Source organism: Pontibacter populi (assembly GCF_040278685.1).
Classification (GTDB): Bacteria; Bacteroidota; Bacteroidia; order Cytophagales; family Hymenobacteraceae; genus Pontibacter; species Pontibacter populi.
In genome coordinates, this window is record NZ_JBEOKT010000007.1 from 173,015 (window position 1) to 230,685 (window position 57,671).

General features: G+C 44.8%; 53 protein-coding genes and 4 tRNA genes (1 of these 57 cut by a window edge). 31 read left to right on the forward strand and 26 right to left on the reverse strand.

The window, feature by feature from the left end; translation table 11 throughout:
- The 3 genes from ABS362_RS10195 to ABS362_RS10205 form a co-directional block, all read left to right on the forward strand.
- Positions 1 to 41 carry the end of a hypothetical protein gene (locus ABS362_RS10195; protein ID WP_350412365.1) on the forward strand. The gene continues 262 nt to the left of window position 1, outside the view, so the window shows 41 of its 303 coding nt (coding positions 263-303); its start codon lies beyond the left edge, outside the window; the stop codon is at positions 39 to 41.
- Positions 42 to 73: 32 nt separating this feature from the next.
- Complete coding sequence (locus ABS362_RS10200) at positions 74 to 520, forward strand: hypothetical protein (protein ID WP_350412366.1); 447 nt, start codon at positions 74 to 76, stop codon at positions 518 to 520.
- Between the two features lie 199 nt (positions 521 to 719).
- Positions 720 to 1,646, forward strand: a complete 927-nt coding sequence (locus ABS362_RS10205; protein WP_350412367.1) for a lytic transglycosylase domain-containing protein — start codon at positions 720 to 722, stop codon at positions 1,644 to 1,646.
- Positions 1,647 to 1,919: 273 nt separating this feature from the next.
- Here ABS362_RS10205 and ABS362_RS10210 read toward each other — a convergent pair whose 3' ends face one another.
- The gene (locus tag ABS362_RS10210) at positions 1,920 to 2,660 is read right to left on the reverse strand and encodes a DUF4595 domain-containing protein (RefSeq protein WP_350412368.1); all 741 of its coding nucleotides are present in this window, start codon (positions 2,658 to 2,660) and stop codon (positions 1,920 to 1,922) included.
- A gap of 329 nt (positions 2,661 to 2,989) precedes the next feature.
- On the opposite strand from ABS362_RS10210, the gene ABS362_RS10215 reads away from it, so the two are divergent.
- Positions 2,990 to 3,409, forward strand: a complete 420-nt coding sequence (locus tag ABS362_RS10215) for a hypothetical protein (protein WP_350412369.1) — start codon at positions 2,990 to 2,992, stop codon at positions 3,407 to 3,409.
- Between the two features lie 97 nt (positions 3,410 to 3,506).
- Here the strand turns inward: ABS362_RS10215 and ABS362_RS10220 are convergent.
- The 4 genes from ABS362_RS10220 to ABS362_RS10235 all read right to left on the reverse strand — a co-directional run bounded on the left by ABS362_RS10220 (position 3,507) and on the right by ABS362_RS10235 (position 6,146).
- Positions 3,507 to 3,588: transfer RNA gene (locus ABS362_RS10220), tRNA-Leu, on the reverse strand.
- A gap of 11 nt (positions 3,589 to 3,599) precedes the next feature.
- The gene (hscB, locus tag ABS362_RS10225) at positions 3,600 to 4,133 is read right to left on the reverse strand and encodes a Fe-S protein assembly co-chaperone HscB (protein ID WP_350412370.1); all 534 of its coding nucleotides are present in this window, start codon (positions 4,131 to 4,133) and stop codon (positions 3,600 to 3,602) included.
- A gap of 841 nt (positions 4,134 to 4,974) precedes the next feature.
- On the reverse strand, positions 4,975 to 5,265 hold the full coding sequence (locus tag ABS362_RS10230) for a putative quinol monooxygenase (RefSeq protein ID WP_350412371.1): 291 nt from the start codon (positions 5,263 to 5,265) through the stop codon (positions 4,975 to 4,977).
- A gap of 104 nt (positions 5,266 to 5,369) precedes the next feature.
- Complete coding sequence (locus tag ABS362_RS10235; protein ID WP_350412372.1) at positions 5,370 to 6,146, reverse strand: SAM hydrolase/SAM-dependent halogenase family protein; 777 nt, start codon at positions 6,144 to 6,146, stop codon at positions 5,370 to 5,372.
- A gap of 97 nt (positions 6,147 to 6,243) precedes the next feature.
- Here ABS362_RS10235 and ABS362_RS10240 point away from each other — a divergent pair, with 97 nt between their 5' ends.
- From ABS362_RS10240 to ABS362_RS10250, 3 genes are all read left to right on the forward strand, one after another.
- A complete protein-coding gene (locus ABS362_RS10240; RefSeq protein ID WP_350412373.1) occupies positions 6,244 to 7,284 on the forward strand; it encodes a PhoH family protein in 1,041 nt (346 codons plus the stop codon).
- A gap of 3 nt (positions 7,285 to 7,287) precedes the next feature.
- The gene (locus ABS362_RS10245; RefSeq protein ID WP_350412374.1) at positions 7,288 to 7,716 is read left to right on the forward strand and encodes a GNAT family N-acetyltransferase; all 429 of its coding nucleotides are present in this window, start codon (positions 7,288 to 7,290) and stop codon (positions 7,714 to 7,716) included.
- A gap of 62 nt (positions 7,717 to 7,778) precedes the next feature.
- The gene (locus ABS362_RS10250; RefSeq protein ID WP_350412375.1) at positions 7,779 to 9,833 is read left to right on the forward strand and encodes a ComEC/Rec2 family competence protein; all 2,055 of its coding nucleotides are present in this window, start codon (positions 7,779 to 7,781) and stop codon (positions 9,831 to 9,833) included.
- A 52-nt stretch (positions 9,834 to 9,885) separates the two neighbouring features.
- Here ABS362_RS10250 and ABS362_RS10255 read toward each other — a convergent pair whose 3' ends face one another.
- Both ABS362_RS10255 and ABS362_RS10260 read right to left on the reverse strand, forming a co-directional pair.
- Positions 9,886 to 11,304, reverse strand: a complete 1,419-nt coding sequence (locus ABS362_RS10255) for a DEAD/DEAH box helicase (protein ID WP_434086522.1) — start codon at positions 11,302 to 11,304, stop codon at positions 9,886 to 9,888.
- Positions 11,305 to 11,818: 514 nt separating this feature from the next.
- Entirely contained in the window at positions 11,819 to 11,968 is a 150-nt protein-coding gene (locus ABS362_RS10260) for a hypothetical protein (RefSeq protein ID WP_350412376.1), read from the reverse strand.
- A gap of 101 nt (positions 11,969 to 12,069) precedes the next feature.
- Between ABS362_RS10260 and ABS362_RS10265 the strand changes: the two genes are divergently transcribed.
- From ABS362_RS10265 to ABS362_RS10275, 3 genes are all read left to right on the forward strand, one after another.
- Positions 12,070 to 13,170: a CaiB/BaiF CoA transferase family protein gene (locus ABS362_RS10265; protein ID WP_350412377.1), complete on the forward strand. Its 1,101-nt coding sequence runs from the start codon at positions 12,070 to 12,072 to the stop codon at positions 13,168 to 13,170.
- Between the two features lie 97 nt (positions 13,171 to 13,267).
- Positions 13,268 to 13,945: a hypothetical protein gene (locus tag ABS362_RS10270; RefSeq protein ID WP_350412378.1), complete on the forward strand. Its 678-nt coding sequence runs from the start codon at positions 13,268 to 13,270 to the stop codon at positions 13,943 to 13,945.
- A 325-nt stretch (positions 13,946 to 14,270) separates the two neighbouring features.
- On the forward strand, positions 14,271 to 15,119 hold the full coding sequence (locus ABS362_RS10275) for an EF-hand domain-containing protein (protein WP_350412379.1): 849 nt from the start codon (positions 14,271 to 14,273) through the stop codon (positions 15,117 to 15,119).
- Positions 15,120 to 15,164: 45 nt separating this feature from the next.
- Here the strand turns inward: ABS362_RS10275 and ABS362_RS10280 are convergent, their stop codons facing one another.
- The gene (locus ABS362_RS10280) at positions 15,165 to 15,911 is read right to left on the reverse strand and encodes a phenylalanine 4-monooxygenase (RefSeq protein WP_350412380.1); all 747 of its coding nucleotides are present in this window, start codon (positions 15,909 to 15,911) and stop codon (positions 15,165 to 15,167) included.
- 481 nt (positions 15,912 to 16,392) lie between these two features.
- Here ABS362_RS10280 and ABS362_RS10285 point away from each other — a divergent pair, with 481 nt between their 5' ends.
- Positions 16,393 to 17,400 (forward strand): sulfatase-like hydrolase/transferase, encoded by a 1,008-nt coding sequence (locus ABS362_RS10285; RefSeq protein WP_350412381.1) that lies wholly within the window; start codon positions 16,393 to 16,395, stop codon positions 17,398 to 17,400.
- Positions 17,401 to 17,454: 54 nt separating this feature from the next.
- A complete protein-coding gene (locus ABS362_RS10290; protein WP_350412382.1) occupies positions 17,455 to 18,570 on the forward strand; it encodes a hypothetical protein in 1,116 nt (371 codons plus the stop codon).
- A gap of 49 nt (positions 18,571 to 18,619) precedes the next feature.
- Here the strand turns inward: ABS362_RS10290 and ABS362_RS10295 are convergent, their stop codons facing one another.
- The 3 genes from ABS362_RS10295 to ABS362_RS10305 all read right to left on the reverse strand — a co-directional run bounded on the left by ABS362_RS10295 (position 18,620) and on the right by ABS362_RS10305 (position 21,587).
- On the reverse strand, positions 18,620 to 20,503 hold the full coding sequence (locus ABS362_RS10295) for an ABC-F family ATP-binding cassette domain-containing protein (protein ID WP_350412383.1): 1,884 nt from the start codon (positions 20,501 to 20,503) through the stop codon (positions 18,620 to 18,622).
- Between the two features lie 90 nt (positions 20,504 to 20,593).
- A complete protein-coding gene (locus ABS362_RS10300; RefSeq protein WP_350412384.1) occupies positions 20,594 to 20,989 on the reverse strand; it encodes an SPW repeat protein in 396 nt (131 codons plus the stop codon).
- A gap of 94 nt (positions 20,990 to 21,083) precedes the next feature.
- Positions 21,084 to 21,587, reverse strand: coding sequence for an RDD family protein (locus ABS362_RS10305; RefSeq protein ID WP_350412385.1), 504 nt, complete (start codon positions 21,585 to 21,587; stop codon positions 21,084 to 21,086).
- Between the two features lie 338 nt (positions 21,588 to 21,925).
- Here ABS362_RS10305 and murI point away from each other — a divergent pair, with 338 nt between their 5' ends.
- The 12 genes from murI (at position 21,926) to ABS362_RS10365 (ending at position 36,504) form a co-directional block, all read left to right on the forward strand.
- Entirely contained in the window at positions 21,926 to 22,741 is an 816-nt protein-coding gene (gene murI / locus ABS362_RS10310; RefSeq protein ID WP_350412386.1) for a glutamate racemase, read from the forward strand.
- Between the two features lie 609 nt (positions 22,742 to 23,350).
- Positions 23,351 to 23,902: a Cj0371 family chemotaxis-regulating polar lipoprotein gene (locus tag ABS362_RS10315; protein WP_350412387.1), complete on the forward strand. Its 552-nt coding sequence runs from the start codon at positions 23,351 to 23,353 to the stop codon at positions 23,900 to 23,902.
- Positions 23,903 to 23,925: 23 nt separating this feature from the next.
- Positions 23,926 to 25,110, forward strand: coding sequence for a glutathionylspermidine synthase family protein (locus ABS362_RS10320; protein WP_350412388.1), 1,185 nt, complete (start codon positions 23,926 to 23,928; stop codon positions 25,108 to 25,110).
- 20 nt (positions 25,111 to 25,130) lie between these two features.
- A complete protein-coding gene (locus tag ABS362_RS10325; protein ID WP_350412389.1) occupies positions 25,131 to 25,769 on the forward strand; it encodes a hypothetical protein in 639 nt (212 codons plus the stop codon).
- Positions 25,770 to 25,883: 114 nt separating this feature from the next.
- Positions 25,884 to 26,987 (forward strand): complex I subunit 1/NuoH family protein, encoded by a 1,104-nt coding sequence (locus tag ABS362_RS10330; protein WP_350412390.1) that lies wholly within the window; start codon positions 25,884 to 25,886, stop codon positions 26,985 to 26,987.
- Positions 26,988 to 27,126: 139 nt separating this feature from the next.
- Positions 27,127 to 27,732, forward strand: a complete 606-nt coding sequence (locus ABS362_RS10335) for a NuoI/complex I 23 kDa subunit family protein (RefSeq protein WP_350412391.1) — start codon at positions 27,127 to 27,129, stop codon at positions 27,730 to 27,732.
- Between the two features lie 140 nt (positions 27,733 to 27,872).
- On the forward strand, positions 27,873 to 28,385 hold the full coding sequence (locus ABS362_RS10340; RefSeq protein ID WP_350412392.1) for an NADH-quinone oxidoreductase subunit J family protein: 513 nt from the start codon (positions 27,873 to 27,875) through the stop codon (positions 28,383 to 28,385).
- Positions 28,386 to 28,387: 2 nt separating this feature from the next.
- Positions 28,388 to 28,699, forward strand: a complete 312-nt coding sequence (nuoK, locus tag ABS362_RS10345) for an NADH-quinone oxidoreductase subunit NuoK (protein ID WP_350412393.1) — start codon at positions 28,388 to 28,390, stop codon at positions 28,697 to 28,699.
- Positions 28,700 to 28,886: 187 nt separating this feature from the next.
- Positions 28,887 to 31,058 (forward strand): NADH-quinone oxidoreductase subunit L, encoded by a 2,172-nt coding sequence (gene nuoL, locus ABS362_RS10350; protein ID WP_350412394.1) that lies wholly within the window; start codon positions 28,887 to 28,889, stop codon positions 31,056 to 31,058.
- Positions 31,059 to 31,220: 162 nt separating this feature from the next.
- Positions 31,221 to 32,900 carry a complex I subunit 4 family protein gene (locus ABS362_RS10355; RefSeq protein ID WP_350412425.1) on the forward strand — a complete coding sequence of 560 codons (1,680 nt, stop codon included), beginning with the start codon at positions 31,221 to 31,223 and terminating at the stop codon, positions 32,898 to 32,900.
- Between the two features lie 188 nt (positions 32,901 to 33,088).
- Complete coding sequence (locus ABS362_RS10360) at positions 33,089 to 34,603, forward strand: NADH-quinone oxidoreductase subunit N (protein WP_350412395.1); 1,515 nt, start codon at positions 33,089 to 33,091, stop codon at positions 34,601 to 34,603.
- 8 nt (positions 34,604 to 34,611) lie between these two features.
- The gene (locus ABS362_RS10365) at positions 34,612 to 36,504 is read left to right on the forward strand and encodes an amidophosphoribosyltransferase (protein WP_350412396.1); all 1,893 of its coding nucleotides are present in this window, start codon (positions 34,612 to 34,614) and stop codon (positions 36,502 to 36,504) included.
- Between the two features lie 435 nt (positions 36,505 to 36,939).
- Here ABS362_RS10365 and ABS362_RS10370 read toward each other — a convergent pair whose 3' ends face one another.
- The 4 genes from ABS362_RS10370 to ABS362_RS10385 form a co-directional block, all read right to left on the reverse strand.
- Positions 36,940 to 38,256 (reverse strand): toxin-antitoxin system YwqK family antitoxin, encoded by a 1,317-nt coding sequence (locus ABS362_RS10370; protein WP_350412397.1) that lies wholly within the window; start codon positions 38,254 to 38,256, stop codon positions 36,940 to 36,942.
- A gap of 31 nt (positions 38,257 to 38,287) precedes the next feature.
- Positions 38,288 to 38,821 (reverse strand): HEAT repeat domain-containing protein, encoded by a 534-nt coding sequence (locus tag ABS362_RS10375; RefSeq protein ID WP_350412398.1) that lies wholly within the window; start codon positions 38,819 to 38,821, stop codon positions 38,288 to 38,290.
- A 124-nt stretch (positions 38,822 to 38,945) separates the two neighbouring features.
- Positions 38,946 to 40,130 (reverse strand): acetyl-CoA C-acyltransferase, encoded by a 1,185-nt coding sequence (locus tag ABS362_RS10380; protein WP_350412399.1) that lies wholly within the window; start codon positions 40,128 to 40,130, stop codon positions 38,946 to 38,948.
- Between the two features lie 116 nt (positions 40,131 to 40,246).
- Entirely contained in the window at positions 40,247 to 41,335 is a 1,089-nt protein-coding gene (locus tag ABS362_RS10385; protein ID WP_350412400.1) for a sensor histidine kinase, read from the reverse strand.
- 336 nt (positions 41,336 to 41,671) lie between these two features.
- Here ABS362_RS10385 and ABS362_RS10390 point away from each other — a divergent pair, with 336 nt between their 5' ends.
- Entirely contained in the window at positions 41,672 to 44,566 is a 2,895-nt protein-coding gene (locus ABS362_RS10390) for an alpha/beta hydrolase family protein (RefSeq protein WP_350412401.1), read from the forward strand.
- A 67-nt stretch (positions 44,567 to 44,633) separates the two neighbouring features.
- On the opposite strand, the gene ABS362_RS10395 is transcribed toward ABS362_RS10390, so the two are convergent.
- From ABS362_RS10395 to ABS362_RS10425, 7 genes are all read right to left on the reverse strand, one after another.
- Complete coding sequence (locus tag ABS362_RS10395; protein WP_350412402.1) at positions 44,634 to 45,236, reverse strand: hypothetical protein; 603 nt, start codon at positions 45,234 to 45,236, stop codon at positions 44,634 to 44,636.
- 217 nt (positions 45,237 to 45,453) lie between these two features.
- Entirely contained in the window at positions 45,454 to 45,903 is a 450-nt protein-coding gene (locus tag ABS362_RS10400) for a PaaI family thioesterase (protein ID WP_350412403.1), read from the reverse strand.
- A 141-nt stretch (positions 45,904 to 46,044) separates the two neighbouring features.
- Entirely contained in the window at positions 46,045 to 46,680 is a 636-nt protein-coding gene (locus tag ABS362_RS10405) for an HD domain-containing protein (RefSeq protein WP_350412404.1), read from the reverse strand.
- Positions 46,681 to 46,825: 145 nt separating this feature from the next.
- Positions 46,826 to 47,338, reverse strand: a complete 513-nt coding sequence (locus tag ABS362_RS10410; RefSeq protein WP_350412405.1) for an acyl-CoA thioesterase — start codon at positions 47,336 to 47,338, stop codon at positions 46,826 to 46,828.
- 50 nt (positions 47,339 to 47,388) lie between these two features.
- A complete protein-coding gene (locus ABS362_RS10415; RefSeq protein ID WP_350412406.1) occupies positions 47,389 to 47,988 on the reverse strand; it encodes a TetR/AcrR family transcriptional regulator in 600 nt (199 codons plus the stop codon).
- 104 nt (positions 47,989 to 48,092) lie between these two features.
- Positions 48,093 to 49,019: an aerotolerance protein gene (locus ABS362_RS10420; RefSeq protein WP_350412407.1), complete on the reverse strand. Its 927-nt coding sequence runs from the start codon at positions 49,017 to 49,019 to the stop codon at positions 48,093 to 48,095.
- On the reverse strand, positions 49,016 to 49,987 hold the full coding sequence (locus ABS362_RS10425) for a VWA domain-containing protein (RefSeq protein WP_350412408.1): 972 nt from the start codon (positions 49,985 to 49,987) through the stop codon (positions 49,016 to 49,018). The genes ABS362_RS10420 and ABS362_RS10425 overlap by 4 nt, the downstream gene beginning before the upstream one ends.
- A 321-nt stretch (positions 49,988 to 50,308) precedes the next feature.
- Between ABS362_RS10425 and ABS362_RS10430 the strand changes: the two genes are divergently transcribed.
- From ABS362_RS10430 to ABS362_RS10440, 3 genes are all read left to right on the forward strand, one after another.
- Positions 50,309 to 50,395, forward strand: a tRNA-Ser gene (locus ABS362_RS10430).
- A 111-nt stretch (positions 50,396 to 50,506) separates the two neighbouring features.
- Positions 50,507 to 50,580 (forward strand) — tRNA-Pro (locus ABS362_RS10435).
- Positions 50,581 to 50,645: 65 nt separating this feature from the next.
- Positions 50,646 to 50,719: transfer RNA gene (locus ABS362_RS10440), tRNA-Arg, on the forward strand.
- 129 nt (positions 50,720 to 50,848) lie between these two features.
- Here the strand turns inward: ABS362_RS10440 and ABS362_RS10445 are convergent.
- The 4 genes from ABS362_RS10445 to ABS362_RS10460 form a co-directional block, all read right to left on the reverse strand.
- Positions 50,849 to 51,268 carry a c-type cytochrome gene (locus tag ABS362_RS10445; protein ID WP_350412409.1) on the reverse strand — a complete coding sequence of 140 codons (420 nt, stop codon included), beginning with the start codon at positions 51,266 to 51,268 and terminating at the stop codon, positions 50,849 to 50,851.
- A complete protein-coding gene (locus ABS362_RS10450; protein ID WP_350412410.1) occupies positions 51,255 to 51,938 on the reverse strand; it encodes an SCO family protein in 684 nt (227 codons plus the stop codon). The genes ABS362_RS10445 and ABS362_RS10450 overlap by 14 nt, the downstream gene beginning before the upstream one ends.
- A complete protein-coding gene (locus ABS362_RS10455; protein WP_350412411.1) occupies positions 51,922 to 52,356 on the reverse strand; it encodes a hypothetical protein in 435 nt (144 codons plus the stop codon). The genes ABS362_RS10450 and ABS362_RS10455 overlap by 17 nt, the downstream gene beginning before the upstream one ends.
- A 211-nt stretch (positions 52,357 to 52,567) precedes the next feature.
- Positions 52,568 to 52,897, reverse strand: a complete 330-nt coding sequence (locus ABS362_RS10460; protein WP_350412412.1) for a DMT family protein — start codon at positions 52,895 to 52,897, stop codon at positions 52,568 to 52,570.
- Positions 52,898 to 53,370: 473 nt separating this feature from the next.
- Between ABS362_RS10460 and gyrB the strand changes: the two genes are divergently transcribed.
- The 3 genes from gyrB (at position 53,371) to ABS362_RS10475 (ending at position 57,177) form a co-directional block, all read left to right on the forward strand.
- Positions 53,371 to 55,326 (forward strand): DNA topoisomerase (ATP-hydrolyzing) subunit B, encoded by a 1,956-nt coding sequence (gyrB, locus tag ABS362_RS10465; RefSeq protein ID WP_350412413.1) that lies wholly within the window; start codon positions 53,371 to 53,373, stop codon positions 55,324 to 55,326.
- A gap of 206 nt (positions 55,327 to 55,532) precedes the next feature.
- Positions 55,533 to 56,417 carry a hypothetical protein gene (locus ABS362_RS10470; protein ID WP_350412414.1) on the forward strand — a complete coding sequence of 295 codons (885 nt, stop codon included), beginning with the start codon at positions 55,533 to 55,535 and terminating at the stop codon, positions 56,415 to 56,417.
- A 79-nt stretch (positions 56,418 to 56,496) separates the two neighbouring features.
- On the forward strand, positions 56,497 to 57,177 hold the full coding sequence (locus ABS362_RS10475; RefSeq protein WP_350412415.1) for a DUF4240 domain-containing protein: 681 nt from the start codon (positions 56,497 to 56,499) through the stop codon (positions 57,175 to 57,177).
- Positions 57,178 to 57,671: the final 494 nt, after the last annotated feature.

The following is a 57,671-nucleotide window of genomic DNA, read 5'->3' on the forward strand; positions in this document are numbered from 1 at the left end:
ACGGCTACTCTGCCCGGTACATCGTGATAGAGCGGGTATAAGTTGTTAAATTATTTAATTATCAGATCAGACTATGGAAGAACGCCACACCCGCGATAAACAAGCGATCCAGCAACTATACAACGACATACTTCCCGCGCTTGGGCAGCAGATACATAACAATATTGCTCCTGTTATAGAGCTGTTTGAGAACTTTACGCTGGAACGCCTGCTGGATACATGGACCAAAGACCCTACAGACATTGAGAAAGAGGTAAGTATAGAGAACGGGAACATTCAGAACCTTGGACTGAAGATCAGGCTGGAAGGTTTTAATAAACCTGGTGTAGAACCGTTTGATATGACCAAAGACCTTCTCTTTAAACTGGAACACGACAACTATACGGTAGGCCCAAACAAGAACACCACCTGGCTCGAAAAAGAGTACCTGCAACGCTGGAGCGCATCTGAATACGAAACCATAGCCGGTAAGTGGAGCGATGAACTGGTGGAGGAGATTACTGAGAAGCTTAAGGGGTAAGTGTTTGATTATTAATAACCTATGCTTTGCTTGTGGTGGCGTTTAATTAGGGAGAAAGAAATCCATGCGTTTAGTATGCAACTTGAACTTTAAAAGTACTGTTTAGCTCGTCCGGACGTTGTCTCTTTGATTGGTCTGTTATTTTTACTAATTTAAGGAGAGCGTTAAACGTATATTCTGAAGAGAGAAGGAGGAAGCTATGGCACAACAGAAATGGAAATACATTGCTATCACGCTGATTATAGTGGTTGGACTGCAACTGTTTAGTCAGCAGCAGCTAATTACGGCTGGTAACAATAAGCTTGCTTCGGCAGGGGAGGAAAATAATACAACTGTTATCCGATCTCCGGTTGTACCTGCTACACTCAGTTTTGCTGGTGAGCCTGTGCCGTTACATGTGCCCGATGTGGCAGAACGCCTGGACCGTGAGCTTCTGGTTAACTCTTACCTGCACGCCACCACCTTGCTCGGCCTGAAACGCATGCAACGCTACGAGCCCGAGATAAAAGCCTTACTAAAGGAAAACGATATACCCGAAGACTTTATTTACCTGGCACTTGCCGAAAGCTTGTTTGGGCAGGTTACATCGCCGGCCGGGGCAGCGGGTTTCTGGCAGCTTATGCCCGATACTGCCCGTGGATATGGCCTTATAGTTAACGGCGAAGTAGACGAGCGCTTCCATGTGCGTAAAGCCACGCTGGCAGCCGTAAAATACCTGAAGAGTGCGAAAGGTCGCTTTGGCTCCTGGACCAACGCAGCTGCCTCTTATAACCGTGGCATGGGCGGCCTGGACCGTGCACTGCAACAGCAGGGCGTAGACAACTATTATGACCTTTACCTCAACGACGAGACCTCGCGGTACATGTTCCGTATACTGGCCTTAAAAGAAGTGCTGGGTAACCCACAAAAGTATAGGTTTGATATGCCTGCAGGAGAAGGTTACCAGCCACTGCCAACCCGCACCGTTAAAGTTACATCTACTATCACCGACCTGCCAGCCTACGCGTTGCAGCAAGGCACCAACTATAAAACCCTGCGTCTTTACAACCCCTGGATTAAAGATTACGCTCTAACTGTAGCGCAAGGCAAGGAATTTGAACTGATGCTGCCTGCGAAGGGAAATTAGGGTGTATAGTTAGAATGGACTTATAGTTGAGAGATGTAAAGAATTTAGAACTATAAGGAATTACCTAATTATAAACACAAGAGCCACTGAATTTCAGTGGCTCTTGTGTTTATAATGATTTGTGATACTTAGATGTGTTATAACAAGAGGTTTATTTATAGTTCTTCACTCTGACTTTGTTGATTCCTTTGCTATTTATTTTCACCAACATGGAGGAGAAGCTGTTCATTTTTATAGTTGGTGATAAAACCGACTATGATTGAGAAATAAGTATTAAAAACAAGAATAGGTGATAAACTTCTCAGCAGGGATGATATTATCTATTAAGCGGTGAACTGAAATTACCCTCCCTAACTCATCTCTAGTATAAGTATAAGGTGTAACCTGATCTTCCCACGGTGCTTCTGACGATATTTTTTTGGCAACCAAATTTTTGGATGCCTTCCCAAGATAATTGCCAAGTACACCTCGACCATGTTCAGTATCGTTCAAAGGGTTAAGTGCAACCAAGCCTTCTGCTAACTCTTCAGAATACTCGAAAACTTGTGTATACTCGCTTGGCTGCCGAGTAGCATAAGTAGCTATTGTATGTATGCTGTGCAGATTCCCATCTACATAAGTAAAGGTCACGCGTGTATATTGTTCTCCCCTAACTGAATAAATTTCACTCAAGTATCCTTCTGTGTCATAACTATATGTGGAGTTAAAAGCCTTTTTAATTCTACCATTTTCATCTAGAAAGTATACATATGGGTCTTCATTGACTGTCGTGCCAGTTACTGAGATCCTGTCTGCTTCATAGCTATATTCCTCATAGTATTCGGACTTCCTATCATTAATATCAATTCTCTTAACACGCCCTTTGGAGTCATATGTGTGATACTCAGGCCCCATTAGTAGCGTAGATTGATATGTTACAGTAGCTATCCCACATTCAGGTAATGGTGTTTCATCAGAAGAGCAGGATGAGAGCAAAAACCCGATCAGGGCGGCTAGCAGAGGAAAGTATCGCATTATTCAGATTAGTGAGTTGATATTTATAAAGTGTGTAAGTTGTATGTTCAGTATCAACAGGTAATTTTAACAAATACCAAGTTATATCAAAGGATAATTGACTGAAAGTCACTATTAACCTAATATAAAACCCTTCTTCTATTGCATATCCAGTAGCTCTAGTATATAATTGAATTTTATACCTTGTAATTAGGTTGTTTTTTCCTTAACTATTCCCAAAAAGACGAATTTCAGTTTTAAACAGCTATTACTGGAATTGTTGGTGACAATACCAGTAATAGCTGAATTTGCCCCAGGATTTTATGGTTTTATCTCTTATCTAAATAACTATGAGATTATTAAATTTTCTTTTTGTATTCATAATGCTCTTCACTTCAAGTTGTGATCCGCATGATACAAGGCTTAAAATTATAAATTCAACGGATGAGAATGTTTTCTATGTAATTTCTGGTAATGACTCTTTACATTACTCCCCATTATACATACAAGGTCAGGATACAATATGGGATTTAAGTAGCATGATTAAACCAAAGTCCGAAATCAATGAAGCAATGGTTGGCAGCGAAGGATGGGAGGATTATATTAAAAGTGAGTCAAAAGATAATAATTTGAGAGTTTACTTCTTTGATGAGAAATTAATTGAAAAATATAGTTGGGAGAGCCTACTGCAAAATAACCAATATTCTAAGCTTTATAGATTGTCCATCGCTGAGTTGGAAAAGAATGGATGGCTGATAGAATATGAATAGTTCTTTTCAATAGGTTTATGCTAATGCTTATTCATGCCACCCAAAAACAAAAAAGCCTTGCAAATTTTCATCTGCAAGGCTTTTTATAGTTTAAAAGTACCCAGAGCCGGGGTCGAACCGGCACAACCGAAGTTATTGGTGTTTGAGACCAACGCGTCTACCAATTCCGCCATCTGGGCATGTTCCTCTATCAGGAACGGGTTGCAAACTTAGATAATGTTTCCTGAATACGCAACAAATATTTTTTCTTTAGATAGTAGGTTTTTACTTCGTCCAGAGCTTCATCTTTGGTGATGCCGTGTAGTTCGGGGTAGCGCTGTAGTACCGGCAGAATGTCGTTGTCGAGTTGGGCAACTAAACCGATTGTCTGTTCGCTTATCTGGTGGAATTTAGCTGCATCAAAATCGAACTCCAGCTCCATTAGCTCCTCGTTTATCTCCATCATCTCCATTAGGAACTCGCCCGGCAGTTCGTTCTTGCCGCCTTCTTCCAGCAAGCCATGCTCTTTTAAAATATACTGCATGCGCAGGTCCTGGTCGGAGAGGGTGCGGTAAGCGTTGGTGTTAAGCGTAGAGAGCTGCAGAATTTCCTGTTGCTTTTCCTGGGGCTCGTTGGCATAGAAGTCCGGGTGGTACTCGCGGCTCAGTTTATAGTAAGTATTTTTAAGTGCCTTTTCGTCGAGTACAAAGCTCTCGGGCAGGTTATATAGCTCAAAGTAATTCATAGTCAGTTATAGTTTGCCTTTATCTCAATGATAATAGCATATGGTTTATACCTGCAAAGGTACAGTAAAAGACTATGATTTGTTTTATGCAATGTCTAAGACCTTGTAACAGCTGGAGGTCGTGCGAGAGTCTGGATTTGTTGTTTTATAGTTGCTGTGGTCCAACTACCCTCAGACCCTCTCCTTGTCCAAGGCGGGGAGCTTTTCTGTTATTACAAGAAATTCCCTCCTTGAGGAGGGTAGGGAGGTGTTATGACGATAGCAGATGATTAACACACCCCTGCCCCTCTCAAGAGGGGAATTTTCGGCCTTTAAGAATTTTCAAACTATAGTTCTATAGTTACAGCCTGTAGCACGGACAGGTCGCGACCTGTCCCTACGGAAATACAACCACGATAAATCTCGAAGCTTATAGTATCAAACTATAGATGCTGGTTGCTATGAGAAATATCTCAGTCTTTGGGTTGAGCGCCTTGTGAATATCTGGTGCCTGTAGGGCATTGCGACGAAGGAGCAAAAGAGATTCGCACAGCGCGATGCCCGAAGACGGCGCCTCCCGGCCATGAGGGCTCTAAAGGTTATTTGAAACGATAGGTAAGTAAAGCTCCCAGGATTGGAAGGGATTTGAAAGGATAGCTTGGTTCAAGTTGGAAAGAATATCAACTATAAGCTGAGATAGATTTCTCACGCTGTTCGAAATGACAGTTAAGTAAACTATAGGACATATAAGATCCTTCTCAGCTACGCTCGCTCTCTTTGGCTCGCGCCTCAAGAATGCTCGGGATGCCAAAATAATAGCAGACGCTAGCAGGGGCTGCGCACGCTGCCAGGTCTATAAATCTTACACTTCTACCTGCACATTCGACCAAGCCTGTGGTTTATCGGAGAAAAGGGCTTTGGTGGCTTTCCAAACCTGGCCAAAAAGCTCGGAGTCGCGGTAGTTGTTCAGGTGTTCTTCGGAGTCCCACAAACTATAGGTGCTGTACACGTTAGGGTGATTCAGGTCCTGCAAAAGCTCTACATGATTACATCCTTCAAAAGCGCGGATCTTATCTTTTGAGCTACGAAATATCTCTAAAAACTCCCCGGTCTTCTCCGGCACAAATGTCATCCTGACGATGCGAATTAGCATAGCTTTAATGTTGAATAATTGAATTTTGAATAACTGAATGTAAAAGTAAAGTTAAGTTTTTATACCTGCCTTATTCAATCACTCAGTTATTCAGTCATTCAAAATTAACTCCCCGGGTAAAAGCGCACGTCTATCTGCGAGTCGAAACCCAGACCTAAAAGCTCTGCCGCGTGGCCTTTGTTTATGCCGATGCAAAGCTGGTTCTGAGAGTTGAAAATGCAGCAGCATTCGCCGTCGTCGATGTGGCTATAGTTGGGGTGGATGCGGCCTATGGTTTCGCGGCCAAAATGGATAGTAAAGGTTCTGCCATGGGCAATAGTATCTACGCTGTCGCGGGTTATGTTTGTGATAAGGTTTCCGTAGCGGTCTACGTGTATGACGTGGCCGGTAATGGAGTGGTCGTTGAGGCGTAGCTGGCGGTTAAGTAACTGCCGGATGTTGAATGTGCGTTCACCTAAAACCTCTATGTCACCTCCTTTGGCCAGGTACACAGCAGCAGGCGCAAGCAGGTCTTTCACCGGGAACGGCAGGTAAGGGTCTTCGGCATTCAGCTCTACAACCAGTTCCGGTTGGCCGTCGGTTATCAGCGAAAGCAGGCCGTTGTCAGACATCAGGAAGAAGTGCCCTTTGTGCCGCGCAGCATGAAACTTACCGTCTTTGTTGCGCTGGGTATCTACACCAACCAAATGCACAGTGCCTTCCGGGAACTCCTGGTAAACAGAACCCAATACATACTCTGCATGGGCTATGTTATAGGGCTCAATGGCATGGGTAATGTCAACTATCTTACAATCAGCGTCCAGCGAAAGCAGTTTCGCCTTTACCGCAGCCACATAATGATCAGTATATCCAAAATCGGATAGAAACGTAATTACAGCCATCTTTAGAACTATAATTTAGATAAATTTGTAATCATATAAACCAAATTTCTTTAAATTAAAGAAAATATTACCAACATTCTATATAAGAGCTAAACATTTGGTAGAGAAAGTAATAACACTCGAAAATATTTCCCTGATAGACTTCTTGGGAACCGAAAATCAGAACATTAAACAACTCGCTGCCGCGTTTCCGAGCAGCAAAATCATATCAAGAGGCAACGAGATCAAAATTCAGGGCCAGACGCCCGAGATTACGAAGATCCATGAGATACTTTCGTCGCTGATAGACCATTACCACAAGTTCGGGAAGATTACGCATAACAGCGTAAATAGATACCTTTCTTCTGATTCTTTTACCGATGAAGAAGTTATAGTTACCTCCCCGGATGTGATCGTGTATGGCTCGAAAGGTGGCGTTATAAAAGCGAAGACCCCTAACCAGCAAAAACTGGTGGATGCCATTGAGAAGAACGACCTGGTATTTGCCTTAGGGCCTGCCGGTACGGGTAAAACCTATGTGTCGGTGGCGATGGCGGTGCGTGCGCTTAAGAACAAGGAAGTAAAGAAGATCATCATCTCCAGGCCAGTGGTTGAAGCAGGCGAAAGCCTTGGTTTCCTGCCGGGCGATATGAAGGAGAAGGTAGATCCGTATCTGCGCCCGATCTATGATGCCCTGGAAGATATGATACCGGTTGAAAAGCTGAAGTATTACCAGGAAAACAAGATCATTGAAATTGCGCCGCTGGCTTACATGCGAGGCCGTACGCTTAACAATGCATTTGTGCTACTGGATGAAGCCCAGAACACGACGCCTGCCCAGATGAAGATGTTCCTGACCCGTATGGGCCCGAATGCCAAACTGATGGTGAACGGCGACTGGTCGCAGATTGACTTACCACGTAACCAGCGTTCCGGTTTAATGGAGGCGCTTAATATTCTTCGGGGCGTAAAAGGTATTGGCGTAGTTGAGATGACTGCAGATGATGTGGTGCGTCACAGACTGGTGAAAGACATTGTGAATGCCTACAGCAAGCTGGAAGAAGAACGTCGTGCCAAGCGCGATGCTCAGGCCGAAGAAGACGAGAAAAATGGTGTGGTTGTAAATAACAGGCGTGTCAGAAATAACGCGCAGGTATAGTGTATGATACAGGTTACCAGAGCAAAGCAGGAGCAGGACCTGAAGAAAGCTTTCCGGATACGGGAGCAGGTTTTTGTTGAAGAACAGCAGGTACCGCGCGATGCCGAAAATGACGCTTTTGAAAGTACAGCAAACCACTACCTGGCAACTTACGAAGGTGTGCCCTGCGGCGCAGCACGTTGGCGCACTACCGACGATGGTGTAAAACTGGAGCGATTTGCGGTGCTGTCTGATTATCGTAATAAGCAGGTGGGAGCAGAGGTGTTAAAAGCTGTGTTAACCGATGTGAAAGCGGAACAGACGGGCAAAAAGATATACCTGAATGCTCAGTTGCCGGCCGTAAATTTTTACAAGCGCAACGGCTTTAAAACCGAAGGCGATATGTTTACGGAATGCGACATACAACACTATAAAATGGTATTTGCGGGCTAATGCTGCAATGGGCGCCATATCCGTTTTTAAGGATTGCGCTTAGTTTTATAGCGGGTATTTTAGTGTACACCACTATAGGTGAAGGTTTCAGGTTTGCCCCTGAGGTCTTCACCTTTTTTATTGCCTTGTTTCTGGGTTTGTATTTTTATTCCCGCAACTATAGATCAGCAGAAATAAACACCTGGGTTGGTATAGTTGGCCTGTTCTGTTTTGCTGCTGCAGGCTTCTGGGTAACCGAACTTCGCACTCCACATTTACAGTCAGATCATCTTTCTAACCTCAATCAAAAACCTGCTTACTATACCGGTATAGTTAACGATTATGTTATCCAGAAACCCGGCTACCAGCGCACAGTACTTGCCGTAGATAAAGTGCTGGTAAATGGCAATTGGCAAAAAGCGATAGGGCAGGTGCAGGTTACTGTACCACACGATACACCAGATGATTATACCTTTACCTACGGCGATAAGCTGCTGATCAAAGGTTCGCCGCTGCCAGTGCAGGGGCCGCTTAACCCTGAGCAATTCAACTATAAAGCATACCTGCAACAGAAAGGCATTTACCACCGCCAAAACCTGCAGGTACACCAGTTCACAAAGTTGGGTAACGATCCGCCTAATCTCCTGCTTTACCTGAGCATACAGATCCGCCGCTACCTCGAAGAAACTATAAAAGAAAATGTGTTAAACAGGCGCGAAGCCGGCATCTCTACAGCGCTTATTTTAGGTGTAAAAGATGACCTGGATAACGACGTACGCGACAGTTATGCTGCTACCGGTACCATGCACGTGCTAGCTGTTTCGGGGATGCATGTGGGCTTGATATTTGGCGTGTTCCTGTTGCTGTTTAAAAGTATAAACCTGAATAAAAGTCAGCGGCTGGTGTTTGTTATTATAGTGCTAACGTTGCTGTGGTTGTATGCTTTTGTAACAGGCTTATCGGCTTCGGTGTTGCGGGCAGTGCTCATGTTTAGTTTGGTGATGATCGCCATGGTCTGGAGCAGGCGGCATAACATTTACAACACGCTGGCTATAGTTGCTTTCCTGTTGCTGTTCTACGATCCGTATTTCCTGTTTGATGTTGGTTTCCAGTTGTCGTTCCTGGCGGTGCTGGGTATCGTGGCAATCCATCCCGGTATCTATAGTTTGCTGGATATAAACAACAGGTTGCTGGATAAGGTCTGGGAGCTTTTCTCGATCGCTGTGGCTGCGCAGCTGATCACGTTGCCGCTGGGTATCTATTATTTTCACCAGTTTCCGGTGTATTTCTGGTTGGCCAACATTGTGGTAGTGCCGGTTTCTACTTTCGGGCTTTATGCAGGCTTGTTGGCGTTGGTCTTGCATTGGGTTCCGTATTTGTCAGACCTGCTGTTTGCGTTGCACTTCGGCTCTATCTGGCTTATGAACGAAATCAATCTGCTGCTTTCCACTTTCCCGAATGCGCTTATAAATGGTCTTGATATTTCGGTGCTGCAATCGTGGTTGCTCTATAGTTTGATGGCCCTTTTCACACTGTTCCTGGTTCGTAAAAAGTTGAAATATCTGGCTTTTGCCACGCTTATAGTTGGTGTGCTTTCGGTGCATCAAATACTGGAGATGATTGATCAGCAAAACCAAAAGCTAATTACGATCTATAGTTTGCGCGGCAGCACCGGCATGGCTTTTATCCAGAATCAACACGCGGTACTTGTTGCAGATAGTTTGCTGGCAGCTGATAAACAGAACTATAGTTTCAATATACAGGCGCACTTGTGGGACCTGGGAGTTTCAGCGCCAACGGTTAAACTTGTAGGAGAAAATCCAGCTAATAGTACCGGAGTTATTTCTAAGATATTGCCCGACGGAAATGAGTTGCTTGTTTGGGAGGGAAAGAAGATCCTGCTAATCTGGAAACCGCTGAAAGTGCAGCCTCTAACAACTATGGAGCTGGATTATATTGTTCTTGGCCAGAATGTTCGTCTTAAACCGGAAGCGTTGCTAACTTTTAACTTTAAAACTATAGTTCTTGATGGCAGTAACAAGCCCTGGTACGTCGAGCGAATGAAAGCTGAACTGAGTAAGAAGAATATCCCGGTGTACGACGTCGCTACTTCCGGAGCATTAGTGCAGCAACTATAGCTTGAACTATAAAAGAAACGCCGCCCTGATTTTTCGGGGCGGCGTTTTGCTTTTATTCTGTTGGTGCTGACTGCGGGGTTGCTGAGTTGTCGGCAGGACCACGGCCTTTGTTTCTATTGCGTGGCTTAAAAGGCTTTATTGGCCTGTCGTTACCTGTTTTTTCTGCTGTTGCACCTGCTTCGCCGGTAGTGGCTTTCTGCTCAGGTCTTGAGCCGCTTCTTGGCTTGTTTCTGTCGCGGTTACCGCCTTTGTTTCTATCTCCTGAGCGGTTTTTGTTTCCTTGTCCCGGGCGGTTGCCACCATGCGGACGTTCCTGCTTTTTGCTTGGGTCGTAAACCGGGCCGGGGCCAAAGTCTTCGGGTAAGCCTAATTTCGGGATCTCACGCTCTATCAGTTGCTCAACTTTGCGCACGCGGTACATGTCCTTCTCGTTCACAAAGGTAATAGCCATACCTGTAGATGCTGCACGTGCCGTACGACCAACGCGGTGTACATAATCTTCCGCATCCTGTGGCATATCAAAGTTAAGCACGTGGCTCAGGTTGTCGATGTCGATACCACGCGAAAGAATATCTGTACCTACCAGTACCTGGTATTTCTTGTTCTTGAAATCACGTAAGGCAGCTTCACGCTCATCCTGCGTCATGTCAGACTGTATACCTTCGGCTTCAAAACCCATCTTACGCAGCGACCTTACGATCTGGGCCACATTGGACTTGCGCGATGTAAAGATGATCATGTTCTGAACCTCCAGTTCACGCAGAATATACTCCAGTAAAGGCAGTTTCTGGTTATCAAACGTCAGGTACATGCGCTGATCGATCTTTTCAGCAGGCTTTGATACGGCCAGGTTTATCTCCTCTGGTTTGTTCAGGATCTGCTGGGCCAAGTCGCGTATCTTTTTAGGCATAGTAGCCGAGAAAAGCAGTGTCTGGCGGTTAGCAGGCAACTGGCGCACGATCTTCAGGATGTCATCCATAAAGCCCATGTCCAGCATTTTATCTGCTTCATCCAGTACCAGGTAGTCCAGTTGGTCCAGTTTTACATAGCCCAGTGCCATATGCGACATCAGTCGGCCGGGCGTGGCAATAATAATATCGGCACCGCTTGTAAGGGCGCGTTTCTGCTGGTCCCATTCGCCGCCTTTGTTACCGCCATAAATAGCAATGGAGCTAACCGGGGCAAAATAACCGAGGCCTTCCACCTGCTCATCAATCTGTTTGGCAAGTTCGCGGGTTGGCACAAGTATAAGGGTACTGGTATGTGTGGCGTTGGCATGCGATATCCGGTCGATAAGCGGGAGCAGGTAAGCTGCTGTTTTACCGGTGCCCGTCTGGGCGCAGGCAATCAGGTCTTTCTTTTCTAAAATAAGAGGTATGGCCTGCTGCTGTATAGGTGTAGGGGTGTTGTACCCCATCGATTCTATACCTGTAACAACGTCTTCGTGTAAATTAAATGAATGAAAATTCAAGGTTATCGTTTTTATATACAAACTGTAAGCACCCGCTTCGTACTAAATTCAGCAGGTCTATGGTAAAGATAAATTATTTTGCCATCATTTCTATATAAAGCTATAGTTACTGGCAGCTGGCGATATAAACTTTAAGGTATTAATATTATAAATAATTGAATTAAAATTAACTAAGTGCAAAATATATAAAAATGTATATTTAGTACTTAATACTGCTTTTAAAGCTTTTTAATGCATATTTATTGATGTTGAATATAATATATAGTACTATATGTATATTTATGCATAATCTTAAGTATATAAAAAGTTATATTTAAATGTAACATTTGGTATAGCCCGGCGTAAGATGAAAATGTAGCAAATGCTGCATCCCAAAAAAGACTTCATTTACAGTTATTAGTTTATATATGAAAAAGGCTATACAAGATTCACCAAATTTCTACCTGCTTCTTGGCTTGAATATTATCAATGCCCTGTTTTTTCTGTTGTAACGGGTAAAGTTTAAAAGATTTAATCAAAAGGCTCTTCTGCTTCGGCAGGAGAGCCTTTTTGCTTTATAGTTGGCAGCAGTAACTATAGCTATGATCGTGATAGAAACTATAGTTTGCCAGTAACTATTACTGAAAGTTAAATCAGAGTCATCAACCTGTTTTATAAAGATCATCTATAGCTGGTAATCCTTTTCCCTAAAAACTACTTCACCATCATTAAAAATATTTCGCGAAGTTTGAGCAAACGTAGAGCGGTTAAAAATACCTGAACAACATGATATGTAAAGACATGCTGGTGCTGGAACTGGCAAGTGTGCTGGCCGGGCCGAGTGTAGGGCAGTTTTTTGCGGAGCTTGGGGCACGGGTTATAAAGATAGAGAACGCTGCTACTAACGGCGACGTAACCCGCCGCTGGAAACTCAAATCTGAGCCTGCTAACACAGACACACCGGCTTACTTTTGTGCTGCAAACTGGGGCAAAGAATCGTTGCCGCTAAACCTAAGCCAGAATAGTGATCTGGAGCAACTCTATAGTTTGGTAAAACAAGCCGATATGGTGATAGCCAGCTATAAACCCGGTGATGCCGAAAAGCTGCAGGTAGACTATAAAACCCTGCAAACTATAAATCCAACACTGATCTACGGACACTTAACAGGCTATGGCCCTGAGGATGAAAGAGCAGGTTATGATGCGGTGATACAAGCCGAAACTGGGTTTATGTACCTAAACGGTGAGTCGGGAGGAGAACCAACTAAAATGCCGGTCGCGTTGATGGATTTACTGGCTGCGCACCAATTAAAAGAAGGTTTGCTGGTAGCGCTGGTGCAACGCGAGCGGACCGGGCAGGGCCAGTATGTGCAGGTGTCGTTGGTGCAGGCAGCTGTTTCGGCGCTGGCCAACCAGGCAACAAACTGGCTGGTGGCAGGGCAAAACCCGCAACGCATAGGTTCCGAACACCCAAGCATAGTTCCGTATGGCACTGTTTACAACACTCGGGATAACAAACAACTGGTGCTTGCTATTGGCGACGACAGGCAGTTTGAACGGTTATCTAAGGCATTGGGAACTCCTGAAATAGCGCAGGATGCAAAGTTTAAAACCAACTATAGCCGGGTGCAACACCGCCAGGAACTGAACGAACTGTTGCGCCAACTGATAAAAAATATGGACCAGGATCAACTGTTACAAACTCTGCATAAACTGCATGTGCCGGCTGGCGCGGTGAACTCTGTTGCCGATGTATTTGAGCTGCCTCAAGCCAGGCAAATGTTGCTGAAACATGCTGATACTAAGCCTGGTGTACGGCAGGTCGCTTTTAGGGTAGGGGATGAGGATCCGGTTCAGCTGACACCTCCACCCGCGTATAAAGCGTAAGGTAGCAACTATAATTACACGTCCTTAAAAACTATATTTTATAACTCTTTAGCAGTTTCTGCTGTAAAATCTATCAAACTACGGAGCACTAAAAGCAATGGCAGCATCAGAAGAAAGACTCACCGATATTATAAATGGACTTCATCAGAAATCTGTAACCAAGCAGGCTATTTACCGCAACACAAAAGCTACTTTCGACAGGATGAAGGAGATAGCCCAGGATATAGTGAAAAAACTGACCACCCGCATAACCAAAAAAGACGCTGATGTAATTATCGAATACAAGAACGTTAGCGAATTTGAGTTTCATGTAAAGTTCTCCGGCGACCTGCTCATGTTCATCATGCACACCAACATCATCACTTTTCCGGAAGACTATGAACTGATGAAGAACGATTATATAGAAGAAGATTTCAGGCGCAGGTTTTTCGGGCACATAATGGCTTACAACTTTATGGCTGATACTATAAAGTACAACCGCATGGATGACCCTGGTTACCTTGTTGGCCGCATGCTGATAAACATAGACCGCCACTTTGTAATTGAGGGCGTGAAGCAGATGGAACTGCCTTACGACCGCATTGCCCAGAATGTCATCAACAACAAAACACTGCGCCTGATAATTGAAAGCGCTATGGTGGCCGCCGTAAATAACGACCTAATGGGGCAGGATGTGAGCGACATAGAGCGTATTACCCTAAAACAGAAACACGAAAATGTGATCACGCAGCCACGGAAATTAGGTTTCCAGGTAAGCTCCACTCTTACGCACTAACTATAGTTCTACTCGTTTAGGTAAGTGCTTATAGTTGGCGGATTACCTATGTAGCCGAACTATAGATACATGTAAAAAAGGACTGTATATAAAGCATATACAGTCCTTTTTTACATGTTATGACCCTTGTCTGAAGGGCTGGTTATTTTTAGTAGAAAGTATAACTCCGAATTAATGTAAGTCGTTTTAAATAATTTAGATCCGGTTGAAAAAGTTGTAACCGATGCCCGCTTTAATTTTGAAGTAAAGTCAAAATTCCTACTCTTACGAGTACCTGCCCTGTGATTTGTTTTACCCTCTACAGGTAAATTCTAAATCCGGAACGATGAGAAAAATTTATTGGCTCTTTGTACTTGTATTAGCTTTTGTGCTATCGGGGTGCGGAGGCGATGATGATGGAACACCACCTATACCTGTAATACCTGATACCGCTGCTCCCGAAATTACCATCAATTCTCCCCAGAATGATCAGACCTATTTAGCGATCGGGACAGTATTGATTAATGTATGGGCAAAAGATAACAAAGATATTAAGGCGATGAGATTGTTTCTAGCCGACCCTGCAGGTAAACGCAAATCTATAGATATTATAGGTAGTACTGGTAGAGTAGGCGATGATATAGGGGAGTATATTACGCAGTTTCTTAAACTCGAGGGTAGTGTTTCAGGGCAATATACTCTTATAGTAGAAGCAGAGGATTTTAACAGGAATGTCGCAAGAGAATCAGTAGTGCTGAATGTAATCGCTGAAGATCTTTCTGAACTTGATTTTAATACAGCTTTTACTTCAACTGGTTGGTATGAATTTTCAAGTGGCAGCGATATAGAGTTAGATCTGAATGAATTTAATTTTGCCTTTTATTCAATAGTAAACAAAAATCAATGGGACTATTCTATTGACCCGGCTTACGTTAATGAGTTTGGAGAAGACTTTGGCGGACATACCGGACTCTGGGATACATGGGATACAAACAACAACGACTACCTGGAATACAGTGAGTTTCAGAAAGGAATGGAGGACTTGAAATTCTTTAATAATTGGGACACTGATAAAAATGGTACCATCACAAAAGATGAGCTGGCAGATGGAGTTGGTACACTCTGGGATGTGAACAAAGATAACGTGGTTACGGCTGCAGAGTTTGAACAGAAACTGTTGAAGTATTTCTTATAAATGCAACTATAGAAGCCCGGCTACAACTATAGCCGGGCCTTTGTTTTATAGTGTTTGCGGTACTGCCAGTTCTTCTTTTAATTTATCCAGGGCTATAGTTAAGGCAGGCAATGCCTCCAGCAACTCACTGAAATCAGAAATATGAAAGTACTGGCTCTGGAAAGTCTCTTTAATGTAAGAGGTTTCCAGGATATGGGTTACATCAAATTTAAACTTAGTACTGGCATCAGACACCGCCAGGTTACTTTCCCCGACCGAAGACAAAATGCCCGCGCCATAGATCATCGGTTTGCCACTCTCTGTAAACAGGCCAAACTCTATAGTGTACCAGTAAATGCGCGTTAGCAGGTCAATTATATCAGGTCTGTCAATGTATTGCAGGGCAAGTTGCGAGAGCTGCGCCAGGAACTGGCAGTAAACAGGTATTGTCAGCAACGGCACATGCCCGAACACATCATGAAACATATCCGGTTCTTCCAGGTAATCTAGTTGGTCCATGTTCCGGATCCAGACGGTTGCCGGAAATTTGTGATTTGCGATCAGCTCAAAAAACAGCGCATCGTCTACAATGCCGGGGGCAGGCACTACCTCAAAACCGGTCAGCGGTTTCAGGCGCTGGTTCACCTCATCAAAATCCGGAATACGATCCCGGCTGAAACCAACTTTTTCCAGTCCCTCAAAAAACTCCGGAATTGCCTTGCCTTGCAGGTTCTGGAACTGGCGTTCAAAAAGTATGGCCCAAACGGTGTGGTTCTCTTGTGTGTAGCTGCTGTAGTTCTGTGTAATATTCATGGTTTATTATTTTATAGTTAGGATAGGTATAAATGCAAAAAAGCAGGGCTTTCGCGCTGCTTTTCAGTATCACTTTATAGTTTGGCCTAAATAGACCTTCCTGTTTTTACGATGTATGATCGGAGTGATTGCCAAAGAGAGCGCTGTACGTGCGGCGATAATAATAGCGATAATAGCTATAGATGCTCTGGCAATAAGAATAGATGGAATGCAGCAGCTCCTGGCCAGGTGTTACCGGCAAAGAAAGTGTGATCGCTATGGGAGCTGGTTGATGCATATTTAAATCTTAACTCCAAATAGGGAAAGTTATTTTACAAAAGCAAATTAAATCTGCAGGTCTGGTAATTTTTATAGTTGCAGGGCTTATAAACCGGGCTGAGATCTTATAGTTTTAAAAATGCGTGTATGTGTTTGAAAATGAGTGTGTTTATTTATTCTGTATTATGTACTTCGCGTATACTAAACTATAGAATAGCTAACTATGAGATCGGGTTTAGAAAATGGTAAAAAAAGGGTGCCGCATTTATTTCGGCTGCTATTGCTTGCTTTTGCCGGATCGTTCCTGTTGCAGGGGTGCGCCACGGCGCCGGGTGCTGGTTATAAAGGCCTCAGTACCGAGAACGTGATCGTGGTTGTGATTGATGGCGTGCGACATTCCGAAACATGGGGCGTTACCCCGGGCGCTATTCCGCACATGTCTACGCAATTAAAAGGCAAAGGCACTTTCTTCAGCAATTTCAGGAACGATGCTTATACGTATACCAACTCCGGGCATGCGGCTATAACTACAGGCGTAAACCAGCCAATAGACAATTATGGAAATGAGCTTCCGGCAAATCCTTCTATTTTCCAGTACTGGTTAAAGCAAACCGGTAAACCCGCTACCTCCGCTTGGATCGTGAGCAGCAAAGACAAACTGAACATACTGGCCAACACCTCCGATTCTGTCTGGAACAACACCTACATGCCTTCTTTAAATTGTGGTGTTGCCGGCCCGGGTACCGGTTACCGCGCCGACTCCCTGACGCTGATAGAAGTAAAGAAGGTATTAAGTACTCATAAGCCTAACCTGATGTTGGTAAACTTTATGGAGCCGGACGGTTATGCCCACGCCGCCAACTGGGACTATTACATCAGGGGCATTGTCCGGGACGACAGGTACGTGAAACAGCTTTACGATTACCTGCAGCAGGATAAGCACTATAAAAAGAGCACCACACTACTTATAACCACCGACCATGGCCGGCATCTTGAAAACGTAGATGGAGGCTGGATAGACCATGGCGATAACTGTGAAGGTTGCCAGCAGATATTTTTACTTGCCCTTGGCCCGGATTTTAAAAAGAACACAGTCGTGGATATGAAGTATACCTTAATTGATATTCCGGTTACCGTTGCTAAAATAATGGGTATTGGCTTTGAGCAATCGCAGGGGCAGGTCATGAAAGAGCTTTTTACAAAAAAGAAACTCCGCAGGCTAGGCTTATAGTTTGATTTTTAAACCCTCTACATTCCTGGTATTGATCGCGGATAAGGGGGTAACATGTCACAGGTTTTATTTTTTGCTGTAAAGTTTGTCTTGGTTCTTAGCCTGGCATTTTACCCGAATGTTGCCCCGGCAGAGACACATCTCTCCAGCTACAGTTTACAAAATACAGTTTATCAGCAAGACGAGAACCCGCTTTTTACGAATGAGGAGATCCTGGAAATTAAGCTCTCGATGGATTATGGGGCTTTACTGAAAGACAGGGGAGAAGACAGCAAGTATCATCCTGCCATTTTATCTTACACAGATTCAAATGGCCTTGTAACGGTTATGAACCTGAAGGCGAAAGTACGAGGTAATCGCCGCCGCGATCCCAGTGTGTGTGCTTTCCCGCCGCTCTTACTCAACTTTGTCCGGAAAACCTCCGGGCAAACGATATTCAATAAAGTAAATAAGGTAAAACTGGTCACCCACTGCATCAACGAAGATTATGTAATCCGGGAATTCCTGGTTTACAAACTATACAATGTGCTTACCAACTATAGTTTCAGGGTAAAGTTGTGCCGGGTTACCTACGAGGACCTGAAAAGCAAACGGAAGACAGAGAAGCGCTACGCTTTTATGATCGAAGACGATAGCGAAATGGCCAAACGGAATAATAGCGAACTTGTAAAGAAAGAGCTGGTTATAAATATGCGCGAGACCGACGAAGAAGCAATGGCTTTGCTGGCCTTTTTTCAGTACATGATTGGCAACACTGATTGGTCGGTACCTTACAGGCATAACATAGAACTGATGGCGACAGATCCGCTTTCGCCTGCCATTCCGGTTACCTACGATTTTGATTACGCCGGTATAGTTGATGCGCCTTACGCCTCGCCGCCTCCGGAGCTAAATATTACATCGGTCAGGCAGCGGCTGTTCCGTGGCTATAGTTACTCCCCGAACACGCTTCGCAAAACTATAAATACCTTTAATGCACGGCGTACCTCTATTTATGGCCTTTACAAGCAGGAATACGACCTGTTGGATAAAAGCTACCTGAAACGCACCATGAAATATCTCGACGAATTTTATGAGACTATAAACGACCCCAAACGCCTGGATAAAAAGATAAATAAAGTAGGGCAGAAGAACCAGGAAAAATATGTGGTAGTGAAAGGGCTGGAATAGAGAAGTAAGAACTATAAAAAAGGCAGCCGTTTAAGCTGCCTTTTTGGTTTTAGATAATATCCGCCAGTTCCAGCCATCGGAATTCTTTCTCTTCCAGTTGCTCGTTTATAGTTTCGAGTTCGCTTGCCCAGGCGCCTAACTGTGTATGGTCCGTGGTGGTTCCGGCGTTCATTAAATCTACAATTTCAACTTTGCGGGCTTCCAGTTTGGCTATTTCCTTTTCCAGTTGCTCGTATTCTTTTTTCTCGTTATAGGTCGCTTTGCGCTTGTTAGTTGGCTGGTCTTCCTTTTTCTCTTGTACCGGGACAGGGGCTGCAACTATAGCTTTGGTCTCAGGTTCCTGTTTTTCCTGCTCTTTCAGCCATTCGCGGTAATCGGTGTAGTTGCCCGGGAAGTTTCGGATCTTGCCTTCGCCTTCAAACACAAACAAATGCTCCACCAGCCTGTCCATGAAATAACGGTCGTGGCTTACCATCAGCAAACATCCACCAAAGTTTAGCAGGAAATCTTCGAGTATGTTAAGCGTGATAATGTCCAGGTCGTTGGTTGGCTCATCCAGTATCAGGAAGTTCGGGTTCTTGATAAGCACGCGAAGTAACTGTAAACGACGTTTTTCGCCACCGCTCAACTTATTTACCATGGTATACTGCTGAGCCGGAGCAAACTGGAAATGCTGCAGGAACTGGCTTGCTGTTATCACTTCTCCATTCGCCATTTCCACTACCTCGGCAATTTCTTTGGCAATATCTATCACGCGCTGTCCTTCCTTAAACTGGAGTTCTTCCTGGGTGTAGTATCCGAAAACAGTTGTCTGGCCGGCATCTATAGTTCCGGAATCGGGTTGCAGTTTGCCGGTCAGCATGTTCAGGAAAGTGGATTTGCCGGCTCCGTTCGGGCCAACTATACCAATGCGGTCCTTTTTCTTAAACACATAACTGAAATCATCTACTATCTTTTTGCTGCCAAATGATTTTGAGATATGATCTACCTCGATGATCTTACCGCCTTGTCGTGTGGTTTTAACCGATAATTCCAGCTGTGGTCCTGCTACTTTTTTAGCTGCTTTTTCTTTTAGTTCTTCAAAAGCATCTACCCTGTACTTGGCTTTGGTACCGCGCGCCTTCGGCTGCCGACGGATCCAGTCAAGCTCTTTGCGCATCAGGTTACGTGCTTTCTCGGTTTCGGCAGCTGCCATTTCCTCCCGCGATGCCTTCTTCTCTATAAAATAACTATAGTTTCCTTTGTAAGTAAACACCTGTCCGCCATCCAGTTCGGCTATCTCGTTGGCTACCCTGTCTAAAAAGTAACGGTCGTGGGTAACCATCAGCAGGGTTGTATTTTGGGTCGATAACAGGTTTTCCAGCCACTCTATCGTGTCCAGGTCCAGGTGGTTGGTGGGCTCATCCAGTATCAGCATGCTTGGCTCTTCTATCAGCACACGGGCCATGGCCACACGCTTGCGCTGCCCACCCGATAAATGACTGATCTTGTCTTCGAGGTTATGGATGCCCAGTTTGGATAGAATCTGCTTTACTTTCAGCTCAAAATCCCAGGCCTGCAGTTCGTCCATGCGCTCCATAATGCGCTGCATTTTATCGGCGCTGGTATCCGGGTTTTCTAACGCAATCTCGTATTCGCGAATCACATCCAGCGACTCGCTCTGTCCCGAAAATATAGTCTGGTGCACAGTCAGGTTCTCGTCGAACTCCGGGTTCTGGCCCAGAAAGCCTATTGTTACTTCTTTGCGCACGCTTACGCTGCCCTCATCCGGCGGAATTTTGCCAGCCAACACGTTCAGTAAAGTTGTTTTTCCGGACCCATTCACGCCCACCAGTGCCACACGCTGCCCCTGGCTAATGCCAAAGTTCAGGTTCTTGAACAGCCAGCGGTCGCTGTAACTTTTAGATGTATTTTCTGCAGATAGGTAATTCATACTACAAATTTAGGCAATTCTTCGGGGATAGGTTAAAATAAAACAGGCCAACCCGGTAGGGGTGGCCTGTTTTGCTGAAAAGCAATTTAATTACAAATTCCGGATATGATCCGGGCTGGTATGTTCTGCATTATAACTATGGCTTGGTACACGGTGTGTGGTAAGCGAAGCCAGGATAGAGAAAATACCTAAGATCAGGTGCGGCAGGTACACATAGTGGCTGAAACCGAATAGCCACGGCGAAAGTGCCAGTAAAACACCCAGCATAAAGTCCATCATCAGGTGGTTCCGCATGGGTATACGTCTGATCAGTCCAAGCTCAAAATCGGTCATGGCTGTTTGCAACAGTACTATAATACCGGCAATTACCATGGTCCAGGTAGCAGCATCGTGCTCCGAAAAATCAAGCACCCATGGGGCAACGATCAAAAATATACCTACTATATAGTCTAATACACCGTGGAAACGTGTTGGAATAAATCTCATTACTATCCTCCTTTCTTAATGATACCCAGGTATAGATATACGAAAGCAACAGATGGATGTAATAAAAATTAGTGCAATTTTTAGTGATGGTCTTTTAGTCGGCAACTACCACAGTGCGTGCTGCATAATCGTGCAGCATCTGATGGCGGCGTGATGTAAGTATCAGCAAAAAGCCTAATAAAACTGGTAAAGCAGAGAGTAACTTGCTGAAATATCGTAAGTTAGATTGCCACAAGGTAATGCGTTTGCCACGCAGGTCTGTCACTTTTAAACCCAGCGTAAACTTACCTATAGTTGCCTGCTTAGGCGATGCCTCCAGCAACGTATAGTACAGCCAATGTACAGCTGCAAAATAAGGGTTGAAGAACAGGATCTTACCTATCAGGAAAAGTTCGGGTATACTGAATCCATTATGCTGGAACGTTTTGTCCCAGGAGCTGATGTGCTCTGCATTTGAGCCGGCAGAATAAAAAATGATCGTATAGAAAAAGACAAGCATGGTAGTATCTACCAGGAAAGCAACGAAGCGGGTGGTAAGACTTCCATAAAGTGAAGAGCGCTTTATGGTAGGTGCTGGTAAAGTAAGTGCTGTTTGCATAAGGGTCTTTTCTATCTATTTAAAAACGCTAACGAAATAGTATAGTGCTGACTGATGTACAGGTGAACAGTGGCGCAGTGTAATACCTTTGGCAGGCTGATGACTCTTTAAAGAGTATCAGGTGTGGAACCTTAAATTCTTATTAAAGATATAATATAGTTTAAAACTAACAAAATATTTAACAAAAATAATATGTCGTTAAAATTATAGTAATATTACGGTTGCAAATATAACTTGGTTGAGTTTGTGATAATTCCAAAAGGTTACAAATTTTCGTGAACGCACATATTTTAAATGTGAACGGTTTAAAAACGACTTTTTAAGTAATTTCGCATACGATGGAAAAGGAAAAAAGACATCTGCCGATCGGGATTTTTGACAGCGGTATTGGTGGACTTACTGTAGCTCAGGCAATTACGAAAGTGTTGCCAAACGAAAGGCTTATTTACTTCGGCGACACAGCACACCTGCCGTACGGCGATAAATCAACAGCTGCCATACAGGCCTATGCCGTTAAGATTTGCGACCTGCTTCTGAAACAGCAATGCAAGGTTATATTGATCGCCTGCAACTCGGCATCGGCAGCCGCTTACGAACTGGTTAAAGAGTATGTAGGGAGCAAAGCAAAAGTCCTGAACGTTATCGACCCCATCGTATCGTATATAGGAGCCACTTACCCGGGCAGCACCATTGGCCTGATCGGAACCAAGCAAACTGTAAACTCAAATGTGTACCGCAAAAAAGTAGACGAGCTGGGTTTGGAAATAGACCTGAAGTCGCATGCCACGCCTCTTTTAGCTGCTATGATAGAAGAAGGTTTTTTTAACGATACCATCTCCGAAAACGTAATTCACGCCTATCTATCAGATCCGGACCTGCAAGGCATAGAAGCACTGATACTTGGCTGCACGCATTACCCACTCATAAAAAAGCAGATAGAAAATTACTATAAAGGTGATGTGGATGTGCTGGATGCCAGCCAGATCGTAGCGCAACATGTAAAAGATTACCTGGAACAACATAACCTGGCATCTGATAAACTGGTTGGCGATCATCACTTTTACGTATCAGACTTCACCCGTTCCTTCGAAGAAAGCACCCGTATTTTCTTCAAGCGCAAAGTACATTTAGAGCATTATCCGTTGTGGGAGTAATGGCGCTTAGCGCAGTTAGAAAGTTAGAAAGTTAGAAAGTTTTTTGCCCTATCGAGCAAAGGGATAGTTTTGGGTTCTATAGTTTCACTATTTGTCATCCTGAGCGTCAGCCGAGGGATCTTATGTGTCCTATAGTTTAGGTTAATAGTAACCCGAAACAAGATGCAAAGTATTGCGTCTCTACAATCCCATTCAGTAGGGACAGGTCACGACCTGTCCGCGTGACAGGCTGAAACTATAGAACTATAGCCGTAGTTATAACTATAGCAGAAATTCCCCTCTTGGGAGGGGCAGGGGTGGGTTAAATGTACCAGATCTCTCACGCTGTTCTAGATGGCAAAGTGAAAGCATAAAAGCTCCCCGCCTTAGACTATCGAGTAGATATTTCGAAGGTAGCGAGCGTAGCTCTGAGGGGTTGGGGGTGGTTGGGTTACGGGAACTATAAAACACCTCCGGATTTCTCCTTACGTCGAACTGACAAATTGAAAAGCATACCAGAAAATTCCCCTCTCGGGAGGGGTAGGGGTGGGTTAATCATTCCCTATCATTCCTGTCATTACCAAAAATCCCCTAAAAACCGTACCTTTAACTATACTTGCATTAGACCTCATGAAAAAACGATATCTGCGAATCGGCGATTTTAAGCGCAATGCCTTTATAGTTGCGGCGGCCACCTGCATGGGCCTTACCAGCTGCGGCCAAAGCAGTAACAACGACTGGAACTCCGGTGAAGAAGTGAAAGTACCGGATGGCATTATTACCGAACTGACCGAAGAAGCCCCAGACCAATGGAAAATTACCGACGAACGCACGACTGCCCCGGGAGGTAGCATGGCCATTTTGAAGTATAACGATGGTCGGGTTGATACCTTACAGGGGCTGGCGCTTGAAAACCAGATGAAAGACCTGGCTGCCAATCAGCAGACTTATAACCAGGGTGGCTTTGGTTTAGGAAGTGTGCTGTGGTGGAGTGGCATGGGCTACATGGCGGGTCGCATGATGTCGCCGAGGGCTGGTTATTATGCGAATCCGGGCCTAATGAACAACACTGCAGCCTGGCGCCAGAATGTGCAAACCTACAGGCAACAATCAACTGCGCCACGTTCCGGCAGAAGCGGCTACTTCAGAGGTCGTAGCAGCGGCAGTGGTTTTGGCGGTTAAGTTACACTTCAGAACTATAGTTGATGCTGGATAACCTGAGAATAAAAGTTCGCCTGGAGCCCCACTCCGGCGACGTAGAAACGGCTGTGCGCGGACTTGGCTGGGAGTGGTGTGTAGAAGATGGTTGCGCCAACTATGTACCCGGTGAAGCAGTGGTGTTGAATGAACAAGACGCCGATGCGCTTCTGGAAGCTGCCGACACCTTATATGATATGATGGTGCGGGCCATTCCCGATGAGTTACCGGACGCTTTTTTGAATGTACTGGGCATACCGCAGAACTTGTGGCAGTTGGTCCGCCAATCCTGGAACGACGACCGCCACTGGCATTTGTACGGCCGCTTTGATCTTGCTCAAACTCCTGAAGGCGCCAAATTGATAGAATTTAACGCTGATACGGCCACTTCCATACCTGAAACGGCTGTGGTGCAATGGGCAAGTCTGGCTGCTGCGGGTAAGAATGATGCCAACCAGTACTCCGGATTATATGAGGCGTTGGTAGAGCAATTCAGAACCTGGCGCACAATGAACAGCGACCTGGCGCCTGCTCTGCTTTTAACTTACATTGGCGGAAGTGCCGAAGACGAAACCAATTGCGCTGTACTGGCACAAGCTGCAAAGGAAGCCGGTTTTGATACGCATCTTTGCCCGATCGATGAAGTAAACATTTCTACAGAAGGAGCAGAGCGCGGTGTATGGGCGCAAGTAGAGAATGAACAGTGGCAGCAGTTTCCGTTCCTGTTCAAGCTATTGCCCTGGGAACAGATTGCCTGGGAAGAACCTGAACTCTGCGAAAGCCTGACCCAACTTTCCCGCAGCCGCAATGTAGTTATCGCTAATCCGGCTTACACTTTGCTTTTCCAAAGCAAAGGCATGCTCGCCTGGCTCTGGAAAGCTTATCCGTATCATCCGCTTTTACTCGAAGCTGACCTAACGCCATTAAGTGGCAAGTATATCCGCAAGCCATACTTCGGTAGGGAAGGGCAAAGTGTAGAAGTAATAGATAAAGTAAGTGTTACAAAGATGGAAGGCGAATACGAGCAGCAACAGCAGGTATACCAACGCTGGTGTGATTTACCACAAGACAATAAAGGCTATACTTACCAGGCAGGCGTTTTCTGGGCCGGAGAAGGCTGCGCCATCGGCTTCCGTCGCGAGAAAGGCATCATCACCAACCTGTCGCAGTTTGTGCCGCATTTGGTGGAGTAATCTAATTTGAAGATTTATAGATGTGTAGATTTCTAAAGTATAGCTATAGTTTACTGCTTTGCCTGTTTGCTTTTGCTTGTAGCCAAGTAAAGCAGGAAGAGAAGCCTGTTGAAATTCCTTTCACGCAAGACGACCTGACGCAGATCTATAGTTTAGCTTTTGATTCTTTGCTTGGGCCTGCTATCGAAATTCAATCATTGCCTTATCTTAAGATCAACGACAGTGTAATTGTTGAAACAGTTTTTAATGTCGATTGGTCTTATGAGTTTTCTAAGAAGAAAAATCTATTGAATGAAGATAGAGGTTTTCAGCGTAAAAAATCTCTACAGAAATATGCTGGCTTTGATACAGATAAATTCAGGGAGATTATAGCTGATAGTAGTTTAATATATAAGGAGTATAAAGGCGCTCATAAAGTAGGTTCATCCTATAAGTATAAATCAATTGTTGTTGAAAGCGGTCGTGAATCTTATGGCATTAATGAACCTGCTGGGATTATTTATTTTGAAAAAGTTTCTTTCAATAGAAATTCTGACCATGCAATTGTTAGAGTCCATTATTATAATGGACCAGAGATGGGCTCTGGCAATGCTTACTTTCTGAAGAAAGAGAACGACAAATGGAGAGTAGTAGGAGTACACAGGTTATTTATAAGTTAATTACCTAATCCCGAAAATTCCTAAATCCTGTAAATCCTGGTTCAGACAAATCTCCACATCCCCGAATTTCCAAATTAAAACTTACCTTTGCCTTTTAACAAACCTTAACCGCCTATGCTCGCTTTTGTGCTTACACTTGTGCTGTTGCTTTCGATAGTGATCGTGCTGGCGTATGCGGAGCGGAAGGTGGCTGCTTTTATGCAGGACCGCATGGGCCCAACTGAAGCTGGTCCTTATGGTTCGTTGCAGGCAGTGCTGGACGTGCTGAAGCTGTTGCAGAAAGAAGACATTGTTCCTGCCGCTGCCGATAAAAAGCTTTTCAAACTTGCTCCCATTTTAATTTTTGCCGCTGTTTTTGCCGGTTTCGCCGTTATACCTTTCACCCCGGAATTGGTGCCGGCTGGCATTGGTATTGGCGTGTTTTACCTGCTGGCTATTATCTCTTTGGATGTGGTAGGTTTGCTGATGGCGGGTTGGGGCTCGAATAACAAATATGCCATGCTGGGTGCGATGCGTTCGGTGGCGCAAATTGTATCCTATGAGATTCCGGCTGGTCTGGCTATACTTTCGGCTGTCATGATCTGTCAGTCCCTGGATTTCCAGGAGATCAGTTACCAGCAAGGCGCTATCATGAACCAGTTTCCGGGACTGGAATACGAAATGAACTGGCTGTTTGGTATCGAAGCACTAGGTATTAACACAACAACTATAGGCGGCATCACGACCTGGAACATTTTCCGGGCACCTATACTTTTGATTTCCTTCATCATATACTTTATCGCCTCGCTGGCCGAGAGTAATCGCGCGCCCTTTGATATTCCGGAAGCGGAGTCGGAGCTGGTGGCAGGTTTTCACGTAGAATACTCAGGGTTTAGGTTTGCTGTGTTGTTCCTGGCCGAGTATAGTATGATGGTGCTGGTAAGTTTAGTGGCAGTTATACTTTTCCTGGGCAGCTGGAACACGCCTTTGCCAAACATCGGCCCTGTTAGCCTGGCCTACTGGACCACCGGAACCGTAGGGGAATTATCAAGCATACTTTGGGGTGGTTTCTGGTTGCTGAGTAAAACGTTTGTATTGCTGTTTCTGCAATTGCAAATTCGCTGGACGTACCCACGCCTGCGCGTAGACCAATTGATGCACCTGTGCTGGAAAGTGCTTACGCCAATTGCGCTGGGTGTAGTTTTAATTGCAGGCATCTGGCGATTGTTAATGATCTAACTTAAATGTCATTTCGACCTTCAGGAGAAATCTATCTTAAATTCTAAATAGATCTCTCATTACATTCGAGATGACAGAACTATAAGAAAATTCCCCTCCTCGGAGGGGTTAGGGGTGGGTTTACACTCCTCATAAAATTATGGAGCAAAAAACCATAAAACATAAATTCAGTTTCTGGGACGTAGTAAAGTCGCTGGTAAGTGGCCTGCGCCTGACGTGGCAGCACTTCTGGCGTGCCAAAAACCGCCGTACCCCGGAGTACGTGACCGATAAGAACTACTTTAACCAGCCCGACGGACTGGTAACACTGAAGTATCCTTACGAAGCAATTCCAGTTCCTGACAACGGCCGCTACCGCCTGCATAACGAGATAGACGACTGTATTGTATGTGATCTTTGCGCCAAGATCTGCCCTGTTAACTGTATTACCATAGAATCGGTTAAAGCAACGGAAGAAATTGGACTGACTTCAGACGGTACCAAAAAGCGATTATATGCGCCAGTTTTCGACATCGACATGGCCAAGTGCTGCTACTGTGGCCTCTGCACCACTGTTTGCCCAACCGACTGTCTGACCATGACTCCTGTGTACGATTTCGCTGAAGTAGACATCAAGAACATGATCTATCATTTTACAGACCTGTCGCCGGAGCAGGCTGAAGAGAAGAAGCAACTTCTGGCAAAGCAGCAGGAAGAAATGGCGGCAGCAAAAGCAGCAGCGCTGGCAGCCAGAAATAAAGGGTAGAGAAAAGACCTAGCGGCGTGCGCAGCCCCCGCTAGTGTCTGGACTACGAAGCGAAGCCTTTGGCACCAGCCGCTCGTAGGATCTGCGCACACTACAAGGTCTTTTGAGAAACTGATTACTGTTAACTGATAACTATAAAAATGCTTTTCTACATCTTCGCCGCATTGGCTATAGTTTCGGGGGCTTACATGGTGCTGACGCGTAACTTGTTGTATGCAGGTTTCTCGCTGCTGATAACCTTGCTAAGTATAGCCGGCATTTACGTGTTGCTGTTCGCTGATTTTATAGCTGTTACCCAACTAATGGTGTATGTGGGTGGCGTGCTGGTGCTTATACTTTTTGGTATCATGCTGAGCAGCCGCGTGCAGGATAAATCAGTGCTTTCTGAGAATGTGAACACGGTTTGGGGGGCGTTGGTGGCCGGGCTTATAGTTGTAGGGTTGAGCTATTCTATACTAAAAGCCAATATCGGCGCATTGCCTTGGCTGCAAACTACGGAAATTGACGTGCTGGGAGATCAGAAAAGTACAGTACAAATGATAGGTATAAAACTAATGACGGATTTCGTGCTGCCTTTTGAGATTGCGTCGTTGCTGCTGCTTATTGCCCTGATGGGAGCCGCCTACATTGCCACCGACAAACAGAAAGTATAGTTATGCAGCAGATTCCGTTAGAACATATTTTACTTCTGAGCGCTGTGCTATTCAGCCTGGGCATACTGGCAGTTATCACCAAGCGTCATGCGGTGGTGGTGCTGATGGGTATAGAGTTAATCTTTAATGCTGCCAACCTGAACCTGGTCGCTTTCAGCCGCCACGATCCAAGTTTAATGCAGGGCCAGTTGTTTTCGCTGTTTGTTATTGTGGTTGCAGCCGCTGAAGCAGCCGTTGCCCTGGCTATCGTTTTGCGCGTGTATCAGCATTTCAGAACAGCTAACCTGAACGAGATATCTACAGACCAGAACTAAGATTTTTAAGATTCAATTGATTCCTGGATTAGGCTATATGAGAGGGGTTTAAAGTGATTCTTAACAAACTGCTTCTTTAGTGATGAAATTGACTGACACTATCATCTTTTAATCCTTCCAATCTTATAAATCTTAGTTAACTTTGCCAGCTTAACAGGCTTATAACCCGAAACTATAACGTACAAACTTGGAGCTCACTGAACTTCTGAAGCCATTGGCTGGTACCCCTCAAACCACTACCGCTTTGGTAGTGTTGTTGCTGCCGCTACTGGCCTTTTTTATGTTGTTCTGTTTTGGTAAGCGCCTGCCTCGTCGCGGTGACTGGCTTGCAATCGGTATTTCAGCTATCACGTTTATACTTTCAGTTTACCTTTTCACACAAACCTGGAACGCTGAAACGTACCATACCCGCACCACGTGGTTCAGTTTGCCTTCAACTATAGTTTCTGATTTTACAGCCGGGATTCTGTTGGATAACCTGACGGTGCTGATGCTCGTGATCGTTACTTTTATCTCTACGCTGGTGCAGCTGTTTTCTGTGGGGTACATGCATGCCGACTCGGGGTACAGCCGTTATTTTGCTTACCTGGGGCTGTTTACGTTCAGTATGCTGGGAATTGTGCTGGTGGATAATTTATTGCTGCTGTTCATGTTCTGGGAGTTGGTGGGTTTGTCGTCGTACCTGCTCATCGGGTTCTGGTATCACAAACCGGCAGCTATAGCAGCCAATAAAAAGGCATTCCTGGTAAACAGGGTAGGGGATATTGGTTTGTTGCTTGGCTTGTTCGCTTTCTATACTTATTTCCGCACCTTCGATCTGGAAGCGCTTAGAGCATTAATTAGCACAGGCAACTGGATTAACAATAATTTCATATTAAACTATAGCCTGAATGGCGAGCTCTGGCAACTGGAGCTAAGTACAGTTCTACTCACGCTGGCCGGTTTGGGTTTGTTTATGGGATGCGTGGGTAAGTCGGCGCAGTTTCCGTTGCAGGTCTGGTTACCCGATGCCATGCAGGGCCCGACACCGGTTTCATCGCTGATACACGCGGCAACCATGGTAGCTGCAGGCGTTTACTTAGTGGCTCGTTGCTACGCCTTCTTTACCCCGGATGCGCTTACAGTTATTGCTATAGTTGGTGCTATCACTGCGTTGGTAGGTGCGCTGGCAGCCTTAAATCAATACGATATTAAAGCTGTGCTGGCCTTTTCCACTATCTCTCAGTTAGGCTATATGGTGATGGGTATGGGCACCGGCGCTTACGATGCCTCGCTTTTCCACCTGACGACACATGCATTCTTTAAGGCAGCACTCTTTCTGAATGCCGGTATCATCATACACGCCATGCACCGCGGGCTGCACCACTCACACCTGGAGAACATTGATGCACAGGATATCCGCAACATGGGTGGACTTCGCAAAACGATGCCGTTCACATTTTATAGTTACCTGTTGGCCACTGCTGCATTGGCCGGTATTCCGCTTACTTCTGGTTTTCTCTCTAAAGACGCTATACTTTCGGTAGCATGGGCATGGGCGCAAACCATGAGCACAAATGGTAACTTGTTATACTTTATAGTTCCGGCTACAGGCTTTGTAGTGGTGGTGCTCACGGCTTATTACATGACGCGCCACATGTGGTTCATGTTCTTCGGCAGTTTCCGGTCACCTTTCGATGTGCAGCAGATCCGCTTCTCTCCAAAACTGGAAACAGAATGTGTTATGCTCGTGCCTGTGGTTATACTAGCTATACTGTCGCTGGGCATTTTCTTCTCCTTAAATCCACTAAGCTTTAGCGGTAGTTGGGTAACTGCAGGTATTGGCTTAAATAATATGTCGCTTATGCTGCTGGCTGAAAATCTGGTACAGGCAGTAAGGCTACAGGATGATACAAACCATTTGCCTCATATCCTTATTGGTGTTGCATCTGCGCTGCTTGCCGCAGCTGGTATAGCCATCGCACTTATAAAGTATAACCGAAAGACCAGCGACGACCTGGTTTATGAACAACCCAAAGGTGTCTTTGCAAAGCTTAGCTACAACCATTTTTACCTGGACCAACTTTACAACTATAGCTTAGTCCAACCAACGTTGCTGCTCTCCAGGACACTTTACCGGGTAGATAAACGGGTGATCGATTACACCTTGAACTATGGCAGCAAGTGGCTGGTGGTACTTTCAAAAATGGTGGGTTGGTTCGACAGGCTGGTCGTAGATGGTTTGGTATGGCTGGTAGGTGCACTCTCTAAAGTATTTGGTATGCTGGGGCGTAACCTGCAAAACGGCAAAGTGCAGAGTTATTATGCTTATTCGCTTTTCGGATTTATACTGATTATACTATATATCGTGTTGTTTTAAAGTATCTTTGAATCCAAAATTTTTAAGATTTAAGAGATTAAAATATTCTGGTTGAAGAAGTGCTGGTTTAACGGTTAACAATCAATAATAAAGAGCTTGAAAGAATTTATACTTAGTAGCCTTATTTTTTCACCTTTATTGGCAGCGCTTGTATTGCTGCTAATGCCTGCACGCCTGCAACAGCCAATAAAAGCAATAGCGTTGATAGGTGCATTGGTGCAGATGGTGCTGGCTATAGTTTTATATTTCAGTTTCGATGGCACCACTGCAGCCAACGGACAACAGGGCTACCAATTTGTAGAGAAACTGAACTGGATCGGCTTCTCGCTAGGCAGTTTAGGCCGTTTTCAGATCGAGTATTTTGTAGGCGTGGATGGTATCAGCATCAGCATGGTGCTGCTCACGGGCATCATTGGTGTTATCGGCGTCATCTCATCCTGGACAATCAAAAAGAACATTAAAGGCTATTTTCTGCTATACCTGTTGCTGCTTACCAGCGTAATGGGCTGTTTCCTGGCACTGGATTTCTTCCTGTTTTACCTGTTTTTTGAGTTTATGCTCCTGCCGATGTACTTCCTGATCGGTATCTGGGGTGGCCCGAAACGGGAATATGCAGCTATCAAATTCTTTATCTATACCTTGGTGGGATCCCTGTTTATCCTGATCGTAATGATCGGGCTATATACTTCTGTAATCGACCCGTTAGCTACAGCTGCACAATTAGGAATGCTGCAAACCAGTGGACTTACCCCGGACACGATCTTACAGGTACAGCAGGCTTTACAACAAAATACGATCCAGGGGGCTGATCTTGTGCGTACGTTCAGCATTCCGGCCATGATGGACCCTGCCAACTTTATTCCTGGGAGTTTGCTGCATGTGTTATCAGGCTCGGTGTTGTGGGATCTGCCGCTTCGCTTTATTGCTTTTCTGTTACTGTTTGCCGGCTTTGCTATTAAAGTGCCATCGGTGCCGGTGCATACCTGGCTCCCGGACGCGCACGTAGAAGCGCCCACGCCAATCTCAGTTCTACTGGCAGCTATACTTTTGAAGGTGGGTGGTTATGGTCTGATACGTATCGTTTACCCGATTTTCCCGGATGCAGGCGCATACTTTGCCGTGCTGGTTGGTGGCTTAGGTGTGCTTTCCATTATTTATGGAGCACTTTGCGCCCTGGCTATGAACGATCTGAAAAAACTGATTGCCTATTCTTCTGTTTCGCATATGGGCTTTGTGCTGCTGGGCCTGGCGTCGCTTACTTCTGAAGGGGTGAACGGTGCTATCTACATGATGTTCAGCCACGGTATTATCTCAGCTATGCTCTTCCTGGTAGTTGGTGTTATCTACGACCGTGCACATGATCGTATGATCCTGAATTTCCGTGGACTTGCCAAACGTATGCCGGCTTATACTACGTTTGTGGTGATCGCTTTCTTCGCCTCGCTGGGCTTACCGGGCTTCTCTGGTTTTATAGCCGAATTGCTGGTGCTGGTAGGTGGTTTCAGTTCTCCGGATATCACAGGTTTGCTGCCGCGCTGGCTAACTATAGTTGCTGTTTTCGGTTTGTTGCTGGCTGCGGCTTATTACCTGTGGGCCTTGCAAAGAATGTTCTTCGGAAAGTACTGGATCTTCCCGGAACTACGCGAGAAAGCTGCGATGTCTGACCTGAACGCACGGGAATACCTAATGCTGTTACCGCTGGCCGTGCTAGCCCTACTTTTCGGTATTTTCCCGCATCTGTTGTTAGATAAAATTGGCATGACGGCGCAAGGCTTTACAGAACTGGTATTGCGAAGTGGGCAGGAACAGCTGAACATGGTACTGTCTACTTTGATTAGGTAACTATAATATTGCTAAGTGCCCTAATTGCTCTTTCGGATTTGCAATCCGAAAGTATAATACTCGCGGATTTGTAATCCGCAATAGCAAAAGCAGGAACCACTGCCAAAAGGCGGATTGCAAATCCGAAATAAAACAAGTTCCGGATTACTAATCCGAAACAGCAAGTAAAAAGAACTATAATTAAGTAAGTGAACGAACAGGCAGCCTTATTATCTGAGAAGATCAACGCCATCATAGCCGGGGCCGGTTCGCTGTTGCCCGAGTTGTTGCTGGCTGGCTTCTTCCTGCTGCTTGTTACGCTCGATCTTTTCAAATCCCGTACTATAAAACAGCTGCTACCGTGGCTGGCGCTTACCGCTCTTTTCTCCGTTTTTATACTTCAGATATTAGGTGGCTATACGTCGGGTGGCGTGCAGTTCCTGAATTTGCTTCGCTCCGATGGGCTGGCCCGTTATAGTGGAATTCTTTTCAGCGTGGCTGGTATCTTTACCATTCTTCTATCACTCCAAAGCAGAATACTGGAAAACCTGAAAGAAGGCAAAGGGGAGTATTACGCACTGATATTAATGTTGGTGCTGGGTCTGAATTTGATGGCTAAATCCATTAACCTGCTCATGGTTTTCCTGGCTATTGAAGTCGTTTCTATAGCATCATACATACTTACTCTTACACTAAAACACGAGAAGCGCGCAGTAGAAGCTGGTCTGAAATATATCCTGTATGGTACACTTTCGGCAGGTGTAATGCTGTACGGCATGTCGTTTTTCTATGGCTTTACCGGCTCGCTCAACTATACTGAAGGCACTTTCTGGCAGGCACTTTTACAGGCAGATTATTTATTGGTAACTATAGCTGCTATTCTCCTTTTTGCTGGTTTCTTCTTTAAGATATCGGCCGCTCCGTTACATTTCTGGGTGCCCGATGTGTACCAGGGCGCACCCATGCCTATAGTTGCGTTATTCTCTACAGGCCCTAAAATGGCGGGCATTATAGTTATACTACGCTTCGTGGCTGCCTTTACCGATCCGGCTGTTGCGTCCTATTTCGATGATATACTTTGGTTCCTGGGTATTGCGGCCTTGGCAACGTTGGTCATAGGTAATTTTACAGCACTCTGGCAAAAAACGCCTCGCCGACTGATGGCTTATTCGTCAATATCGCATGCAGGTTTTTTGTTGATGGCGTTGCTGGCGTTTGGTACCAACTATAGTTCCAGCGTGCTGTTTTACCTGACCGTGCTGCTGTTCATGAACTATGGCATTTTCCTGTTCCTGCAGATATCCGAAGAGAATTTTGGTGTAAGCAAGCTGGAACATTTTACCGGACTAGCCTATAAGTTGCCTTATCTGGGCATAATGGCGCTGCTGTACCTGCTCTCGCTTACTGGGCTTCCGCCGTTAGCTGGTTTTATGGGCAAGCTGCTTATTTTTAGCAATGTCTGGGAAGCGTATAGTTCATCAAACCAAACCATGCTGCTGGTGCTATTGGTAGCAGGTGTGCTGCTGACTGGCGTTGCCTTATTCTATTATATCCGGATTCCATACTACCTTTTCTTTAAAAGGAATTATACTGAAGAAAAATTAGTTATTTCACTGTCGAATAAGCTGCTGCTGGCGTTTTTTGCGTTGCCGCTGCTGGTCCTGTTCTTTAAACCCGACCTGCTGCTGCACTGGATTGAAAAGCTACTGGCACAGACACTTTAACAGCAAACATGAGCGATTCAATAAAACACGAATGCGGTATTGCCCTGATAAGGCTCCGAAAACCAATTGAGTATTACGTTGAGAAGTATGGCACGCCCATGTACGGCGTTAACAAACTGTTCCTGCTTATGCAGAAACAGCACAACCGGGGCCAGGATGGGGCAGGTGTTGCCAGTATAAAAATAGATGCCGGACCAGGCATGGAATACATCAGCCGTTTCCGTTCAGTAAAAACACGTGCCATCGACAGTATTTTCGGCAAGATTGGGAAAGAGTTTAAAGAACTGAAGGAAAGTAATCCGGAAAGAGCCGAAGATATTAACTGGGTATGGAATAATATGCCTTTTTTGGGCGATGTATACCTGGGCCACCTGCGCTACGGCACACACGGCGTTAACAGCGTAGACAACTGCCACCCTATGGTGCGCGAAAACAACTGGCGCAGCCGCAGTCTTGCCGTTGCCGGTAACTTCAACATGACCAACGTAGAAGAGCAGTTCCAGAAACTGGTAGAGCTTGGTCAGCACCCGAAACACAAATCCGATACTATAACTGTTTTAGAGAAGATCGGCCATTTCCTGGACGAAGAAAACCAGGAGCTGTTCGAGTCTTATAAGAACGATTTTACCAACAAAGAAATAACCAGCCTGATAGAAGAGAACCTTGACCTGGAACGCGTGTTGAAGCGTGCCGCTAAGGATTTTGACGGTGGTTATGCGATGGCTGGCCTGACCGGTTATGGCGCTTCGTTTGTTGTGCGCGACCCGAACGGTATCCGCCCGGCATATTATTACATTGATGATGAAGTGGTAGTGATCGCTTCGGAAAAGCCTGCCATCAAAACGGCTTTTGACGTGGATTATGCGGCTATCAAAGAAATTACGCCGGGCCATGCGCTTATAGTTGATAAAGAAGGAAATCCATCACTGAGAGAGATACTGGAGCCGCGCGAAAAATTATCGTGCAGCTTTGAGCGCATCTACTTCTCTCGCGGTAACGACCCGGAAATTTACGGTGAGCGCAAGAACATGGGTAAACTGCTTTGCCGCCAGATTCTGGAAGCAGTTAACTACGATCTGAAAAATACCGTTTTCTCCTACATTCCAAACACGGCCGAAACATCCTGGCTGGGTATGATGAAAGGCATAGAAGACTACCTTCGTGGTTACCGCAAACAGGCAATCCTTAATCAGGAACTTACCGAGGAGCAGCTCGACGAGATACTGCAATTTAAGCCACGCGCTGAGAAACTGGTTATAAAAGATGTAAAGCTCCGCACGTTTATAACCGACGATAATAACCGCGACGACCTGGTAACGCACGTGTACGACACGACTTACGAAGTGGTAAAGAAAGGTATAGATACCGTAGTTGTGCTGGATGACTCTATTGTTCGTGGTACTACTCTGGAGAAGTCTATCATCAAAATGCTGGATAAACTGGAGCCGAAAAAGATCATCATTGTTTCCTGCGCACCACAGATCCGTTACCCCGATTGCTACGGTATCGACATGAGCCGTGTGAAAGAGTTCGTGGCATTCAGAGCGATGCTGGGACTATTAAAAGACCGTGGCTTATACTTTAAAGTTGACGAAGTATACGACAAGTGCGTGGCCGCCGAAGGTACCGAAGCTTTCAAAGAAACTAACTTTGTAAAAGAGCTTTTCGACCTGTTCACGCATGATGAACTCTCAGCTAAAGTATCGGAGATTGTAAAAGCGCCGGAAGTAAAGGCAGAAGTACAAGTGATCTATCAAACCATAGAGGACCTGCATCTGGCTTGCCCGAACCACAAAGGCGACTGGTATTTTACCGGTAACTATCCAACTCCGGGTGGTACCAGAGTGGTGAACCGTGCCTTTATGAATTTTGTGGAGAACAAGGCGGTAAGAGCGTATTAAGCCAAACTATAGATTTACTAAATAAAAAAGCACTTCCCAACTATAGGAAAGTGCTTTTTTGTTTATAGATACGCCTTGGCTTTCTGGCGCGAGTCTCCAGACTCGTGACTTAGGGTGAATGTTGAGTCTCCTGACTCAACTGGCCCGTCAGGGACAGGAATGGCAAAGGCTGAAGCTATAATTCTAGAGTTGACGTATGTCAAACCACCCCTAACCCCTCAGAGCTACGCTCGCAACCTTCAAAATCTCTTCTCGGTAGTCCAAGGCGGGGAGATTTTATGCTTTTTACTTTGTCATCTCGAACAGCGTGAGAGATCTGGTACGGTTTAACATCCCCCTTCGCCCCCTGCAAAGTGGGACTTTCGGCCTTTTCTATAGTTGGAGGTATAGTTCATAGTTACAGTAATCGGCCCTCTTTGCGGCAAATTTTATCAGTTACTTTTCTTCTACAACCTTACCATCTTTGTAAACTATAGTCTTCACCACTTTGCCTTCTTCGTTGTAGTGTTTCCAGGTGGTTACTTTTTTGTTGTTGATGTGCTTACCTGTAATTTCCAATTTTCCGTTTTCAAAATACTGCTTATAGGCTCCGAATTTCTTGCCGTCTTTATGCTCTGTTTCAGACTTAACTTTGCCGGATGGGTAATATTCATAACTGATACCCAGTATCTTTCCATTATCATATACCACTTTCGATTTAACCTGGCCGTTTTCGTGGTAGGTTAGCTGCTCGCCGTGTTGTTTACCCTTTTCGTATAGTTCGCTGGTGCTTACCTTTTTGCCGGGTTCGTCGAAGTATGTTTTCCAGTTGCCTTGCTGCAGCTTGTTTTTGAATTCTTCTTCTGCTTTTATATTTCCGCTCGGATAGTAGGTAGTTGTTTTGCTGTCGGCGCCGTTGTTGCTATAGTTGCCTTCTTCGCGCAGAGTGCCATCTTCGTAAAAGAACTGCGTCTGTCCGGTTGGCTCCCCGTTTTTATAGTTTATAACGCTTCTCAACTGTCCATTCTGGAAATATGATTTGCTAGGGCCGTTCATTTTACCTGCTGCAAAGCCACCTTCTGTACTCAGCTTTCCATCCGGGAAATAACTTTTAAAGGTGCCATGCCGCTGACCAGCCACATTTATAACTTCCTGCTGTAGTTGGCCATTCTGGTAATACGTTTTATAGGATCCTTCCAGCATGCCGCCACGGTAGGTAGCATCGCTCTCTAACTGGCCGTTCGGATAATAGGTTTTAGCCGGACCACTTTGCTGGCTGTTCTTATAGTATATCTCCGATTTTACTTTACCATCCGGGTAATATTCCTTCACCAAACCTTCCGGGAAGCCCTTTACAAAAGTGGTCTCTTTCCGGATTTTGCCATCATCATAAAAGGTTTTGAACAGGTTACTCTGCTGGTCGTTCTCATAGCTGCCTTCCTGCATCAAACGCCCATCCGGGTGAAACGCCTGGAAAGGGCCATGCTTTACATCCAGCTTATAGGTTACTTTAATTTTAGGGGTACCATTCCGGTAGAATTCAGTAAACACGCTGTCTTTTTTACCATCCACAAACTTGGCGAAAGCTTCTTTTTCGCCGCTAGGGTAGTAGCGAACGTAATTGCCAACTATAGCCGAATCCGGTTTCATGAAGTACACTTCTTTTATAGTTGTGCGGCTCTCGTCGTGATAAGTAACCACTTTCCGGGCTTGCCCCACAGCAACTGTGCTTACCAGGGATAGGGTAAACAGAACTGAAAATAATTTATACATAGGTATAGAATGCAATGAATTAAGTATAAGCTTATACTTTCTTTTTAATGATCTCTTTAACTACCAGCTTCATAAACGGGTCCGGGTCTTTGACAAAACCTTTGGCAAACTCAGCAGCTTTTGTATGGTTTACTTTATCCAGGCTCATTAATGCCCTTCTGATAACATACTTGTCTTTATCGCGGTTGATCAGGTTAACCAGCAGTTTCTCCCGGTCTTCCACTTCGGTGTTGCCTAGCAGTTCGGCGGCTTGCCATCTGGCCTGCGGCTGATCCGAATTGATAGCCTTTTTCACGAATCGCAGTTTGTTCTCTAACTTTTCATCCACTTTCTGCAGCACCGTTCCGGATTCGTTATCTATAGCCAGGGCGTAAACCAGGTGTTGAGCCAGATCGTGGTTAAATTCTTTGTTAAGCTGTTCCAGCGCTTTATCAATAGCTTTATATAGTTCATCCCAACCGGGATATTCTATTTCCCAATCGCCTAATCCCCGCTCTTTATTGTAGGTTTCAGAAGTCATATTGGCCCATTCCCAGAACTTGGCTAATTCAGTTTCTAAAGACATTTGTTTCGTTAGTATAGATTAACACTAAAAGTATGGTAAACAGTTTAATGTGTGGCGAAGGTATAAAAAAGAAGCCTTACGAATTAACGTAAGGCTTCCTGCAAAATGTATGCCTTAGAGCAAACTATAGCTTCTCGATAACCAGGGCTGAAGCGCCACCGCCACCGTTACAGATACCTGTCACGCCAATTTTACCGCCTTTTTTATCCAGCACGTTGCAAAGTGTAGTTACGATACGCGCACCAGATGCACCAAGCGGGTGACCAAGTGACACAGCACCACCAAACACGTTTACGTTTCCGCCTTCCAGGCCAAGTTTCTGGTTGTTAGCGATCGATACCACAGAGAAAGCTTCGTTGATCTCATAGAAATCTACTTCTTCCGGTGTAACACCCGCATTTTTAAGGGCTTTAGGAATAGCCAGCGAAGGCGTAGTTGTAAACCAGATCGGATCCTGCTCTGCATCCGCAAAACCACGGATCTTTGCGATTGGCTTAACACCAAGCTCTTCTGCTTTCTCTTTACTCATCAGTACAAGCGCAGCAGCACCATCATTCAAAGTAGATGCGTTGGCAGCAGTTACTGTACCGGCTTTATCAAACACAGGGCGCAGGCCAGGAATCTTATCAAAGCTTACTTTTCTGTATTCTTCGTCTTCGGTTACAACTATAGGATCTTTGCCACGCTGCGGAATCTCAACCGGGATGATCTCATCTTTCATTAAACCTGCCTCAGCAGCAGCTGCCGATTTTTTGTAAGAATTGATAGCATATTCGTCCTGCATCTCACGCGTGATCTGCATTTCGCGGGCAGTGTTTTCGGCAGCATTACCCATATGAAAGTCGTTGTACACATCCCACAGACCATCTCTGATCAAACCATCTGTCATTTGGGTATGGCCCATTTTAGCACCCCAACGTGCTTTATCTACATAGTAAGGAACATTGCTCATGCTCTCCATACCACCAGCCACTATCACATCTTTATGGCCCAGCATAATTGCTTGCGCTGCATACATGATCGCTTTTGTACCCGAAGCACACACCTTGTTTATAGTTGTACACTCCACGTTGTAACCTAAACCAGCCTTAACAGCCGCCTGGCGAGCAGGTGCCTGACCTACGTTGGCAGACAACACGTTACCCATGATAACTTCCTGAACCAGGTTTTTATCGATACCAGCTCTCTCAACAGCGCCTTTAATAGCAGCCGCGCCCAGCTCCGTAGCAGAAAGGCTTGCCAGTGCACCACCGAAAGAACCGATTGGCGTACGAACAGCCGAAATAATATATACTTCTTTAGTTTGCATGATTTTGTAAGGATTTAATTGGTACTGTGAAATTATCAGGATTTATAGTTAAAACCAAACGAACGTTAGGCTGACGTATTATTCCCAACTATACCAAAGTATAGATATTTGCAGTTTTACAAATTGCTGCCTTTAAAATAGATAGTAAAGGTAGCGCCTTCCCCTAATTTACTTTCCACTTCAACATGCCCGCCCATGTCTTCTACCATTCGCTTCACGATAAATAAACCCATGCCTGTGCCTTCCACATCTGTAACTAACCGGGTATAACGGTCAAAGATTTTCTCCGTTTTATCCTGCGCTATACCTAAACCATTGTCACTGACAGAAAGTAGTATTTTGTCGCCGGACTCTATTGTTTTGATCAGTATTTCAGGAGGCCTGTCTGATGCTTTATACTTAATGGCATTACTAAGCAGGTTATAAATGATGCTCCTGATATTCTTCCTTGAAAAATCTATCTCCCTTACCTCTATTTCAGTTTTGATCTGAGCTTCTGATTCAACTATTTTGTCTTTCAGGGCAAGCTTGGCGTCCTCAATTACATTCTCAAAATTTACCCGCTCTTTTTCAATTGCAAAGTCTGTATCGCTTTCCCTGATGTCGGCTAGTTCATCTATCGTTTTGCGCATGTTACGCACAGCCTTGGATAGCATATCATGAATGCGAGAGGTTTCTGCTTCGCTATCCCGGGCTTTTTTTAAAACAGAAACTAACCCTTCAATATTCGAAAGTGGCCCTTTTATGTCGTGAGAGATGGAGTGTATAATGTTTTCATAGCTCCTGTTCAATTTTTCGTACCCTTTCAGGATCTGGATACGGTCGTTGATATCAATAAAAGTAATGATAACGCCATTCGTTCTATTTTCCTTTTTGATGATGTAAGGAAGAATGTTCATCTGATACCAGATCTTATCGGTCGTCTGAATCTCCTTCTCCAGGCCCTTTTTCTCCGAAATCACTTCCTCTATATTCGCAATGATAGTCGGGAAGCGAATATTTTTTGATACGTCAGTGATGTGCTTTCCCAGGTCATCTTCTGAAAGTTGAAAATGTGACATGGCGGCAGGCGTAAACTTACGGAGTATCATGTTAGCATCAACAAATAGCTGAGGAATGATCGTGTTGCTGAAGTAATTCTCCAGTTCTTCGTTCAGTTCAATCAACTTTTTGTGTTCTACAGCCTTTTCGGTTGGTTTTCCCATTGATAAAGATTTTGGGGATTCTGTTTGCAGGTAATGGAAGTTAAAAGTGTTTACTCTTTACAGTATCAAGTAGTTGTAGAAAGCCAGTATCTATAAAAGAAGAATTTATAACAATCGGGGGTATGGTTTGCTACTGACCTCTACTTGTTCTGCATTAATTCGCTAACTCCTAAACTCTTTAACTCCCAAACTATATTTATACTTTTAAGAAGGTAAACTATAAACCTAAGATGGTTTTAACTATAACAGCCTCTATGTTTTAAACCTTTTGAGGTTTTGCCTATCTTTAGATACGAACAACTGATCAACTTAACTAACCAACCTATTTTAACCAGGATGAAGAAACTTTTATACCTGGCTGTACTCTGTAGTGTCGGCTTTTACCAGGCGAAGGCGCAGCAGCAAACAGCAAAAAAGCCACTTACCCACGACGTGTACGACAGCTGGAAAGGCGTGGAAGGCGAAAAAATATCTAAAAACGGAAAGTATGTGCTGTTTAACGTGAACCCGCAGGAAGGCGATGGCGAACTCCTGATCCGGGATATGGTGACTAACAAACTTACCAGTTACCCGCGTGGTACCAAAGCCAGTTTTACCAACGACAGTCGCTATGCCGTTTTCAATATTAAGCCGGAGTACCAGAAAGTACGCCAGCTGAAACTGAAGAAGAAAAAAGGCGACGACCTGCCGAAAGACTCGCTGGCTATAGTGCTGCTGGAGAACATGAACGTGGTGAAGATGCCGCGTGTAAAGTCTTTCCAGTTACCAAAAGAAGGTAACAATTGGGTAGCATATCACCTGGAAAAGGAAGTGCCGGCTAAAAAAGAAGCGAAGAAAGCCGAGCCTGCAACAGAAGCCAAAAAAGAAGAAACAGCGAAGCCGGCTGTTGCTAAAAAAGCTCCGAAGAAAAACAAAAAGTATAACGGTACCGAACTGGTGCTGCGCAACCTGCAAACTGGCAAGGAACAACGCTTCGACAGGGTGATTGACTACACTTTTTCTGAGAAGGGTAACATGTTGTACTTTGTGAAAGATGAGCTGGACTCATTACACAAAGCCGGTGTTTTTGCTGTAAGCACCACCGACCTGAAAGTAATGCCAATCGATACTGGCAAAGTAACTTACAAAGGTCTGGCAGCTGATAAAGCAGGGGAGCAGCTGGCATTTGTGGCTACCAATGATACCCTGGAAGCAGAGATACGCTACTTTGCCCTGCACCACTGGACCAAAAAAGATAATCACAAAAAGATACTTGCCGATACCTTAAGCGCCGGAATGCCGAAAGACTGGATGGTGAGCGAGCATGGCAAGCTGAATTTCTCGGAAGATGGCAAACGCCTGTTTTTCGGTACGTTCCCGCGCCCGACCCGCTTCGAGAAAGACACTACCCAACTGGAAGAAGACAAAGTTAGCCTGGATATCTGGACATATAAAGATCCATTGATACAGCCGATGCAGCTCAAGAACAAAGACCGCGATCTGAAGCAGTCGTTCCTGGCGATGTATGAGCTGAAAGGCAAGAAAATGCAGCAACTGGCTACGCTGGAAATTCCGGATGTGTACCTGGATGCTTACGGCGAAGGCGATGTGGCACTGGGTGTGAGCGACGAGAAGTATAAAATGACCATCGGTTACGACACCCCAACCCGCAAAGACGCCTACCTGATCGACCTGAAAAAAGGAACACGAAAGCAGGTGCTGAACGAAACGCGCGGCTATCCAAGATTATCACCGAAGGGTAACTATGTGTACTGGTACGAACCAACCGACAGCAGCTGGCATACAATGACTACTAAAAATGGCAAGAACCTGAACCTGACGAAGCGAATCGGGTTGCCATTCTATGATGAGTCGAATGACGTGCCTGCACTGCCAGGCTCTTATGACTTTGCAGGCTGGGTGGAAAATGACAGCTACCTATTGGTTTACGATAAATTTGATATCTGGAAACTGGACCCGACCGGCAAGAAAGCTCCTGTTAACTTAACCGACAACCATGGACGCAAGAATAAACTGACTTTCCGGTACGAGCAACTAGACGAAGAAGAGAAGTTTATTCCTGAAAATGCCACTTTGTATTTAAGTGCCTTTAATAACACAGATAAATCGAATGGATACTTCCTTGATTATGTGAGTAAAGAAGCACAGCCTGAAAAACTGGTAATGTCGCCGAATAGCTATGTGCGTCTGCAGAAAGCAAAGAACGAAAACCGTTTCACTTTCCGCAGAGGCTCGTTCCAGGAATATACTGACCTGTATACAGCAACTGCAACATCGTTTGATAAGCCAACGCAACTAAGCAATGCTAACCCACAAATGAAAGATTACCTGTGGGGAACTGTAGAGCTGGTAAACTGGAAATCGACAGACGGCATTCCGCTGGAAGGTTTGCTGTACAAGCCGGAAAACTTTGATGCGAAGAAGAAGTACCCGATGATCGTTTATTTCTATGAGCGCTCTTCGGACGGATTACACAGCCATAAAACGCCTGCACCAAGCGCTTCTACAGTAAATATCTCTTACTATGTAAGCAACGGTTACCTGGTATTTGTGCCGGATATTGTGTACAAAAACGGTTACCCGGGCGAGAGTGCCATGGACTGCATTATACCGGGTGTGCAGAAACTGGCCATGCAGGGCTTTGTGGATGAGAAAAATATGGCGCTGCAGGGTCAGAGTTGGGGCGGTTACCAGATCGCGTACATGATAACGAAGACCAACCTGTTTAAAGCTGCTATGGCTGGCGCGCCGGTATCTAACATGACGAGTGCGTATGGTGGGATACGTTGGGGTACAGGTTTAAGCCGCCAGTTCCAATACGAGAAAACACAGAGCCGTATTGGTGGTACGCTATGGGAGAAACCAATGCAATTTATTGAGAACTCTCCGCTCTTCTTTGCTGACAGGGTAGAAACACCGCTTCTGATCATGCATAACGACCAGGATGGTGCCGTTCCTTGGTACCAGGGCATTGAGTATTTTATGGCACTCCGCAGATTACAGAAGCCGGTTTGGATGCTGGTTTATAACGGAGAAGACCATAACCTGATGCAGCGAAAAAACCGCAAAGATCTGTCAGCACGTATGTCGCAGTTCTTTGATTATTATTTGAAAGGCAAACCGATGCCTGTCTGGATGAAGCAAGGTGTACCATCCATCCTGAAAGGAAAAGACTATGGTTTAGAATTGGTAGAGCCCGAGCCGGAAGTAGCCAGCGAAGTAAATCAATAAGCTATAGTTAACTAAAATAAAAAAGGAGCAGATAATTATCTGCTCCTTTTTTATTTCCAACTTGTGGTTATTTACCGTTGTTTGCTACTTTAATTGCAGCACATGCAACAGGTAATGTAGGCCAGTATTCACCATCAACAGTCATACCATGTAATACAATCACGTTATTTTGTAATGGAAGTATGCCGGCAGAAACAGTAAAGGTTTGAGTATAGTTGATGCTACCATCCGGAGCTGTTGGGAAAGGCTCTAGTGGTAACAACACAGGACCATAGAAAGGTACGCCTTCACCTAGTTCCACTAAACCATCTCCATCTGTATCAGCAGACATTGGTGGGCAGACAGCATTCTGATTGCTATCCATAAAACCGTGGATGTGTTGCGGGTGTACCATGCCTGGTTCCAGACCAGTTGCCATAATGTGTACTGTTAATTGGTCGCCTTCCAGAGTAAGCGTAGCTGTACCGCTTACCCCCGAATCATTTAAAGACATTATGTTGGCAGTATAAGTCTTTGTTAAGTTATAAGATTTGCTTCGATGAGCATCCTGAGAGTTACTTGCAGATAAATCTGCTTCAGGAGCTACATCAGACTGATCGCAGGCACTGAAACTAAAAAGGATAGCAGTAGCTGCTACAAAACCGGTTGTTTTTTGAATAATGTTTCTCATAGTGTTCATATTTTATAAAATTGAAACATACCTACGGGGGCATAGTGACCTGATTTAAAATTTGCTAAGAAAAGACTGGTGAATAGAGCTACTGGAAGTGGGAGGGGGCAAATTTAACTAGTGAATGAAAAATCCAGTATTTGGGATATCCGGTAATAACGGTAAATATAAGCCTGAAGTGTTTCGCTACAGCACCGCACTTATTACACTGTTTCAGTTAGTAGTTTGTAGCTTCATAACCTTGCAAGCTACTGAGTGGCTGATTGGTTTTCATGAATTGGCCCGTACCGAAAGCGACTTCTTTGCCCTGTTCATTATATAAGGTAGCCTCAGCTACAAAAAGATTCTTACCTATCGTTCTTACTTTACCCACTGCTTTTATAGTTCCCCCGGTAACAGGCCGCACCAGGTTAAGCTGGAAAGAAGAGGTAACTATAAACACGTCCTGAACTATAGATGCGACGGCAAAATAAGCGGCATCATCCAGTAACTTGAAATACAAAGCACCGTGCATGGCATTGGCTCCGTGGTTGTATTTTGGGTTTCCCGGCAGTGTTATCTCAGCGGTCTGGTGCTCTATTTTTAGCTGGCTGCCATCTATAAACTGCTGTATGTTGGCACTGTGGTAAAGTTTCTCGAGTTGGCGGTAATGAGTAGCTGCATCCATGGTGTATAGTTTAGGAACACAAGTATACGAATAGCAACTATAGTTTCGGTTTTGGTTGAGGCAAACTATAGCCTGAAAACAGAAAAGCACTGGCATTATACCAGCGCTTCCTGCATTCACCTGTTTAACTAAATCTATATTTTATGCGAGTGCATTTTGGGATGCCACACGAGCTAATACGCTTGTTGTGGAAATGCCAGCTTTTTCCATTTTCTGTACTGCTTGTTCCTGTATCAGGTCTTTCAACTGATCGAGGCACGAATCAAAGCCAGTATGTTCGCCCATCCTGAATACATTATCCTGTTCAACTTCCAGCCAAGTGGTAATGTCGGCGTGGTTGTGCTGCAGGCGTACTTCCAGTTTATCTAAGGCATTGGCAACTTTGGCTTCGTAGGTATCTTTAGCTTCAAACTCATGCCATAGTTCAAACACATGCTGTCCCACGCCGTTTCCTAATTTAGCACGCAGGTTTTCAATGGCCTGAAGTTCTTTCTGCTGCTTTAGAATTTTAGCTTCTTCTGTCATCAACTGAAAAGCCGGAACATCACCCGCTTCAATCTCAACAAGGTCATGTACCAGTATCATCTTCAGCATCCGGGCTGTATCCACTTCTTCGTCCAGGTAAGGTTCCAGCAATACGGCCATTAACGCCATTCGCCAGGTGTGTTCTGCCACACTTTCCTGCCGGCCATCAGTAAGCCAGCTATGGCGCATTTCGCATTTTAGCCGTTCAGCCAGCGTAATTACTTCCAGGATACTCTTAAGTTCTTTTTTCATATCAGTTGGGCAGAAATTGATCTGATGGACTTTAAGCTCAAAAAGATGAGCGAACGCGTAAACTATAAAAGGAAGAGCCTAAACTAGCCCGAATGGTTGCAAGCAGGCAGAAAAAAATCTGAAAAAACTTTTAAGCAACTATAAGTTATTGCCCTACAGCTACTTCAGCCTGGCGCAGTTCCTTTACACGCTCCTCAAACATTAACGGATCTTTACCCTCGCCAAGTATAGCAACCTTCCCGAAAAGCTCCAGCAAATGATCTTCGTGTTGTGTTTTTTTGCCAATCTTTACATCTATATAGCTAAAGCGCATCCAGGCCACTGACTTGATTTTGCCGGTTTTCTTATCCAGCATCAGTGCTTCCATTAAAATATCGGTATCAGTAAACCAGCGAAGGCAGGTCCGTATAGTTACTTTCTCCATCAGTTTCGCCTCGCGCAGGTATGCCATCTGGTTCGAGGTTACAACCCACGCTTTTCCCGCAGCCTGCATGTGGCGGTAAATATCCAGGTTATAGTTGTCACGAAGCTGGTCTTCGCGGGCGTTCAGGAAATAATCGGTGTAGCGGCCGTTGTTCAGGTGGCCAAACGGGTCGCAGTCTTCAAAACGGATAAGTGAAGCGCTTTCCAGGTAGTTTGGTAATGTTGTCTCGTTCATAGTAGTTATAATTTAAAAAAGACCGATTGGTTTATTTATAATCAAAAAAATTAGCTTTTAATATCGGCTAGCATGCTGCGCAATTGTTTTAAAACGGTGTGCAGGTGAAGCGGATTACCGTAGGCTTTAGAAACCATAATACCACCTTCTATCATACTGATGAAAAGTATGGCAAATTGCTCTGGGTTAGCGGTAGCTTTTAACTCTCCGTTCTGTATTCCCTGCTGCACTATATTCTCTAGAGAGCGATACATTTTGTTAAGCACTTTTACGACGCTGGCACGCAGCAATGGATTCGTATCGTCAGCTTCTACGGAAGTATTTAAAATAGGGCAACCACCGGTAATTGGGGGAGAAATGATGTATTTCTTATAAAAGTCCAGCAGTGCCTCCAGTTTGGCTACCGCCGTTTGGTGTGCATTTATAGTTTGCGAAAGCAGTTGCAGAATGATGCCGGAAGCATGTTCAAAAGCAGCGAGTGCAATCTCTTCCTTACTCTCAAAATGACCGTAAATGCCACCTTTCGTAAGTCCGGTTGCGGCCATTAAATCCTGCAGTGAAGTACCGGCATAGCCACGCTGGTTAAACAAGTGTGCTGCCTGCTCAATAATATACTGGCGTGTGCGTTCGGCCTTGGTTATAGTTTCCATAGATAATATTACGACAAAATAAACCAATCGGTTTATAAATTCAAAACCAACGGGAAGATTATTTTATAGTTTATAGTTGAAAGGAGAGAGGTTAACTATAGTTGTTACCAGTCTGGTTTACTATTGTCTTTTTTGCTTTTTGCTTTTTTAGGAAGCTGTTGCAGGTATTGTAATTCCGCATCGCGCATGGCGTTGAGCAGCATTTTCGCTTTTTCAGCACTGATCTTTACCTGTTGCCTTTCCGATTGGGTCCGGGCACGGCTGTCGCCAGCGGCGGCATTTTCGTTGCTGCCACGCGGGTTTTTCTGGTTAGGGTCGTATTGGTCGTTGAGTTGTTGTCCTTCAGTTTCACCTGGGTGGTTGCCTGCTGCTTCTTCCTTGTCTTTTTGCCTCGACTGGTTACTTTGTCCGCCTTTTTGCTGCTCCTGGCCAGCCGGATCGGGTTGAGGTGCGTCTATTTCCTCTTCCTGATCGCCGTTCGCATCCGGGTTTTGTTTAGGCTGTGGTTCCTGGTTCTCTTCGGCAGCAGGTGGTAGTTGGTCATCCTCAAACTGCTGCTGATCTGGTTCGGGTTGGTCTTGCTCCGCTTTTTCCGGGTGCAGTTCCAGGTATTTCTTCAGGAGTTCGTAATTGTAGCGGGCTGATTCGTTCTCAGGGTTTGCCACCAGGGCATTGCGATACAGCGAGAGCGCCTGCGCATATTTTTTGCCATTACTGGCAATGTTGCCTAACTGGAGGTGCACGATAGACCGGATATGCGCAGAAGAATGGTCAGCCAACAAGCGATATTCGTTTTGCGCATCTGCCCATAGCCCGGCCTTAAAATAAGCATGTGCCAGGTTCAGGCGCAACTGGTCATCTTTTACTTCCAGGTCTTCCAGCAGATACTCGTAGGCAGTTATGGCTTCGGCGTAATTCTCTTTTTCGTAGGCTTTAGCAGCGCGCACGGTATAATCGTTTATCCTGGAAATGGTTTGTATCCCGGATACGGGGATGCTCAGAAAAAGAAGTATCGCCAGCAACGTTTTCATATCCGTACGATCTTTATAGTTAACAGGGTATCCAGCAGAATAAGTAGCAGCGCAAGCGCCAGCGGGTAAATGTACTTATTGGCTGTTACATCAATCGTTTTGCTTTCGCGCAGTTCACCCTCTATATTGTTAATGGCACTCACCAGCCTGCTTATTTCACTGATGCGGTCATTTACTTCAAAATATTGCCCATTGGTTAGTTCTGCCAGTTTAACAAGGGGTTCAGGGTTTAGTTTTGTAGTCACTACATTGCCATCGTTATCGCGCTTGTACCTGTTGCCTACCGGAATACGGCTGCCTTCAGTAGTGCCTACGCCAAGCGTAAATACCCTGATATTCTGTTCGCGAAGCTGCTCGGCCAGTTGCTCCACTTTGTCCCCAAAATTCTCGCCATCGCTTATCAGTACTAGTACCCGGGCTTTCTGTTCTGCTGCCGGACTGTTGCCCAACTGCCCGAATTTTTCGAGGGCCAATTGCAGTACGGGAGCATAGTTTGTGCCGGTGTTTGGCAGCAGGTTGGTGTTTAGCGTACGGGTATATAGTTGCAGGGCATTCTGGTCATAGGTAAGCGGACTCTGTATATAGGCATCGTTCCCGAATATTATCAGTCCCATTCGGTCAGAGTTGAAACGCGTGATCAGGCGCTGTATTTCCTGTTTTGATTTTTCGAGGCGAGACGGCTGTACATCGGTAGCATTCATTGAAGCTGAAAGATCCACGGCTATGTACAGGTCTTTCCCAATTGTTCGGATCTCTTTTTTCATGGCGCCGAACGATGGGCCCAGGATAGCTATAACTATAAGAATGAGGTAAAGATGGCGGAGCACAAACTTAACCCAAACGCCATGCGGTCGCTGCCCAAAGAAATGGGCGATACGACGCACGCGCCACAGGTACCCTGCGTACAGTCCTAAAAAGAGCGCACCGAACAGGATCTCGAGCAGGGTGATGGTCTGGTACCAGGTCATGATTTTGGTTAAATAGCGGCTTATAGTTTATAGTTTGCAGCAAACTATAAGCAGGCCGGTTACAAAGATAAGAATTAACTGCAGCCTGTAACTATGCACTTGCAGCCCCCGAAACGCACTTTTAAAAGTTTTTTGTGTGACACCCGAAAAAACTTTTGTGAGTTGGATATTGGCAAGTTGATTTAGTATCAATTACTTAAGCTGAACTTGGGGTAGGAGGCAGGTTTAATTGACTGAAAAAGGCTGTTAAAATTTGAGAGAGGCTATTGCGCGGTCGTAAAGTTTTTGTAAGTTTGCATACTCTTTAGCAGAAAGAGCCCCGGAGGGGTGGGTGAGTGGCTGAAACCAGCAGTTTGCTAAACTGCCGTACTGGTAACGGTACCGGGGGTTCGAATCCCCCCTCCTCCGCAAGAGAATAATTTTTGAAATTTGTTTTGACAGTTTAAAAACTTCTCTTACTTTTGCACCGCCTTCAACAATAACAGCACGCAAGTGTTTACCGGAGTTGAAAGCATAGTTCGGGGTGTAGCGTAGCCCGGTATCGCGCCACATTTGGGATGTGGAGGTCGTAGGTTCGAATCCTGCCACCCCGACTAAAAAATTTCGGAAGCAATTCCGAAATTTTTCGTTTAAAGGATACAGTAATTGCTGTAACCATGGTCTCATAGCTCAGCTGGATAGAGCAACTGCCTTCTAAGCAGTAGGTCTTTGGTTCGAATCCAAATGGGATCACTAAAAAGCCTCTTTACATTATGTGAAGAGGCTTTTTTGCTTTCAGGCCTTACTGTAATCGTAAATGTTCCGAAACTTTAAACAACTTATGTAAAGCGCAGGGACTTTTTCTGAACTATAAACTAAACCTTACTTCCCGTGCGGCACCGGGCAAATTTCCAGCATTTCTTCCACTTCGGTCATAGTGTAACGTTTGTTGTTGTTGCCGAAGTTGGTCTGGATATAGTTTAGCAGGTTAGTTATTTCGTCTTTGCGAAGGGTATGTACGCCCGGCATTTCTTTATTGTATTCAATGCCATTCACTACCATCGGGCCATCGGCACCGTTGCGGATAAGGCAGGCCAGCTCGTCGCGGTGGGTTTGCAGGTAATCGGCTTTGGCGAGCGGTGGAATAAGGCCACGCAGCCCGGAGCCGTCCTCCATGTGGCAGCTCTGGCAATGCTGCACGTATAGTTTCTGGCCCTGGTTCTGTTTATCGGTAAAGCACTGTGTAAGCGTAGTAAGCGCCATCGCACCCAACACTACCGCTAAAAATCTACTTTTGTTCATGCTGTTGTTCTTTCAGCAGTACTTTCATATCCTTTATCAGCCTGTCTACATCTTCCTGTTCGGTGCCGTGGTAATGGCCGCGTATGTGGCGGTTCTGGTCTATCAGCATAAAGTCACCGCTATGCGCAAAGCCACCTTCTGCCTGGGCATCTTCCTGAACGCCTACAAAATACTGCAAGGCCATGTCGTAAATGCTGTCACGGTCGCCGGTTACAAAATGCCATTTGTCTGTTTCCACGTTCAGGCGGTCCGCATACTCTTTTAAAACCCCTACGGTATCATGCGCAGGGTCTATAGTATGGGAGAGGAGCACTACGTTCGGGTTGTCTTTAAATGCTTCGTACACGCGCAGCATCTGGCTTTTCATTTTAGGACAGATGCTCGGGCAGGTCGTGAAAAAGAAATCGGTCACATAGATCTTTCCGGCTACGGTTTCTTGTGTTACGCGCTGGCTGTCTTGGTTGGTGAAAGCAAAATCCGTGATCTGGTGATAAACGGTATCAACTATAGTTTTGCCATCTACCACACGCTCCACAGGCTCGCGGGAGCCCAGTATAGGTAACTTCTGTTCTGCGGAATTGCTCTGGCAACTATAGGTTAAGGCTGAGGCAAGTATAAAAGCGGAGGCAACTATAGTTTGCTTCAGGCTATAGTTAGTTCTTAGGTTCATGTTGCTGGTAAATGTCGCGGGCAGCTTTAATGGTGCTGTCCATAGTGGTTTTTACTTTTTCAATTTTCTGTAATTCCTGCTGCAGGTAGGTCATGGCCTGCTCGTGTTGCAAAGTGTCCGGCGCTTTATAATTGCGCATCCAGTTCATCATGCTTTCGTCGGCAAGTTCTAAACCGCTGATATTTTGCTGCAGCAGTTTTATAGTTGCGGAGTCGGTTTGCCGGGTTCCCAGAGTGTCGGCGAGCGACTGCAAATTGCGGCGCAGTTTGATAATAATGCCCATATCGGCCATGGCAGAATCGTGTACAGCCATCACATGGCTTTCCAGTTCAGTTTTCTGCTCTGCTTCAGTGGGGCCCGACTGGCAGCCGGCAACTATGGCAAAGGGCAACGCCAGCAGTAAGATCAGCTTTTTCATGTGTTTCAGAATGAAGCTTTTGAATTACGACACGAAGGTACGGGCAAATACAGGAATGTAAAAACGAAGCCAGCTTTAAATTGGTCTCGCCCCACAGAAAGCAGGCGGGTAATGACTAATGGGGAGTTAGTAATGAATAATGGGGAATGAATAATGATTAATTCTTGATACGGAATTTGTCATCCATCATCATTCATTAGTCATTAAAAGATCACCATTTCTTGAACACGAAGAATACAGCTGCCAGGATCAGGATGAAGCCGACGATATAATTCCACTTAACTTCTTCGCGGAGATAGAAAACCGAAAAGCCGATAAATACTACCAGCGTTATTACTTCCTGAATGGTTTTAAGCTGAAAAGCGGTGAATTGCCCATGCCCGATGCGGTTGGCCGGCACCTGGAAACAGTACTCGAAAAAGGCAATGAGCCAGCTGACCAGAATTACTTTCCAGAGCGATACATCTTTATACTTCAAATGGCCATACCAGGCAAAGGTCATAAAGATGTTAGAGATCAGTAACAAAACTATAGTTTTCATGAAGCGAAAGTATAGACGCATAATTGAATTAAAAAGCTTCAATTGCTACCGGCCAGTGCCTTACTTTATAGGTTGAGCTATAGCTGTGGTGCTTATAGTTTGCCAGTGAGAGTAGGATGCTTTTTGCCAACTATAGCATTGCATTAAGGTCACCTTTGTAGAGGAGCTTCCGGTTATCTGAAACTATAGTTTGCCTTTAACTAAAAGAGCGAATTACCAGGGTATTTTACGTGTATTTATCGTTGCCTGTGCGTAGCTGGTTGCCAATGGCTGATATTTGTGTTTTATAAAGTAAATTGCTGTAAAACAGGCACTAAAAGCGCATCGGTTTTGTTGATATATAGTTATGCACCAGCCAATTATAAGCCCTGTGTTTTGCAGGCAGATTACAGTCACTTTTTAGCCGGTTAAAGTATAGCATAAACAAAATAAAAGTAGTAATTTTACCTACTAAATCTACCTTATTAACACACATGAGTGAAGTAGAAGCACAAAGAGCAAATAATTATTCAGCAGATAGCATACAGGTACTGGAAGGACTGGAAGCAGTTCGTAAACGTCCGGCCATGTATATTGGCGACATTGGTATAAAAGGCTTACACCACCTGGTTTGGGAAGTAGTAGATAACTCGATCGATGAGGCCCTTGCCGGCCACTGCGATGAGATCAATGTTACCATAAACGAAGACAACTCTGTTACGGTATCGGATAACGGCCGTGGTATTCCTACAGATTTTCACCAGAAAGAAGGCCGCTCTGCCCTGGAGGTAGTAATGACGGTGCTGCACGCCGGTGGTAAGTTCGATAAAGACACTTACAAAGTATCCGGTGGTCTGCATGGTGTGGGTGTATCCTGCGTTAACGCCTTGTCTACGGATTTGCATGTAACGGTGCACCGCAACGGGAAGATATTTGAGCAGCATTATAACATAGGTATACCGGCTTACCCGGTGCGCGAAATTGGTACTACAGAAAGAACTGGTACGCAGGTGCAATTTAAGCCTGATGCGTCCATTTTTACGGTTACCGAATACAAATACGATACAGTAGCAGGCCGTTTACGCGAGCTGGCGTTCCTTAACAAGGGTATCCGCATTAACCTGAAAGACCTTCGCGAGATGAACGATCAGGGCGAGCCTCTGAACGATACATTTTACTCAGAAGGTGGTCTGAAGGAATTTGTGGCTTACCTGGACGAGACCCGCGAAAACCTGATACCGGAGCCTATCCATATTGAAAGCGAGAAAAATGGTGTTCCAGTTGAGATCGCACTGCAATATAACACCTCCTATACAGAGAATATTTTCTCGTATGTGAACAACATTAACACCATAGAAGGTGGTACGCACGTAGGTGGTTTCCGTAGAGCGCTTACCCGTACGCTAAAGGCATATGCAGATAAGTCTGGTATGCTGGACAAGCTGAAGATAGATATTGCCGGTGACGACTTTAGAGAAGGCTTAACAGCTGTTATCTCGGTTAAAGTGCAGGAGCCGCAGTTCGAAGGTCAGACCAAAACCAAACTGGGTAACTCTGATGTAGGTGGTGCCGTGGATACGGCCGTTGGCGAAATGCTGAACCAGTTCCTGGAAGAGAACCCGAAGGAAGCCCGCATTATAGTTCAGAAGGTGATACTAGCCGCACAGGCCCGTAACGCAGCCCGCAAGGCCCGCGAAATGGTGCAGCGTAAGAACGTACTTTCGAGCACCAGCTTGCCGGGTAAACTGGCCGACTGCTCTGACAGCGATCCTGAAAACTGCGAAATATACCTGGTAGAGGGTGACTCAGCGGGTGGATCTGCCAAGCAGGGCCGTAACCGTCGTTTCCAGGCTATTCTGCCACTTCGTGGTAAGATACTGAACGTGGAAAAAGCGCAGGAACACCGCATTTACGAGAACGAAGAGATCAAGAACATGATTCAGGCGTTTGGTGTGAGCTTTGGCACCGCAGACGGCGAGAAAGCCCTGAACATGGAGAAGCTGCGTTACCACCGTATCATTATCATGACGGATGCTGACATCGACGGTTCGCACATTCGTACGCTTATCCTGACATTCTTCTTCCGTTACATGCGCGAGCTGATAGAAAAAGGCTATGTATACATTGCATTGCCACCGTTGTACCTTGTTAAAAAAGGCAAGGAAGAGCGCTATTGCTGGAGCGAGCAGGACCGTATAGATGCCATTGCAGAGCTTGGCAAAGGCAAAGAAGACAGCGTTGGTGTGCAGCGTTACAAAGGTCTTGGAGAGATGAACCCGGAACAGCTTTGGACAACTACCATGAATCCTGAAGTACGTAGCTTAAAGCAGGTAAGCATTGAGTCGGCAGCTGAGGCTGACCACCTGTTCTCGATGCTGATGGGCGACGAAGTAGGCCCACGCCGCGACTTTATAGAGCGTAACGCCAAATACGCACGCGTAGACGTGTAAACTATAGTCTAACTATAAATTTAAAAGCCGGCTGTACTGCAAAGTATAGCCGGCTTTTTTGTGGGTTAACTATAAGGATAAATGGGGGATTAGTGTATATTCAGGTTTGGTAATGTTAAGGTATTTAATTACGCACATAGTGTAGATAAGCGCATGTTTATGCTTTAGTGCTAGTTACTAGCAAGCGATACAAACACAATGAGAATATGAGATTAATATTGATAATTTTTTTAACGTTTATTACTACCGCAACATTTGCTCAAATAAATCAAACAATTGATTTAAAATGGAAGATCGGAGAGAATGAAAAGCTCAACTATGCAACTGTGATGAGGGATATTGACACTTCTTCAGTTGAAATGGACTTTAGCGGACTTTTTAAGTCTTTATCAGATAGCAGTGAAAACGGATTAAAGGAAAGTAAGGCATTCTTTAAAAAATTAAATGATGTTTTTAAAAATCTAGACTATGTTACTACTCTTTCAACTGAAGAAGATGGAGTAATTGATATAGTGATGACGACCCGTCCAAAGGAAAATCTTAAAGAAGTTAAACAGAACTCAACTGACAGCAAGGAAGCTGAAATGTTGAAAATGATGCAGTCAATGAATCAAGGCGTTGTGCTTCGGGGTTCAGTATATGAAACGGGAGGAATTCATAGTTTCTGGGTAAAAAGTAATCAGAAAAATTTAATTGCAATTTTCTTTCAACTCCCAACTGCACCCGTGAAAATTGGAGACAAGTGGCCTCTTGATATAAATCTGATTGCCAATGACGAGAATTTTGAATGTGATAGTGCTTATAAAATAAATGAAGTAACACTCACAGACATTAAAAAAGTAGGCGGTGAGACAGTTGCAGTATTAAAATATAATATACTAGAGTACGTAAACGGGGATTTCAATACACCTTCACTTTTTGGAAGCGAAGGTGGCAATAAGGAAACTATGATGAAGTTTTCGCATCAAGGAATAGCCGAGTTTTCAGTTGATAAGGGTCGTTGGATTACCTACGATGGCATATTGAGTCTAGAAGCGAGTGGAATTATGACCGCTAATAAAAAGACGAAATTCACATTGATTAAAGAATAAAAAGCAGCAGGTAACAAAGTGCATAGTGCTGCCCTTTTGGGATACCACTATGCATAAATCCTTGATATTTATTTAGAGCATGAAATATTTTCTAATTATAGTTGGTGTTATAGCCGTTGTTTTATTCATTGGTTACCAGTATTTGAACTATAAGTTTTTAAATGCTCAGGAGGCTTCTTTCAAAGAGCTTGCTACTCTTAAGTTTGATGAATCGGATCGTGCTTTTCCAGACTCCATAAGAATGAAAGACAAACAGTTCTGGAGCCTAATTGAAGAGTCAGAAGCAAAGCATCCAAATAAGTTTGATGCTCAGATGAATTATCTGACCCAGCGATTATCTACTTTAACTAATGAAGAGATTATAGGCTTTGAAGCTACTCTTAAGGAGAAAATGATTGAGTTATGGGACTATAATTTAAAATCACTATACCAAATAGTACAGGACGAATATGTTTCAACAGACGGGTTCATCTATTACAGATTCTGGATAATATCTAATGGGAAAGATTTTTTTCAGAGAGCTTTAGCTAACCCTGATTTACTCGCAGATGAAATACAGGCAACTTATGATGGGCAAGGATTGATGGTTGTAGCAGATAATGCTTTTAAACTAAAGAATGGGGCTAACACAAATTTAGAACTGCCAAGAGATGTGACAACTGCTGTGCACTATGACTTTGGAAATTATAGAATGTCTGGGGACTATATCTCTCCAAGTGATTTTAAAGACAAATTCCCGAAACTGGTAAAGAAATTCTAATAAACACATATGCTCAAAAACTATAGTTCTTAAATTCACCTTAGCCCGACCCATTAAGCATAAGCTAATAAAGACAAATGGAGATAATCCTAATCATATTATACATCATTGCCCTTGTTGAACTTACTTTTGGATGGAGCCGAAATCCTGATAAGAAGTTTTACAGGAAACTGTTTAACCTCAAAATATACCTGTTAACTTTTTTCGGTTCCTTTCTTCTGCTTCTCATTCCGTTATATGATGTAATGTATAACCACCATTTTGATACTTTTTTCTTAGCTATCCCTTTCGTTTACCTTATCCTGTTTAAAATTGCCGACGGAATATCCTTGCTTTTGAATAAGAGACACATCATTATCGCGGGACGGGGAGACCATTTTCCAAAAGAGCACAAATGGTGTGTAGACTCTGTTTTAGCATGTTTAGCTTTGTTCGGAGCTGTTGTTATGCCTATCCTGATTCGGGAATGCATCTATAAGTAAGTAGAGCTATAC

Coding starts and splice junctions, on each gene's coding strand:
- ABS362_RS10390 (WP_350412401.1), top strand. CDS start 41,672: ATGAAGAAACTTTTATACCTGGCTGTACTCTGTAGTGTCGGCTTTTAC.
- ABS362_RS10305 (WP_350412385.1), bottom strand. CDS start 21,587: ATGCAAACAGCACTTACTTTACCAGCACCTACCATAAAGCGCTCTTCA.
- ABS362_RS10295 (WP_350412383.1), bottom strand. CDS start 20,503: ATGAATTACCTATCTGCAGAAAATACATCTAAAAGTTACAGCGACCGC.
- ABS362_RS10325 (WP_350412389.1), top strand. CDS start 25,131: ATGTGTAGATTTCTAAAGTATAGCTATAGTTTACTGCTTTGCCTGTTT.
- ABS362_RS10420 (WP_350412407.1), bottom strand. CDS start 49,019: ATGAAAACGTTGCTGGCGATACTTCTTTTTCTGAGCATCCCCGTATCC.
- ABS362_RS10415 (WP_350412406.1), bottom strand. CDS start 47,988: ATGGAAACTATAACCAAGGCCGAACGCACACGCCAGTATATTATTGAG.
- ABS362_RS10280 (WP_350412380.1), bottom strand. CDS start 15,911: ATGAATATTACACAGAACTACAGCAGCTACACACAAGAGAACCACACC.
- ABS362_RS10460 (WP_350412412.1), bottom strand. CDS start 52,897: ATGAAAACTATAGTTTTGTTACTGATCTCTAACATCTTTATGACCTTT.
- ABS362_RS10370 (WP_350412397.1), bottom strand. CDS start 38,256: ATGTATAAATTATTTTCAGTTCTGTTTACCCTATCCCTGGTAAGCACA.
- murI (WP_350412386.1), top strand. CDS start 21,926: ATGGAAAAGGAAAAAAGACATCTGCCGATCGGGATTTTTGACAGCGGT.
- ABS362_RS10445 (WP_350412409.1), bottom strand. CDS start 51,268: ATGAACAAAAGTAGATTTTTAGCGGTAGTGTTGGGTGCGATGGCGCTT.
- ABS362_RS10270 (WP_350412378.1), top strand. CDS start 13,268: ATGGCAGCATCAGAAGAAAGACTCACCGATATTATAAATGGACTTCAT.
- ABS362_RS10340 (WP_350412392.1), top strand. CDS start 27,873: ATGCTTTTCTACATCTTCGCCGCATTGGCTATAGTTTCGGGGGCTTAC.
- ABS362_RS10475 (WP_350412415.1), top strand. CDS start 56,497: ATGAAATATTTTCTAATTATAGTTGGTGTTATAGCCGTTGTTTTATTC.
- ABS362_RS10210 (WP_350412368.1), bottom strand. CDS start 2,660: ATGCGATACTTTCCTCTGCTAGCCGCCCTGATCGGGTTTTTGCTCTCA.
- hscB (WP_350412370.1), bottom strand. CDS start 4,133: ATGAATTACTTTGAGCTATATAACCTGCCCGAGAGCTTTGTACTCGAC.
- ABS362_RS10385 (WP_350412400.1), bottom strand. CDS start 41,335: ATGGGAAAACCAACCGAAAAGGCTGTAGAACACAAAAAGTTGATTGAA.
- ABS362_RS10205 (WP_350412367.1), top strand. CDS start 720: ATGGCACAACAGAAATGGAAATACATTGCTATCACGCTGATTATAGTG.
- ABS362_RS10335 (WP_350412391.1), top strand. CDS start 27,127: ATGGAGCAAAAAACCATAAAACATAAATTCAGTTTCTGGGACGTAGTA.
- nuoK (WP_350412393.1), top strand. CDS start 28,388: ATGCAGCAGATTCCGTTAGAACATATTTTACTTCTGAGCGCTGTGCTA.
- ABS362_RS10355 (WP_350412425.1), top strand. CDS start 31,221: ATGCCTGCACGCCTGCAACAGCCAATAAAAGCAATAGCGTTGATAGGT.
- ABS362_RS10380 (WP_350412399.1), bottom strand. CDS start 40,130: ATGCAAACTAAAGAAGTATATATTATTTCGGCTGTTCGTACGCCAATC.
- ABS362_RS10450 (WP_350412410.1), bottom strand. CDS start 51,938: ATGAACCTAAGAACTAACTATAGCCTGAAGCAAACTATAGTTGCCTCC.
- ABS362_RS10200 (WP_350412366.1), top strand. CDS start 74: ATGGAAGAACGCCACACCCGCGATAAACAAGCGATCCAGCAACTATAC.
- ABS362_RS10375 (WP_350412398.1), bottom strand. CDS start 38,821: ATGTCTTTAGAAACTGAATTAGCCAAGTTCTGGGAATGGGCCAATATG.
- ABS362_RS10410 (WP_350412405.1), bottom strand. CDS start 47,338: ATGAACGAGACAACATTACCAAACTACCTGGAAAGCGCTTCACTTATC.
- ABS362_RS10245 (WP_350412374.1), top strand. CDS start 7,288: ATGATACAGGTTACCAGAGCAAAGCAGGAGCAGGACCTGAAGAAAGCT.
- ABS362_RS10365 (WP_350412396.1), top strand. CDS start 34,612: ATGAGCGATTCAATAAAACACGAATGCGGTATTGCCCTGATAAGGCTC.
- ABS362_RS10400 (WP_350412403.1), bottom strand. CDS start 45,903: ATGGATGCAGCTACTCATTACCGCCAACTCGAGAAACTTTACCACAGT.
- ABS362_RS10275 (WP_350412379.1), top strand. CDS start 14,271: ATGAGAAAAATTTATTGGCTCTTTGTACTTGTATTAGCTTTTGTGCTA.
- ABS362_RS10230 (WP_350412371.1), bottom strand. CDS start 5,265: ATGCTAATTCGCATCGTCAGGATGACATTTGTGCCGGAGAAGACCGGG.
- ABS362_RS10260 (WP_350412376.1), bottom strand. CDS start 11,968: ATGATCTTTATAAAACAGGTTGATGACTCTGATTTAACTTTCAGTAAT.
- ABS362_RS10425 (WP_350412408.1), bottom strand. CDS start 49,987: ATGACCTGGTACCAGACCATCACCCTGCTCGAGATCCTGTTCGGTGCG.
- ABS362_RS10455 (WP_350412411.1), bottom strand. CDS start 52,356: ATGAAAAAGCTGATCTTACTGCTGGCGTTGCCCTTTGCCATAGTTGCC.
- ABS362_RS10215 (WP_350412369.1), top strand. CDS start 2,990: ATGAGATTATTAAATTTTCTTTTTGTATTCATAATGCTCTTCACTTCA.
- ABS362_RS10470 (WP_350412414.1), top strand. CDS start 55,533: ATGAGATTAATATTGATAATTTTTTTAACGTTTATTACTACCGCAACA.
- ABS362_RS10235 (WP_350412372.1), bottom strand. CDS start 6,146: ATGGCTGTAATTACGTTTCTATCCGATTTTGGATATACTGATCATTAT.
- ABS362_RS10290 (WP_350412382.1), top strand. CDS start 17,455: ATGTCACAGGTTTTATTTTTTGCTGTAAAGTTTGTCTTGGTTCTTAGC.
- ABS362_RS10330 (WP_350412390.1), top strand. CDS start 25,884: ATGCTCGCTTTTGTGCTTACACTTGTGCTGTTGCTTTCGATAGTGATC.
- gyrB (WP_350412413.1), top strand. CDS start 53,371: ATGAGTGAAGTAGAAGCACAAAGAGCAAATAATTATTCAGCAGATAGC.
- ABS362_RS10395 (WP_350412402.1), bottom strand. CDS start 45,236: ATGAGAAACATTATTCAAAAAACAACCGGTTTTGTAGCAGCTACTGCT.
- ABS362_RS10300 (WP_350412384.1), bottom strand. CDS start 20,989: ATGAGATTTATTCCAACACGTTTCCACGGTGTATTAGACTATATAGTA.
- ABS362_RS10315 (WP_350412387.1), top strand. CDS start 23,351: ATGAAAAAACGATATCTGCGAATCGGCGATTTTAAGCGCAATGCCTTT.
- ABS362_RS10405 (WP_350412404.1), bottom strand. CDS start 46,680: ATGAAAAAAGAACTTAAGAGTATCCTGGAAGTAATTACGCTGGCTGAA.
- ABS362_RS10320 (WP_350412388.1), top strand. CDS start 23,926: ATGCTGGATAACCTGAGAATAAAAGTTCGCCTGGAGCCCCACTCCGGC.
- ABS362_RS10285 (WP_350412381.1), top strand. CDS start 16,393: ATGAGATCGGGTTTAGAAAATGGTAAAAAAAGGGTGCCGCATTTATTT.
- ABS362_RS10265 (WP_350412377.1), top strand. CDS start 12,070: ATGATATGTAAAGACATGCTGGTGCTGGAACTGGCAAGTGTGCTGGCC.